Here is a 57,671-nt window from a genome sequence, read left to right as displayed (position 1 = left end):
TTGCGCGTCGGCCCGGAAAGCGCCGGCGCAGACCCGGGCCCGGCCTGCTATGGGCTCGGCGGCGAGATAGCCACCGTAACGGATGCTGACTTGATATTGGGCTATCTCGATGGTGAGAACTTCGCCGGCGGCACGATGCGGCTTGATCGCGCCGCCGCAGAAGCGGCGCTGCGGAAAATTGCCGAGCCGCTTGGTCTCAACCTGCAGGAGACCGCTGCCGGCATTGTCAAAATTGCCGAATTCCAGATGGCCGACTTGATCCGCAAGGTAACAATCCAAAAGGGCTTCGATCCGCGCGACTTCGTGCTGTTCGCGTTCGGCGGCGCCGGGCCGGTCCATGCCGGCGTGTTCGCGCGCGAACTCGGCGTCGCCAAAGTCATCGTGCCGCAACGCGAAACCGCGTCGGTCTGGTGCGCCTTCGGTGCCGCGGCGGCGGATGTGCTGCATGTGCATGAGCGCGTCAACATGATGCGCTCACCCTTCGACGTGGCCATCGTGAATGGCCTGCTAAATGAATTGAAAAACCATGCCGAGACGGAACTGGCGGCAGACGACATCCCGCCGGAGCAGCGGCATTTACGCCTCTCCCTCGATATGCGCCACAAAGGCCAAATCAACGAAGTCGAGGTCGAATTCAGCGGCGCTGAATTGGCGGAAAGTGATTTGCCAGGCCTGCATGACGCCTTCGTTGCGCAATATGAGCGGCTTTACGGTCAAGGGGCTTCGCTGCCTGGCGCACAGCTAGAGATCGTGACTTATCGCTGCCGCGCGGCGGCCGAAACTTTGAAACCCCGCCTTACCCGAAGCGAAACATTGAGCGACATCATCGACCCGAAGGCGAAGCGCCCAGCGCGCCCGGTCTATTGGTCGGAGCCGGGCGAGACGATGGAAACGCCGGTGTTCGAAGGCGAAAAACTGGTGCCTGGCAACAGCGTGCCCGGTCCCGCCATCGTCGAGACAGCCGACACCACTGTGGTCGTACATCCGGGTCAAATCTTGTTGGTAGACGAATTCGGAAATATCGAACTCACGCTCGAAGCCGCGAATTAATACCACGACATAAAGCATACGGAAGGGCGAACCATGCCACGCATCAGCCAGATTACCGACGTCGCATTCGACGGGATCGACAATCCGTATGTGCCGCCGAAGGAACTCAACATTTCGCCCAGTCTGAAGCTTCATCGCGACTGGGACGAAACCGTGGACCCAATCACCTATGAAGTGATCCGCCACAATCTGTGGAACATCAACGAAGAGCATGGCGCAACGATCCAGCGCATCTCGGGTTCTCCGGTAGCGATGTTCGCGCTCGACCTCAATCCCTCGATCCTCACCGAGGACGCGGAGTTCGTCTATTTCGGCCCGTATATGCAGTACATGTCGGGCGTCACCGATACACAGGTAAAGTGGATATTGGAATACCGTTCCGATAATCCCGGCATCAAAGCGGGCGATATGTTCCTCGCCAACGACCCGTGGGTCGGCGCGGCGCATCAAATGGACGTGATGCTGATCTGCCCGGTGTTTCATGAGGGTGAGCTGTTTTGTTGGATCACCAACTGCCTGCATCAATATGACATCGGTGGCATCACGCCGGGCAGCTTCTGCCCGTCGGCGGAAAGCGCATTTGACGAAGGCATCCTGATTCCACCGGTCAAGATCGTCGAGAACAACGTGGTCAGGAGAGATATCGAGGCGCTTTACCTGCGCTCGTCACGCAAGCCCGATATGGTGGCGCTCGATTTCCGCGCCCAGTTAGCCGGCAACATGACGGCTAAGGCGCGCATGGAACAGCTCATCACCCGCTACGGCGCCAAAACCGTGAAGACGGTGATGAAGAAAGTGATCGATAATTCTGAAGCGGCATTTCTTGCCAAGCTGAAGAAAATTCCCGACGGCGTGTGGCGCGACCGGACCTATATCGAAGCCTGCCGCCCGGGCGATCGGCGCACTCACCGTGTGCAGATTGCACTACAGAAAAAGGGCGACAAGCTGATCTTCGATAATGAAGGCACTGCGCCCCAAGACGGCGCGATGAACGCGACCTATTCAGGCTGGCGCGGCTCGGTGATGGTTGCCATCAACGAGCTTTTGAGTTGGGACCAGTATTTCGCCGTTGGCGGCGCGCTCCGCCATATCGAATTCGATCCCGTCCCGGGCACACTTAATTGCGCTAATTTTCCAGCGTCGGTTTCCACCGCGCCGACCCAGTCGATGGAGATCTCGCTCTACCCGGCCTACAACATCATCTCCAAGATGCTCTATTCCGATGAAGAATTGCGTCAGGACATCATGGGCATCGGCGGCACCAGCCAATGGCCGACGACGATCTTCCGCGGCATCGACCAGTGGGGCGAACGCTACGGTTATCTGCTGATCGACCCCATCGGTGGCTCGATCGGCGCCTTTGCGCAAGGCGACGGCATCAACACCGGCGGCCAGGCGCGCACGCCGATCGGCCAGTTGCCTAATGTCGAGCATAACGAGCAATTGTTTCCGCTGCTCTTTCTCTATCGCAAGGAACTGCCGGATTCGGGCGGCGCGGGAAAATTCCGCGGCGGCTTGTCGGCGGAAAGCTGCTTCATCCCGCACAATACCGACCATATCGTTCAGGACACGCTGTCATCGGGCAATGCCATCCCCACGTCGACCGGCATGATGGGCGGCTACCCGTCGACCACCAATGCCTACACGTTCGTCCGCAACAGCGACATTCTCGAACGCCTGGCTGATTCGCACATGGTCGAGGACGCGTCCGAGGTCAACGGCGAGTCGATACTGCTGCAATTGCGGCAAGAGAATTTCGTACAAAACGCGGCGGATGTTTACGCCGTGCGCTGGTCGGGCGGCGGCGGCTTCGGCGATCCCTTATTGCGCGATCCCGAGCGCATCGCGCATGACCTTGAGCATCTCAATATTACGCCCGCGGCGGCGCGCGATATTTTCGGTGCGGTGCTGGACGCGGACGAGCACGTCGATGTTGCGGCGACGGCGAAAAACCGCGAACAAATTCGCGCGGCGCGGCTTACACGTCTTGGCAACGGCCATGCCCCGAGAGAGATTCATAGCGGCGAAGTTTCTCTAGCGGCTGGCGATAATCTTGCGGTTTACGGCACTTCCGACGCCGCGCACTGGGCCTGCGCCCATTGCGCCGCCGACCTCGGGCCGCTTGCCGATAATTACAAGGATGTTTGCCTGCGCGAAGATCTTCCGGTTTCGGCGTCCAATCCGTTGGTCGGCGACCCGTTCGATTTTGTCGATGACGCCGTCGCCTTCCGCCTTTTCTACTGCCCGGCGTGCGGTAGCCAGATCGATAACGAGATCGCCGTCGAGCGCGATCCCGTGATGCGCGCCATTGAATTGACGTTATAATCACTTTCGGCAGAGCGCCACGGAGTGTTACGCTCCCGGAATGAGAGCGCGATTCACGATACTCATCGCGGCCACCGCCGTGGTGGCACTTGCGGCTTGCGATGGCGGACCGCGACTGGCGGCGACCTCGGCGCCGGTGACGGTTGAGGGCGAGACCAACGCGGCCTTCCAGCCGATTACCGATGTCCCGATCCCCGATGGTGCGCGCCTCGACAGCGAGCGCAGTCTGGTCCTCGGCGGGCAAGACAATTGGACAGGGCGGCTGGTGTTCACGATCGGCGAATCTTCGGCCGACGCCTTCGCCCGCTATCATCAGGAAATGCCGCGCTTCGGCTGGCGCCTGATCACCAGCGTACAGGCTGAATCGAGTGTGCTGGCTTTTTCTCAAGGAGATCGTGTCGCCACCATCCTGATTGAGGGACGCACGCTCTCCGGCGCCACCGTGGCGATCACCATGTCGCCGCGCCATAGCGGCGATGATTCGGTGCAGGTGAGACCGCTCGGCGAGTAAAACGAGCATTATCGACAGGGTAGGTAAGGAGCAAAAAGTGGAAAAGAATTTCAATTTTTCCAACGCGCATAAGGATTTGATCGCGCGTGATGCAGAGCATGTGTTGGGCTGGCGTTATGCGCCCGGCATCATTTTTGAGAGCGGCAAGGGCAGCACGATCACCGATTTCGACGGCAACGAATATCTCGATTTCACTTCAGGTATGATGTGCCTGCCTTTAGGCCACGGGCATGAGGAGTTGACCGAGACGCTTCGTGAGCAGGCCGGGCGTTTCGTGCATGAGAACAGCTGGTATTCTAATCCGCAGATCATCGCGTTCGCCGAAGCCCTGACAGCAACACTCCCGGACGGACTCGATGTGGTGAATTTCACCGTCACCGGCTCTGAGGCCAATGAAGTCGCGATGCGCATGTCGCTTGGCGCCAGCGGCAAGCACGATATTATTTCGGTGATTCGCGGCCTGCATGGCGGCAGTCTTGCTGTTGAAGGGTTGACTTCGATCGGCGGCGCCCGGCGGCGCAACCTTGGGCCGCTGCTGCCACCCGCTAGTGCGCCCGCAATCCACGCGCCACTATGTTGGCGTTGCCCAATAAATCTCACTTATCCCGACTGCGGCGTCGCCTGCCTGGCGGCCAGTGAAGACTTGATCGATCAGACCACCAGCGGCGATGCGGCGGCAATTATTGCGGAAACCATCTTGGTGGCAGGCGGCATGGTTGTGCCGCCCAAAGAATGGCTGCCGGGCCTAAAGAGTTTGGCTGAGCGGCACGGCGCCTTTCTCGTCCTCGACGAGGCGCAATTGGCGCCGGCGCGCACCGGCAAGATGTGGGGATTCGAGCATTACGATGTCGTGCCGGACATGGTGACTTTTGCCAAGGGCATGTCAGCCGGCCTCGCCATTTGCGGCGTGGTGACGCGGCGCGACATTGCCGAGGAAGCGCGTGGACGCGCCGGCACGCCATGGGCTGGCACCTATTCCGGTGATCCGCTGCCGGCAGCCGTGGCGCTTAAGCAGCTAGAAATCATCGAGCGCGACAATTTGACGGCGCGCGCCGAAGTGCTCGGAGCACGTCTTGCCACCGGCCTCGAGCGCCTCTGTCAATCATATGAGGCCATGGGCGATGTGCGCGGTCAGGGGCTGTACAGCATGGTCGATGTGGTGGCTGACAAAGAAAGCAAGCGCGCCGACGCGGCGATGGCAGAACGCATCCGCTACAACGCAGCCCTGGAGGGGCTGATATTTATCTGCGTGAAAAACTTCATGCGGTTCTGCCCGCCTTTGACCACCACCGAAGCCGAAATCGACGAGGCTCTGGCAGCACTCGAACGCGCCATCAAACGCGCACTTGCCGGCTATCCCAAGGATGTCGATTTTCGCGCCTCTTCCTCCCTTGCAGCAGGCTCGGAGCGGACCCAGACGCTTGCCTGAAGAAAGAGAGATTCGCCGACTAGCAGCGATCTTGGCAGCCGATATTGTCGGCCATAGCCGCATGATGGCGGCGGGTGTAACGGAATAACCGTTCGGAACCGGGCTAGCACCGGGCCGGCAATCGGCCTTGGCCCTATCAACCTTCGGCTCGAATATTGCTTTGCGCGTGATATGTATTTAATATCAACTGTAACAGCATTCTCCAAACCATTGAGCGGGAGGGATTTTTGGTCATTCGTCGAGGGTCGGCAGCTATCCTGCTGATGAGCGCTGGTGCCGTCCTTTCAGGCTGTGCCTTGCCGTTCGCCGGACCTTTGGTATTTACCGACATCCTCACCGGCGCTTCGCTCTTATCCACTGTCGCGACCGGCAAGGGGGCAACCGAAATCGCCCTCGATGCCCTGACGGGCGAGGATTGCCGCTTGCTCGAAGGTGCGTTGCGTGAAGACCGCGACTTCTGCGAGCAACCGGGCTCGGCGGCCACAGAGGAAGATTTCAAGGGCGTTGTGGCCTGGCTCGAAGAAGACGAGCCGGATTCGCCGGTGCCGGGCGACACGGACACACCGCATATCATGGTTGCGGATATCGGACTTCCGGGCTCTTCGCCAACCCTGCCAGTTGTGCAATTTTTGGATAGCATAACCGTCCCGGCAACAGCATCCCTACAACCGAGCATCGTGGCTCTCGCCAGCATCTCTGAATTGCCGAACGAATGGATTGTCCTGGCTTCGTTACAAACTGGCTCGGATTTCACCGAGCTTGGTGCGATTGCCCCGGCCTCCGGAACGCCGGACCTGATTCGCGCCAAGTTGGACAGCTCGCCGTTGCCGTTCCTACAGACGACAGCATCGCCCGAAGCTGACCTGGCTGACTGGGCGCTCGATAAAATGCACACCGGCACGCCGAGTGTGGCCGAGCAAGCGCTCACAATTCCGCCCTCGCGGGCACAAGGACATACCGAAGCGCTCATACAACGCGAAGTTTATTGGAACAATCTGTCGCCGGCAGGAGATATCGAAAATCTACCGACGCGGCGGTATGCCGCATGGCGCGGCGCGTTGAACGAAACGCTTGTGCGCCGCAATTCAGAGCCTAGCTTAGACGACGCGCTCCTGCTGCCCGTACCCGCCAAGCCGGTGCTCCAAGCATTGCTGCTGCCGGCGCCAGCCAAACCGCAATTGCAGGCCGTCCTGCCGCATCCCCAAAAGCCGCTGTTGCGAGCCGAATTGCCCGATGATTCAAAGCGTGCCAATGCGGATTTCGATGTGTCGCGGCCGACGCAGATCTAGCCATGTCCGACATCCGGGGGCGGCACCTTCTTCGCCCTGCAAGCGGCCAGCGCCAGCATCAAGCGGATACCGTAATCCGCCAACCAGCCTTCGCCGGCCCTGCCTGAATTTCAATTATGTTAGCGCTAATCCGGGCGGCGCGCGGTTACGACAATAGCCTGCACGCGCGTACGCAGCGGTTCGTTGCCATAGGCCTCGATCAAGCGGCCGGTCAGGGTGGCAACAACTTCATGCGGCGCGGCAGAGCCGCGCTCCTCGATTTCCAGAATAGACGGATTGCCATGCACCCAGCCATAGGCCAGATCGGCGGCGTTGGGGTGGCTGGCATCATATGGCAGTGCTTCAATCGAAATATTAGCGAAGCCCGCATCTTCCACATGTGCGTGGATGATGTCATGCGCATACCATCCGAACGGTACCGTGAGAAACTGCGGCGGATCGGCGGTAAAGAATTCGCCGATAGTTTGGTGTGCCAACGCAGCGATGGGGTTGCGTTCGAGTGAATCCCACACATTGAAAGCGAGTAGACCTCCGGGCTTCAAGACGCGAAGGGCCTCGCGAAATCCCTGCGCTTTGTCGGGCAAGAACATCAGACCAAATTGGCAGAACAACGCATCGAATGTCGCGTCCGGATAGGGAAGTTCCTGGGCATCCGCTTCGCTGAAATCCACGCCCGGCAAATGGCCACGTTTGGCGCGCGCCAATTCAAGCATTGGTGGGTTGAGGTCGGTCGCGGTGATACGGACGCTTCGATCCAGTGCCGCCCGCGCGGCCTCGGTCGAAATTCCGGTGCCGCAAGCAATTTCCAGCACGCGCCCGCCCGCCGGTGCTTCAAGGCGCGCCGCCAGGTCGCCCGCGTAAAAGTCGAACAAGAACGGCCCAAGCACCCGCTCGTAAGTTTCCGGAATCGTGCCTACAAAACGGGCCTGTTCACCGCTCATTCCACCACCTTTTGAAAAGAATTGCCGCTGCCGTTACGCATTGTGAATTTCGATTCCACTGGCTTGCTGGTTCACTTGCGAAGCCTGGATAGACGACGCATCCGCCTAAGGCGTGAACTGTACGTTGACGCGGCCGAGCGCGCCGAAATCCGCCACCACTTGATCACCCGGTTTAATTGCCGCCGGTACGATGCAGGTGCCCGTGGTAATGAACTCGCCGGCGCGGAGCGGCGCGCCCTGGGTGACGCGGTCATTTGCGAGCCAAGCTAGAGCGCGGCGCGGATCGCCGAGGACATTGGCGCCGGTGCCTTCCGCCACGGTTTTGCCGTTGATGGCGACGCTGACCTGATGGCCCGCTAGATCGAGGTCACGCCAGCTTTCCGGCACTGCCGCGCCGAGAACAAAAAACTCGGTACAGGCATTGTCGGCGATCAATTGCGGCGCGCCGACGACGGAAAAATCCTCGAAGCGTGAATCCGGCACCTCGATGCCGAGATGAAGCGACGCCGTCGCCGCCACCACATCCTCCGGCGAATAATCGTGTCCGCGCGCCGGCAAATCTTCGGCCAGACGAAATACAAACTCGGCTTCCATCACCGCCATATGCAGATGCGCGGCGGGCAGCTCGGCGCCGCTTTCATGCAATTTTCCGGCGAGCAGACGCCCGGCGAGCGGCCCGTCCACGCCGATATGTTTTTGCCCGGCTGCGCTGGTGGCAGCGATCTTCCAGCCGATCGCCTGCCAGCCGCTCAATGCGCTGAGCTCCGCCTGCGCCGCATAGCCCTCGGCCAGCGTGCGCGGGCGGCAGGATTCAGGTAGCGCGTCGATACGGCTTTGATTGCGCCAATTTTGCCAAATCAGCGCGGCGGCTTCGCTTGCACGTGCATCTCCCATAGCGCAGTCTTAGCGCACCATCATGCGGCCGACAAGGCACGCCGATGACAACCAACAACAGCCAGGGAGCGCTTAATGTATTTCGCTATTTTCGCCACCGACCGGCCTGATTCCACCGACCTCAGATTGCAAACCAGACCGGCGCACCGTGAATATTTGCGCGATATCGCGGCCCATCCTGAAGTCACTGTAATTCATGGCGGCCCGACTTTAGCTGAAGACGAAGAGACCATGAACGGCTCAATGATGATCGTCGAAGCACCATCCCTGGCTGTGGCCCAGGCCTTCTCGGCAGGCGATCCCTATCGCCAGGCTGGCTTGTTTGCCGTCTGCGAAGTGCGCCCCTGGGCTTGGGTACTTGGCCGCCCTGACGAGAGAGACTGAACATGCTCGACCTCAGGCCGATTTGTGAAAATTGTGCGATCGACCTGCCGCCGGCATCGACGCAGGCAAGAATTTGCTCTTACGAATTCACGTTTTGCCGCGACTGCGTCGATGGAATTTTGGAAAATGTTTGCCCAAACTGCGGCGGCGGCTTCGTGCCGCGGCCGATCCGGCCGGTACAAGCCTGGAGAAAAGGCGTTTCGCTCGCCGACCAAGCGCCGGCTCAAGAACGGAAACATCGCCCGGTCGGGCGCGATGAACAATGTGCCCTGATCGCCCGCGTTGGCGCTATTGCGCCTGAGAATCGGTGAGCGGATTAGGCCGGATCGTCGAGGTAATCTGACAGATGGGCGCTTAAATCCCGCGCGTCGTCGCCGACCCCATCCATCAGCGCAGATTTGCGGCGGCGTAGAAATTGGATTCCCATCAGATACATGCCAGGTACTTCCGTGACGATGCCGCCATCATGACGAATGCGGCCCTTGCGATCGAAGATAGGAACATTGAGCCACGAATAGTCGGGATAGTAGCCGGTCGCCCACAGAATGGTTTTGATTTCGCCGCTGTTAAGGTCGATGCCGAGGGGCGGCGCATCGTCGACGACAGTTGGATCCAACCTGTGCGGCGGCTCGACTTCACTATCCAGGCCATTCTCGCCCGCCCATTCGTCGATGGTATCAAGCAAGCGCCCCATCTTGAGGTCTGAGAGGGCGCACTGATTGCGCAACGACCCGGAGAATTGCGCTTTGCCGTTATTGATGCCGGCGAGACGGCCGATGAGTTTAACGCCGATGCCGGTCAGCGCGTTGAGATCAAGGGTGGTCCGTTTGGCCGTGCCGGCGAGTTGTAGCGACGGCAGCTTGCGCGCGCGCTGGATATCCTCGACCTCGTCATAACGTTCGTCGAGCACGCCGGCGGCGTCCATCCACCATTCTATGTCGCGGCCGCGGTAGACGCGGGGCGCGCGGATATGCTCGCCGGTGGAAATCGTCACCGGGCGACCCGAACGATGGATTTCGTCGGCAAGCTGGGTGCCGGTCGCCGACGCGCCAACCACCAAGACGCCGCCGCGATCGAGCTGATCCGGATTGCGGTAATCCATCGAGCTAAGCATGGCGATACCGGGCGGCACGGCCTCAGCCAGCGCCGGAACACGAGCGAAATTACAGGCGCCGCTGGCGAGTACCACGGTACGGCAACGCCAATCGCCCTGGTCGGTGGAGACCCTAAACCCCTGATCGTCGGCCGTCACCGAGGTGACAGTGGTGTGAGTCTCGACCGGGGCCGAAATGACGCCGGCATAGCGGTCAAGAAACTCGATGGTCTCCGGCATCGAGCGGTAGCCATCGGGATCGTCACCGTCATAGCCAAAGCCGGGGAGCCGGCTTTGCCAGTTGGGGGTGAGCAGACACAGCGAATCCCAGCGCTCGGTGCGCCATGAATTGGCGACTTCACCGCGTTCCAACACGACATGATTGATGGCGCGCGCGGTGAGGCACTGGCTCATGGCCAAGCCGGCCTGACCGCCGCCAATGACGACGGTGGTGGTGGTGTGAATGGGCCTCGCTCCTGACGGCTGTCTTCGCGAGGTCAGTTAACCTCGACGGTGATATTTGTCGGATTGGTTACGATGTCATAGACCGCCGAGCGCTTTTGAGACTGCGCCACCAACGCCTCGATATCTTTCTGCGACGCATCGGCGTCGATCTTGTAGCTCACTTTGATGCCGTCGAAGCCATTGCGGATATCGCTGTCCATGCCAAGGATACCCTGAATGTCCATTCCACCTTCGAGCGTGGCGACAACAGAGCGCAGCTGGATATTGCGATTTTGCGCGACCGCGGCGATACCGGCGGTCAGGCAAGAGGCCAAGCCGACAAGCACATATTCAACAGGTGTGGCGCCTCTGTCTTCGGAGGCAAAGACCGCGGGATGGTCGGCATCGAAATTAAAAATGGTCTTGCGTTTTTGCTGCTCGCCGAGGCCGAAATAGCCCTCTACGGTCGAGTGGCTGTACGTACCATTCTTCCACTCGCAAGACGCGCGCCATTCAAATTTAGCCGCCTCAGGCATATTTTCCAGCGCCACCCTAGCGTCGAGCAAGGCCTGAACATTCACGCCGTTATCAACTGTTTTCTCGCTGTCAGCCATCCATTTTCTCCCTCATTTCGTTACCCAGATTGGGGTTCCCGTTTGATCGGTTGCAAGAGCTTAAGTTGCGCGGCTCGGGTGTCAAGCGCGTTCAATGGCGGTCGCCGAGACGAAAGGCGCGCCCTATCGCCATGGCATTCGGTAGGCAAATATTGAGCCGATCCGGCACGGAAATTTATTTCAATCCAGTGCGGGTTGCGCGCTCGCGGCGAGTTGGCGTGACACGAGCGCGGCATATAGACCGCCCTTGGCAAGAAGGCTGGCATGCGTGCCAACCTCACACACACGCCCGCCCTCCATCACCAAAATCTGATCGGCGTCGCGCACGGTAGAGAGCCGATGCGCGATAACAACCGTGGTGCGCGCCACCATCAACTCGGAAAGGGCGCGCCGTACCGTTTGTTCATTGAGCGCGTCGAGATGCGATGTCGCCTCGTCGAGTATTAGCACCGGCGCGTCCTTGAGAAACGCGCGGGCGATAGCGATGCGTTGGCGCTGGCCGCCGGACAGGCGCGTTCCGCGCTCGCCCACTTCAGTCTCCAGCCCGTCGGGCAACGCGGCGGTAAAATCCTCAAGCGCCGCGCGGCTGACAGCCGCCGCCACGTCCGCCGCGCTGGCATCGGGCCGGGCGATGAGGATATTGGCGCGGATGGTATCGTTGAACAGATAAGTATCCTGCGCCACCAGGGCGATATGCGCGCGCAGATCGTCGATGCGCCAATCTTTAAGGTCATGCCCGTTCAGGCGCACTGTGCCTTCTTCCGGGTCCCAGAACCGCATCAATAGATTCGCTAGCGTCGTCTTGCCGGCGCCCGAGGAGCCGACCAGGGCGAGGGTACGCCCCGGCGCCAGGGTGAGGTTTACCCCATCCAGTGCCGGCGCCTTGATGCCGGGATAGGTGAAGCGCACATTTTCGAGCTCCAACGCCGCGCCGGCGCCGCTTGATTGCGCCGCCGTCACGCCGGGACCGTCGGTCACCGCGACCGGCTCACTATGCACGGCATTGAGGCGACGTGTACCGCCCAGCGTATCGGCAAGCTGCCGGCCAATATTGGCAATTTCCGAGACCGGCAGAAAGGCCGCCATCGCGAGCAGGGTAAGAAGCGGCAACATGGTGTAATCAAGATCACCGCTATTCACCAGAAACGCGCCAGTGATGACCACGGCAAGGCCGCCAAGCCCGGTCACGGTTTCGACCAATGCCGTCTGAATGGTAAGATCGCTAAAGAAGGGCAAACGCAGCGCATGGTGGCGGTGCACGAGGTCGATCAACTGCTTGCCGCGCTGCGCCTCTTGGCGGAAAGCAAGAATCTCGGGCAGGCCCTGCAGCGTATCGACCGTGTGAGCGTTGAGTTCGCCCTGCGCCTCGCTGGCGCGCGAGGCCAGGCGGTCAACCCGCTTGCGCATCAGGAACGGCGAGAGCGCGATCAGCGCCAGGAACGGCGTCAAAGCAACCGCCATCGGCCAGCCGTAAAACAGTATGGCGGTGAGCACGGCAGCCGGCACCAACAGCGCGACGAAAGCGGGGGCCACAGTGTGAGCGAAGAAAAATTCCACATTCTCGATATCCTGCGTTGCCATGGCCACCAAATCGCCACTGCGCCGGCGCAACAGGTAAGCCGGCGCCAGCGCATCGAGCTTGGCAAACAAGGCAATGCGCATTTCGGTAAGCAGACGGAAGGCCATGTCATGGGCAACCCAGGATTCGAGCCAATGCAAGATGCCGGCGAACGGCGCCAGCGCATAGAGGGCGATCAGCAGTCCGCCGAATGGCTCACCGTTGCGCACTGCCGCCACCACAAAAGCGCTTAACACGCCGACGCCGATCAGGGCCATGACGCGCGCGACACCGAGCAAAAAGGCCAGGCCGACACGCCTGCGCAACGGCCGAACGAGGCGCATCAAAAGGCCGGCGGCACGCCACCAACCCATATGGCCGGCGCGCAGGATCTCATCTGCCGGCTGCAACTCGGCGAGCCGCGAATCTTCGAGCGGTGCCGGGGCGTCCGCTCCCGATGCTGGCGCGGCGATCAACTGTTCGGCGCCTCCGCTTCCCACCGCTTCCGTCGCCTGCGCCGCCATCAAGCGAGAATAGACTCCACCCGCAGCCATCAACGTGCCGTGCCGGCCCTGCTCAACCAACGCGCCTTCCTCCAGCACCAAAATACGGTCCGCGTCGATGACGCTGGACAGGCGGTGCGCCAAAATCAGCACGGTACGTCCTGTCATGAGGCGGTCTAGAGCCTCTTGAATAACCGCTTCATTTTCCGCGTCGACCGCCGAGAGCGCTTCGTCCAGCACCAAAAACGGAGCGTCTCGGAGCAGCGCCCGAGCGATGGCGATGCGCTGGCGTTGGCCGCCCGACAAGCGAACGCCGCGCTCGCCGATCACCGTGTCATAGCCTTGTGGCAGGTGCGAGATGAACTCATGGGCGTTGGCAGCGCGCGCTGCCGCTTCCAGTTCCGCCCGTGTGGCATCGGGCTTGCCGAAGCGGATATTTTCTTCCGCCGTGCCGTGAAAAAGGTAAGTGTCCTGATGCACAACGGCGAAATGATCGCGGATTTGCGCGAAACTCAAATCTCGTAAGTCGCAGCCGCCGAGCGAAACCTTGCCTGAATCGGGGTCGTAGAGGCGAAGCGCCAGGCGCACGATGGAAGATTTACCACAGCCGCTCGGGCCGACAATGCCGATGCGCTCGCCAGCCTTGATTTCAAAACTCAAATCCCGGTGTGCCTGCTGGCGCCCGCCGGGATAGGAAAAATTCACGCCCTCGAAGCGCAGAGAAGGCTCTAATGCGGCGGTTGACTGACCCTCTCCGCTTTCTTTTTCACGCACCAGCGGCTTGGCGTCGAGCAAGGCGAACAACCCCTCGGCGGCGGATTGCCCGAGCATGCCCTGGTGTAATAAAATACGCAGATCGCGCATCGGGCGGAATAGCTCCACCCCCATCATCAATACGATTAACAGCACGCCGATGCTGATGTCCCCGTCCGCCACACGCCAGGCACCGATGCCGAGCGCTAGCGCCGCGCCGACGGCGATGCCGCCATCGGTGATGCCGCGCGACAACGAATTAGTTGCCAACACCCACATGGTGCGACGAAATAAATCATGCGCCTTGGCAGTCAGGTCACGCGCCCGCGCACCGCTTTGGCCGAAGGATTTGAGCGTCGCCAGACCCTGCACTGAATCCAGGAATTCAGCGCCGTAGGCCGCATAAGAGCGTTGCCGCGCTTGTGCTGCGCGGCGGTCCCAGCGGTGAAAGGCGGCCGGCGCGAACAGCGTGAAGAGCGCGAAGCCCAGCAACGCACCGGCAAGCGGCAGGTCGAGAAAGGCCATGAAAGTAAATATGCCGAGCGGTGCCAAGGTGGCGACGCAAAGCTGCGGCAAATATTGACCGAAATAAGTCTCGAGCTGCTCGACCCCGTCGATCAGCGTAAGGAGTGTCGTACCCGTGCGCTCACGACCGAAATAGGCGGGACCGAGAGCGATGACATGTTTGTAGAGCCGTTGGCGCAGAGTTACTTGCACCGTGGCTGCAGTGCGGTGCGCCATCATGTTGCGGCTATATTCGAGAACGCCACGCAACAGCATCACGGCGGCGGTAAGAACAAACGGCAACACCATCTCGGAAATCGGCTGGCCAGCAAATATCTTGGCGAGCAACCAACCCAAAAGTGCCAGGCGCGCAGCGCCCGCAGTTGCCGCCAGCAAGCCCAACAGGATGGTCGCCGCGATACGCGCACGCACGCCTTCCGTAAAAACCCAAAGCCTGCGGTCGAGATACATGGTTGTTCTATCTAATCGGCGTCATGGCGCATGCCAGACCCGAAAATTCAAAATTGCCGATTGAGGGGAATGTGCGGCGCCGCCGTCATGGGCAGAATTCCTGCCTCGCGTGGATCCGCCGCCGACTTTACCTCTGAATGAGTCTCCTCGAAGCCGAGGCGGCGGTATAACGGAACTGCGGCGGGGTGATCCATATCGCACGTGTCGAGCGTGACACGGCGCACGGCTGACCGCCAAGCGTGGCGGAGCAAGGATTCCATCATGTAGCCGCCGAGCCGCCGGCCGGTAAACTCGGGAAGCAGGCCGAAATAGCGGATGGCCGGCGCTTCGGCGTCGCTGCTGTCTAGCTCTACGAACCCGGCCACTTCTCCGTCGACGCGAAGAATGAATATTTCCGTGGCGGCGGCCGATAGCAGCGCGCCCAGGGTCGCGTCGTCGAAACTGATACGCTCCCACCACAGCCACTCCTCACCTACCTTGCGGTGAAGCTCACGGTATGCTTCGGGGCTGATATCGGTTTCGCGGGCGAATGTCACCCTGGCTGGCGCTGGCGGCGTGCCATTTTCAGGCACGGCCGTTCGCTCCATATACTTAACGCGCCAACTCAACATGTCTTATTTTCTCCCGTCTGCCCGCTCACATGCCGAGCGAAAAGCCTTCGTCCAGCACCATCAACCCGCCGTGCATGGCGCGACCATCGTCGCTCGCCAGGTACAGCGCCGCGCGCGCCATGTCGATGGCTTCGGAATAGGTACGCCGGCTCGGCGTGCTCGCCGCCATCGCGTCGAGCATGGGTTTGAATTCGGGCTCGGTGCGGATGTTTTCGTTCATCGGCGTTGCCGTGTTGCCGGGCAGGATCGCGTTCACATGGATGCCATGCGGTGCTAGCTCTTGGGCAAGGGTTCGGGTCATTAAATTTACCGCAGCCTTGGCGGCGCAATAGGCAGAATAGGTGCCGAGCGCCATAACGCTAGCAACTGAGGAAATATTGACGATGCGCCCGCCATCCTGGGCCATCATAATCGGTGCCACTTCTTGAATGCAGAAGAACATCCCCTTCACATTGATATCCATCATGCGGTCGTAATCGGCTTCGCTCGTCCCGCCGACAGGCGTCGGATAGAACAGCCCAGCCGAGTTGACGAGAATATCAATGCGCCCGAAATCCGCTTTCACCGCCGCTACCAGCTTGGCGATTTCGTCCACCTTGCTGAGATTCGCAACATAGGGCCTAGCCGAGCCGCCCGCTGCTTCGATACGCGCAGCCACAGCTTCCGCTTTTGCCATATTCGAGCTTCCAACCACCGCCACTTTGGCGCCTTCGTCGGCGAACAACTCGGCGCAGGCTTCGCCGATGCCGGAGGTGCCCCCGGTGATCAATGCGACTTTTCCATCGAGTTTCATCTCTCTCTCCCAAATATCATCTGTCGCAACTGTACTATCAACCGCCTCTCCCTGCCGCAATTGCCTTGTCGGCGAAGGTCGGGAGATCGTCGCCCGGGGCGATGCCGGCGGCCAGTGCAAGGGCGTTGGCGTGTGAAATGATTCCGCTTTTCCAGGCCGAGCGGACGTCACCAATGCGCGCGCTCTCCGCTGACACTGTGGCGGCGATAACGCCTTCGTCCGCAAGCTCTGGCAAGCGCGAAAAACCGCAATCGTCGGCGCCACTGCCGGCGTCGTTGAAAATCACGGCGAGCGGCGGGCCGGCGATGGGATTGTTCGCCATACTGCCGAAACGCGCGCCGTGCGACGCGGTAATCATGACCGCGCCTTTGTCGCTGGCCTCCAACAGGGCAGTGGAATCGACGCCCCAGACCTCAGGGGCGCCGGCGCCCTCACCCGCGCGCAGCAAAAATCGGGCTTCACCGAACTCCGGCGCCGTGCCGGTCCATTGCGCGGCCGCCGTCATCAAACCGGCAGCAGCGCGGCAGCTCTGCCCCGGCGCGCAGCCGAGCGCCGCGGCGGTTTTGTTGACATGGCTAATCACTCCGCGCGTCAATTGGTCACGGCCGTCTGCGATGCGCGCACTGCAGTGATCGAGCGTGGCCGCCGGCAGGCCGATACCGTCCAATAACGCCAGCGAGCCGATTCCGGCTTCATCCTTGCCGATCCCGGCATTGTGCAGAATGACGCCGCGCACGCCGGCCTTCGCTGCCAAATAGCCGGCATACCGCCCGCCATGCGAGCCGCCGATCAGGACGTGACCGCGATGCTCAACGCCCAGCGCGGTAACCGTATCGGCGTAAACAATATCCACCATAGTGCCGAGACGGCCGTTCAAATTAGCTGAACTTTCTGGCTGCGGCTTCGATGGCAGGCCCGGCCGCCACAAGATCCTCGGGCAACATCACCGGTATTGCTTCGACACTGGCGTCAAAGGCGAGGAACCAGGGCTCAGCCACGGCTGGAATACCCGAGGCATCCGCTATATCGACCACCATGATCGCCGAGCGCTTGCCGTTCACGGCGGCGAAATAGCACGCTTCAGGCTTAATATTCTCAAGAATGGCTTGAATGGTTTCTCCCATGGTACCGGCACGTGCCGCCGCGTTTCCGATTTCCACCGACCAGCTAGCGGTTACGATAAACCTCATATTCTTACCTTCCCTTTATGGCCTACGTCTCTTTGGCGTTGGCTAGTCCTCTCAGCCTACGTCCTACCTGCGGCCGGAGTCGAGCGAATAGGATGCGCAATCAGGTCGTCAATTCGAGCAGGCAATCTTCGCCAAGCGGCTCGATCGGCGACCAGTCGCGCGTGCAATGATGCTCGGCGCGCTTAAATATGGTCGGCGGATTGTCGCTCGCCGCAACGTTCAAATAGAAAATCGTACGTGGCCACGGCGTGATGTTGTTTGACGAACCATGCACGATATTGCTGTGGCAAATCAGCACCGATCCTGCAGGCCCAATTTGCGCGGCGATGCCGCGGTCTTTGGCCAATTCTGCCAGTGTCGGCGCGGGAATGGTGAAAAGCGTATAGCCGCCAGCCTCACGGTTATCGTTCGCGTCATGCACGAGCCCGCCTCGATGCGAGCCGGGCACAATCAGAAGCGGCGCATTGGCCGCCGTCACGTCTTCGATAAAGACCGCCACCATCAGGGCGCGTGGCTCGGCCAAGCCATCGCGGTCATGCCAGGTGGCAAAATCCTGGTGCCAATCCCAATTGCCGCCGTCAAACGCCGCTTTCGGATTGAGCCGCGACTGATGAATATAGACACCGTCTGTTTCGAGCAATTGCTCGGTGGCGGAGATTAGGCGCGGATGCCGCCCGAGACGCCGAAACGCTTCATCAAAGCGATGCGCGCCATAGACAAGACGCACGGTCTTGGAATCCGCCTCGCACACCACTTCCGGCCCCTGGCGCGCCATTATCCGCGCGGCGCCCGAGCGCAGCACGGCAACCTCCGCTGTGGAAAACAGCGCGGGCAAGAACACATAGCCCTGTTCTGCGAAATTTTGTAGCTGCCGTATCGTTAACTTGGTCATGGTCACCAAGGTTTCGGCTCGTGTGCTCCGCTAGCCACCCATGCCGACGAATTCTCTGATCAGTTCGGGGTCAGCGAGTTGTTCGGGAGAGACTTCGTTGACCAGTTGGCCGCGCTGAATGATGTGGACGCGCTGGCTGAGCGCGGCGATGAAATCGAGATTCTGTTCCACCAAGATGACGGTGAGATTTCGGCTTTTCCGCAGGCCGTGCAGGATTTCGATGATCTCCTCGACGATGGAAGGTTGGATGCCTTCCGTCGGCTCGTCGAGCAGCAAAATGCTGGGGCCGCCACAGAGGCAGCGGGCCAGCGCCAGGATTTGCTGTTCGCCGCCCGAGAGCACGCGGCCGGAGCGCTCAAGCAGCGGTTTCAGGCGGGGGAAGGTATCGAGCACCTCTTCCAACACTTTGTCTTTGTCGACCTTGTGCATAGCGAGCGCGATGCGGAGATTGTCGAGCACCGTCAGGTTGGGGAAGATATCGCGCCCCTGCGGCACGTACCCCATACCGTTCAAATTGCGCCTGAAGGCCGGCATGCGGGTGATGTTTTTGCCGTTCAATTCGATGCTGCCGCCGGTCGGGCGCAAAATGCCTATCAAGGATTTGAGGAAGGTGGTCTTGCCCATACCGTTATGGCCGAGAATGCCGACGAATTCGCCCTCGGCAACATTCAGATCGATGCCGTGCAGGATCGGGATGCGCCCATAAGCGGCTGTAAGACCCGAGACTGCCAGCATGGTCATGCAACCACCCGCTTGCCGAGATAGATGTCACGCACTTGCTGGTTCTTGAGCACGTTCTCCATGGTGTCCTCAACCAGAATGGCGCCCTGGTTGAATACCGTCACTCGGTTGGCGATGGCCTTGATGAACTGCATGTCATGCTCGACCACGATCAGCGAGGCGGTGCGGTTGATTTCACGTATCATCTCGGTGGTGCGGTGCACTTCCTCATGGGTCATGCCGGCGGTGGGCTCGTCGAGAAGGATCAGTTCCGGATCGCCGGTGAGGACGATGCCGAGCTCGACGCCCTGACGCTCGCCATGGGAAAGCAAGCCGACAAGTTGTTTTGCAAGATGGCTGAGGCCGATACGCTCAAGAATATCATCAACTACCTTGTTTGCCTCGCGGTCCTTATGGTGGCGGCGCGCCGATAGCCAGATGTTTTCGCGCACATCGAGGCCGTCGAAAACGCTTGGCACCTGGGTCTTGATGCCAACACCACGGCGTGCGATCTGGTGGGTCTGCAGCCCAGTAATATCTGCGCCGCGATAAAATACTTTCCCGGAAGTCGCCTGATATTGATGGGTGAGGCAACGAAAGAAGGTTGTTTTGCCAGCGCCATTGGGGCCGATCAGGCAACGCAGCTCGCCCTCGGCCATAGTGAAATCGACATTATCCACCGCCACCACACCGCCGAAGCGCATGGTGAGGCCGCGCGTCTCGAGGATCGGCGGGCGAGCATCAGTCATTGCCGGAACTTTCCGGCGCGCCGTCCGACTTGCCGCCAACCCGGGCGCGGGCGGCTTGTTCGGCCTCTTCCTTGGGCCGTACCCAGGGCAGGTATCTGAGCGCCAAGGCGCGCGCGGTCGGCTGCAGGCCAGATGGAACAGCGAGCACAAAGACTAAGATGATGGCGCCGAATACGAGATAGGTATTGAGAAAATCAAATGTCCGCTGGGTGCCGAGCCAATTATAGAGCATTTGCAGGCCGATGCTGCCGAGCATCGGCCCGACCAGCGTTCCGACACCGCCGATCAGGACCCACATGATGATCTGCGCCGCCAGCCCGAGCGCGAAGACATCCGGATTGATGAAGTTGTTGAAGCTAACGAACAGGCAGCCGGCCAGCCCGGCAACGCCGGCGCCGACGGTGAACGCAATTGTCTTGTAGAGGCGCACGTCGTAACCGAGATATTCGGCGCGCGTTTCGTTTTCTCGAATAGCCACCACAACCCGGCCAAAATGGGTGCGCAGGAGATAGCGCAAACCAAAATATACCAAGATGAGAAACGTCATCGCGACGTAGAATATGTCGTCAGGCCAGAGGGGCGAGTTAGGGAACCCCGGCCAGTTGAATCCCGGAATTGACGATATGCCGTTGAAGCCCATCAGCCGAGCATTGCCGATATGATATTCTTCGCCCGAGGTCGAGCGAATGAATGCGTAGAAAATGAGCGTCACCGCCAGCGTCACCACGGCGAGGTAGATGTCGCTGAGGCGGCCGTAAAACATGAAATAGCCGAGCAACATCGCGAAAGCGGAGGGAACGACTATCGAGAGCAACAGGGGTATGGTGCTTTCGCCCATATTGATGACGCCGATAGCGTAGGCGTAACCGCCGATGCCGAAAAACGCCGATTGGCCGAAGCACAGGATCCCGCCAAAGCCCCAAATGAAACCCATCGAAAGCGCCAGCATGGCCGTCGAGATAAAGAGGATGACCTTCAATAGAACGTACAGATCAAAAATTTGTGGCCCGGCGAACAGCAGCGCCAGCATGATCACGCCGACGAAGATCAAGCCGCGCGTATTCCAGTCCTTAAGATTGATCGCGAACATTAAAGCGACCGTCTAAAAATCTTGCCGGTAATGCCCTGTGGCAACAACCGCAGCAGGACGACGGCGACAATCAGCAGCACCACACCGCCAATGATTGGCGTGGTCTCATAGGTGACCAGCTGGCGCACGGTGCCGAACACACCGGACGCTATGATGGTGCCGGTGATGGCGCCGGTGCCACCGGTGATCACGGTAATAAAAGCCTGGGCGACATAAGTGAATCCGACGGTCGGGATAATTTGCGAAATCGGCGCCAACAGGCCGCCGGCGAGGCCGGTCAGGCCAGCGCCAATCCCGAAAGTGATCATATAAACACGCGGTGGGCTGATGCCGAGCACCGAGGCTTGCTCGGCATTCTGCATGGTGCCGCGCGCGATCAGACCAAGGCGCGTGCGTGTGAATACGAGATAGATGCCGACGAATAGCAGCACCGTCAGGCCGATCAGCACCAAACGGTAAACCGAAAGCTGATACTGGCCGAGGCTAAAATTCCCCAGCGGCGCCGAGACGCCGGTGATGTAATTGCCGAAAATTGCGGTAACGATGCCGATCAGCAGCAGGCTGAGCCCCCAGGTGGCAATCAGCGTGTCCACCATGCGGCCGTAGAAAAAGCGGATTAGCAGGCGCTCAGAGATAATACCGATAATGCCGACAACGAGGGGCGACAGGATCAACATCGAGATCCAGATGTTCACACCCGCATTGGTGGCGACCACAGTGGTGTAGCCGCCCAGCATCAGGAATTCGCCATGCGCGAAATTGATCACGCGCATCATGCCGAAAATGATCGCCAGCCCAGCGCAAGTGAGCGCCAGGCTGGAAATCCCATTCAACACTTCGATGATCAGAAGTGCGACCGTATCCACGACGTATCCTTTAGATTCGCCTGATTTGGCCTATTGTCTTACGCCGCTACAGGATCGGCTCAAGATGCGCGTTCATGTCGGGCGTCTTGGTCAAATCGCAGCGGTCAATCACGTCGCTCGGATAAAGCTGGCTGTAACTGTCGAAAATTTTCCAGCTCTGGTTCTGACACTCCGCAACGTGCATGTCCTGGATAGTGTGGTTGCTCACCGGGTCGACGACCATATGTCCGGCCGGGCCGTCCCATGCAATATCGCCACTCCGCAGCGCGTTCATCACGGCTTGGCGCTCATGCGTGCCAGCCTTCTTGACGCCCTCGGCCCAAAGCATGGTGCCGAGATAGCCGCCGATGCCAACCGCATTGAGATACGGTGCATCATCACCGAAGCGCGCGTGGAAACGCTTCACGAACGCCTTGTTGGCGGGCAGTTCCAGCTCTTGGAAATATGGCTGGGCACTGACGATGCCATTGCCCTCTTCCGGCTGCAGCTGAATATGCTCGTTGCCGACGCCGAACGTGCACGACACGATCGGAATCTTGTCCAGCATACCGGCCGCCGCCCACTGGCGGTAAAAGCCCATATGCGCCGCACCAACCAAACAGGTCGCGAGCCAATCGGGCTTGGCTTCCTGAATCTTGGCGATGGCTGGGCCGAACTCGGTAACGTCGAGCGGGAAATGATCGCGTTGCAGAACCGTACCGCCGAGGTCGCCCGAGAATTTTTCGAGCCATTTGCCGATAATCTGCGGCGCGTTGTAATCGGCACCAATGTAGAAGGTCTTGGGGCCGCGTTTTTTGAAGCCAAATTCGGCGATCGGCTTCACCCATTGCACGGCACCAACGCCGCTGACGAAATTGTTGATATCGCAGACGCCGCCTTCGTAAATGACGCTGTACCACAACATGGTTTTATATTTGCTGAGAATTGGCCGGATCACTTCGCGCGACGCACTTGTGATGCCGCCGTGCACGAGATCGACTTTTTCCTTGAGTGCCGCTTCCTGCGCATATTGCGCATAGAGCTGCATGTTGGATTGCGGATCATATTTAATCAGGCGGATTTTCTTGCCGTTCAGGCCGCCAGCGGCGTTGAGTTCCTCGACCGCGAGTTCCATGGTCATGGTCATCGGCGTGCCATAAATATCGAGGCCGCCCGACTGGTCGAACAGCGAAGCGATGACGATCTCGTCATCGGCCCTGCTCTGAATCGGTAAAATACTGGCGGCAAATGCCGTGCCGAGGCCTGCGCCTGCGCCCTTTAAGACGGATCTACGTGTAAGTTTCATAGTCGGTTACCTCCCTGATAAGCCTGTTTCCAATTGCTGAATGAAAAGAACAATCTTAGTTATTGGCGCCCATTATCACCATCATCCTAGTCTACGCACGCAATTTCTTCCGCTCAGCGACTTTATCACTCCAACATGGATGCGATCGGTGACCCTGAAGGGCCGGAGAAATATAAAGTGCTGTTGCGCCGCGGCGTTTGCAGCTACCAACACGCCTGCCGCCCAATTTTACCTAATTATTTGAGTGATGATGGATTATATTTTTGCCGGCCCACCAGAATTCGGCGAGACCAAGGAAGTCGCGCACGGCCTGCATTGGCTGCGTATGCCGCTGCCAATGGCGCTCGATCATATCAATCTGTGGCTGGTTGAAGACGGACCCGGCTGGACATTGATCGATACCGGTCTCCATAGCGGTCTGTCGAAGAAAATTTGGACCCAGGTGATCGACGAGCGTCTCGGCGGGCGGCCGCTAAATCGCGTCATCTGTACCCATTTTCATCCCGACCATGTTGGCATGGCGGGCTGGCTGGTGGCGCGCACCGGCGCCGAATTTTGGATGCCGCGCACCGAATGGCTTTATGCCCGCATGTTGGCGATCGACACCAGCGACAGTTTCACCGATGCGACGGTCGAGTATTACCGTCGCGCCGGCGGCAGCGCGGATTATCTCGCGCGGCTGAGAGAGCGCGGGGCGTTTTTCCCGGGCCTGGTTTCGGACATGCCGCGCGGTATCCGCCGAATTCGCGACGGGGATGTTTTCGCGATCGGTGAAAACAACTGGAAAATCGTCGTCGGCAACGGCCATTCGCCCGAGCACGCCTGCCTGCTCTCGGAAGAAATTGGCCTGTTCGTGGCCGGCGATCTGGTGTTGCCGAGGATCTCGCCACATATCGGCGTTTATGCAGACGAACCCGATGCCGACCCGCTGCGGGATTATCTCGATACGATGGAGCGCTTTCACGCACTTTCTGACGATGTCATTGTGTTGCCATCGCACAATGAACCGTTTCGCGGATTACATGAGCGCCTCGATGCGCTGATCCAGCATCATGCTGATCGCCTGGTCGAATTTGCCGCCGCTTGCGCCACGCCCACCACGGCACTGGATGTTGCCGTCCAAGTCTTTAAACGGCGCCTCGATTCTGCGCAGCTCGGATTCGCCATTGCGGAGACGGTTGCGCATCTCAATTACTTAATCGCTGAGCAGAAAGTAGTGCGCCGTGAAAATACAGACGGCGTACATTTATATGAAGCAACATAGCTTCCCCGGTATATGAAGCGACTTAGCTTCCCCGGCGCGTCACCCGAGACCGAGCAGCCGATCCACCGTATCGCGCAGGATGCAGGCAGCATCTACCATCTGATCAAGCGGCACATGTTCGTTGGCGGCGTGGCTGGTGGCGCCGTCGCCCGGACCGAAATTGACGATTTCGATATTGTCGTCGGCGAAATAGCGCCCCTCGCTGACCGCCAGCGCGTTGATGAAAACGGGCGCGCGCCCACATCGTGCCGCGATGGCGGCGGTGAGGGCCGAAATGCCCGGCCCGTCTTCGGGCGGCGAAAAGCCGTTGGTGCCGGTAAGGAATTCCACGCTGAGGCTTTCTGGCGGCTCGCCTGAGGCTTCGAGAATCTCGACCATCTCCCGATAGGCTTGTTTCACATCCTCATTCGGCAGCAGGCGACGGTCGATCTCGAGCATACAGGCGCTCGGTACAACATTGACGTTATGCCCACCTTGAATGCGGCCGATATTCATGGTCGAGCGTTTTTCGCCGCTGACGCGCGCCGCGAGACGCGGCTCCATCTCAGCGCGGAGATGCGCCACCAGACGGATCATGCGGAGAATTGCATTGTCGCCCGATTCTGGATCGCCGCCATGGGCAGCGCGGCCAGATGCCGTGATACGCAACCACAGCACGCCCCGCTCCGCGGCGATGAGATCGTTTCCGGTCGGCCCGCCGACCAGCATGATATCGGGTTTGAGTGCACCTGCTTCGCGCAAATAACACATTCCGTCAGGGCCGAGCCGCTCTTCGTCGCCAGTGAAAGTGAAGGCAATTTCGCCCTGGCGCGGGCCGCCGGCGCGAATGATTTCCTCGCCCAACCAAATATGGAGCGCCGTCGAGCCCTTGCAATTGTTGGCGCCGAGACCATAAATCGCGCCATTCTTCAGCACTGCCTTCAGGGGATCGGTCAACCAATCCGTGCGCTTCCCCGCTTCCACCGTGTCAATATGACAATTAAGCGCCAATTGCGGCGAACCGGCGCCGATGCGCGCCACTACATTTTCGACGCCATCAGCACGGCTCAACGTTTGGCAGCGATATCCAGCACGTTCATAGCGGGAACGAATATACGCACAAATTTCTATGGTATCGCCCGGTGGATAGGCCGAGGGAATGGCTATAAGATCGCTTAATATCGCGGTCAGTTGTGCTGCGAGTTCCGTTTCGTTTGTCATGTGTCGGCCGATCCGAGGGAGGAAGTGATTTGACTGTTAGCGCCAAGAGCATAAACGCGATTAATGAAGAGATGCAGGAAATTCCGATTGAGCAAAAGCGCATCGGGGAATTGCCGGTCGAGTTAAACCAATTGTTGAGTGCGGCGCGGGCCCTGAGAGCGGCGCATGATTTCGATCGCGACCCAGCGGATTTTCAACGCGTCCTTCACAAAGTGCGGGACTGAGACGATGGCACCCAGCGAAGAGGAGCTGAGCGCCCTAACGCTTTGCGGTCTCGCCGATGCACTACGCAGCGGGGAAATTTCAGCCGCCGAGACAATGAAAACGACCTTGGCCCGCATCGAGCGGCTTGATCCTCATTTGAACGCCTTTATCTGGCGCGACGGCGAGCGCGCCATGGCGCGTGCGGAAGAGGCCGACGCCGCGCGCCGACGCGGCGATGAAATAGGCCCACTGCACGGCGTGCCGTTGGCGCACAAGGACATGTTCTACCGCCCGGGGCGGCCCAGTACCTGCGGCTCGCATATCCGCCGCGAGTTCCAGGGACGCGAAACGGCGACCGTGCTACGCCGCCTCGATCAGGCCGGGGGCATTGAAATCGGCACCCTTGCCATGGTCGAGTTCGCCATGGGGCCGCATGGCTATAACGGCCACTTGCCGCGCTGCCGAAATTGTTGGGATTTCGAACGCATTCCGTGCGGCTCGTCTTCGGGCTCGGGCACGGCCGTCGCCGGACGCCTTGTATACGGCGCGCTCGGCTCTGATACCGGCGGCTCGATCCGCTGCCCGGCAGCCGCCAACGGCATCACCGGCATGAGTCCGACCTATGGCCGAGTCAGCCGCTACGGCGCCATGCCGATGTCGTTTTCGCTCGATGTCATGGGGCCGCTCGCCCGCACCGCCCAGGATTGCGCGCGATTGCTGGGCGCCATCGCTGGGCGTGACGGCAAAGACGCGAGTTCGAGTCGCGAGCGCGTGCCGGACTATGAAGGCGGGCTCATGCGTTCGATCGTCGGCCTTCGCGTCGGCGTGCCGGAGGGCTATTTTGACGAGGATTTGGATCCCGACGTGGCATTGCTGATCGAGGAAAGCCTTGATGTGTTTAAGTCGCGCGGCGCGCGGATCATCAAAGTCAAAATGCCGGACGTCGTGAACAAGGTGGCGGAGATTCATCCCTTGGTGATGAAGGCAGAAGGCTCGGCCAATCACGGCGCCTGGAAACGCGCCCATGCAGAAGATTATTCCGAAGAGGTTAGCAAGCGGCTAGAAGCCGGATTTTTCATTCCCGCCAGCGACTATATCAACGCTCTGCAATACCGTGGCGCCGCGTTGCAGGAATTCTCGGACACCGTGTTTTCTAAGATCGATGTGCTGCACACGCCGGTTCTGCCGATGCCGACACCAAGCCTTGAGGCCACCGCCTATTCGGACGGCCCCGCCTATCTCAAGATGGTCGTGGCACTCACGCGCAACACCAAGGTGGTGAATTATTTCGGCTTGCCGGCATTAAGCATCACTTGTGGCTTCACGCCAGACGGCATGCCGACATCGTTTCAACTGATCGGTCGACCGTTCTCTGAAGACCTGCTGCTCCGCCTCGGTCACCAATATCAGCACGAAACCCATTGGCACGAACAGATGCCCCATGCGTTGGAAGGTATGTAACTGACCGGATCAGGCCTTTCTGCTCCGCCGAGGAGATAAGGGCCTAATTTTTCTGCTCTTGATGCACGATCTGCGTCTCTGCGATCGAGCGCGGATCGCGTGCTGTCCAGCGGCCCTGCTCGGCGGTCGAGAAGAATTCCTGCGTCACATGGTTGAAGGCATCAGGCTCTTCCAGATTCGAAGCATGTCCGGTACGCGGCAAGATCACGAGCCCGCTCGCCGGCATGGTGCGCTTTAGCCACAGTGTCGCGTCGAGGCAGGGCTCGTCCTCATCGCCATTGATCAACAAAGTCGGCACGGTGACAGCCGCCAAATTTGCCTCGAGATCATAGAGCGAAGGCCGGCGGCCCTGTACACCGCGCAACGTATTGGCCGAGCCGCGCGGCGAATGCTCGATGAACTGTTGGCGAAATTCGGCCCAGCCGCGCGGGTCCTTGTTCTGATGCTGCACACGGAAGGGGCCGCTGGCGTAAACGGCGGCTGCTTTCTCCGTGCCGTCGCGCTCAAAGTGATCGGCCAGGATGTCGACCTCGCGCTGGAAACTCTGCTGCTTGCCCTTTGGCGCGCCATAGCCGCAACCTGCGACCACCAGCGCGCTGGCACGGTCGCCATGGCGCATGCCGATATGCAGCGTGGCAAAACCACCCATGCTCAGGCCAACGATATGGGCTTTATCGATAGCGTAATGATCGAGTACGGCGATAGCGTCCGCCACCGCGAGATCCTGGCTGTACAGCGCCGGATCGTCCGGCACGTCCGAAGGGAGATAGCCGCGCGCGTCGTAGCTGATGCAGCGATAGCGCCGCGAGAAATAGCGTATCTGCGGCTCCCAACTGCGATGGTCGCCGGCGAATTCATGGATGAAGAGAACCGGGTGGCCGCTGCCTGTCTCCTCGCAATGCAATTTCACTCCGCCCGAATTTGCGTATGCCACATTCTCGCTCCCGCAATGATTTTTATCGCGTGTCAGTATCGACTGGCCGGCGCGCTATTGAAACCACCGAAATATCCATGCTCAACTGGGCATGGATAGCAATGAATTCAACGAAGAGGTCGACCATGCGCCGCATTCTTTACAATATGGAATTTAAGGGCCGGGGCGAGCAGCAAAGCGATGGCGAGATGCTTTGGATCACGCAATCGTTCGCGCCCTGTATGCGCGTTACCACCGAGATCGGCGCCGACGGTGTCGACGCGCGCATCGAGGATTTGGCCGGACCCAAGGCCGAGTTCTATTCAAAGTCTAAGGCGCATGATGGCGGCGCGCTCGGCCCGGGCAAGAAGTTCCGTGAGTGGGGTACCCTCTCATTCGGCAATGGCAATGTGCTCAATTTCGACACCGTCGGCGGCGGCGAGTTCGGCCCGGTTGGCGATTCCGGCCTTTTGCAGGGCGGCATCGTCTGGGCGGTCGATGGCGGCAGCGGCCTGTTCGAGAACGCCAAGGGGATCATCACGTCGAACTTCGCCGTCGATGCAGCGGGCGATGTGGTGGACTACCAGACCGGCGTAATTTATTTACCTTAGAGCATTTCAAATGCGTCGCCTCAGGTGATTCCACCTGCTCGGAATTTGCTCTCGTAGCGTTTAGGCGGCGGTGTAGCCACCGTCGATCACCAGCTCCGTTCCGGTAACGAAACTCGCCTCGTCCGACGCGAGATAGAGAACGGCATTCGCCACCTCTTCGGCTTCGCCGACCCGCCCGGCGGGATGCAATTTGCCAAGCGCCACGAGACCGCTTTCGAGCGAACCCCAGCTCTTGGCGTAGCGCTCCACCATCGGCGTGCGAATATAAGCCGGGTGCACGGAATTGACACGGATGTTCCAGCCGGCCTCAGCGCATTCCAGCGCCACGCCTTTGGTAAATAGGCGCACCGCCCCCTTGGTCGCGTTATAGGCCGCCTGAACCGGCGAGCCGACCAATCCTAGAATTGACGACATATTGACGATCGCACCGCCGCCGCTCGCGCGCATGGCGGGAAGCGCGAACTTGCAGCCGAAGAACACGCTGTCGACATTGACCGCCATGATGCGGCGCCATTGTTCAGTGGTGGTCTCCTCAAGACCGGCCGCGAAGGCGATGCCGGCATTATTGACCAGTATGTTAAGGCCACCGAAACGCTCGACCGTTGTGTCGATCACCCGGCGCCAATCCACCTCCTCGGCGACGTCATGCGCCAGAGAGAGCGCCTCGCCGCCGCAAGCACGAATCTCGGCGGCAAGTGTTTCAGCTTCCACCTGATCAATATCACTCACGCACACGAGCGCGCCTTCCTGGGCAAGGCGGCGTGCGCAGGCGCGCCCGATTCCTGCGGCGGCGCCGCTGACAATAGCGATTTTGCCGACCACCCGATCACCCGTCCTAAAATTCATGTCACGATCCCCACAGTTTCGTAGCGCCAACTGACGCTAGAATAAGCGCTGAACTGTCCAAATATGTGAAAAAGGCAGTGTTTAATCCGCATATCCGTAATTCATGTGAGGAAACTTATTTTCGTATCGGCAATTGCACAGATTACCTGTTGCGGCTAATCTGTGGCCGTCGCAACTACGCTGACGGGGGAAACTATGTGCGGAATTGCCGGCATTATGTTCAAAAATGGTCGGAACGATCATGAGACGGGCGTGGCCCTCGTCGATATGCTTGACGGCTGTCAGCACAGAGGCCGGGATTCGACCGGTTTCGCGCTCTATGGCGAAGAACATCGGAACGAATTGAAGCTGCGCTTCCTCGTTGGCGAAGGCGCGGCGGCGAATGAATCCGAGGCGCTGATCAAGACAGCGCTGGAGGCCCATGACGCGGAAATCGTCGAAGACAGGCGTGTCGGCAATACCTACCAAGCGGTGGTGAAATTCGACGGTGATCTGCGCAGCTTTGCCTATGCGATGGAGCATGCCGCACCTGAGGCCAAGGTCATTTCCATTGGCCAGAGTTTGGATATCGTCAAAGATATAGGTGGCGCACATGACGTCGACGACCGCTTTCACGTGCATGAATTTAAGGGCAGTCACGGCCTCGGCCATGTCCGCCTGGCGACGGAATCCGATGTCCGCCCCGAATCCGCGCATCCCTTCTGGGCTACCGGATTTTCCGATGTCGCCATCGTCCACAACGGCCAGATCACCAATTACTGGAAAATGCGCCGCCGCCTTGAACAGCGCGATTTCGAATTTCGTACTGATAATGACAGCGAGTTGATCGCGGTTTATCTGGCCGACAAGATGGCGACCGGCGTGCCACTGCGCGAGGCGTTGAAAGACTCCATCGAAGATCTTGACGGCACATTTTCCTTTCTCGTTTCGACCAAGGACGAAATCGGCTACGCCAAAGACCATCTCGCCGCCAAGCCGATGGTGATGTACGAGAATGACGATCTGATCGTCATTGCGTCCGAGGAAGTTTCTCTCAACCGCCTGTTTCCAGGCCAAGCACTGAATACAAAGGAGCCCCCGCCAGGGAGCTACGACACATGGTCCAAATCGACCTAGCGGAAATCACCGTTCGCCAAGCCAACGAACTAATTCGTGAATATGGCGCCCAGGGCGAAGATATAGACATCGTCAATCCAGACGCGCGCCATCATATCGGCGTCGGATTGACGGATGCCGTGACCGTACGCGTGCACGGCTCGGCCGGATATTTTTGCGCCGGATTGAGCGACGCCGCCCGGTTCGAGGTTGAGAGCAATGTCGGTTGGGGACTGGGCGATAATATGTATTCGGGCTCCGTCGTCGTAGGCGGCAATGCCAGCGCCATCGCCGGAGTCGCGATTCGCGGCGCCGAGATCGTCATTCGCGGCAATATGGGTTCGCGCGCCGGACAGGTGATGAAGGCGGGCACATTGTTGTGCGGCGGTAACGCCAATTTCATGGCCGGCTATCTGATGTATGGCGGGCGCATCGTCATTTTGGGCGATTCGGGCGAGCGCGTCGGTGAGGATATGGCGGGCGGCGAAATTTACGTCGGCGGCAAAGTTCAATCGCTCGGCTCGGACGCCAAAATGGGCGATTCTGAGGGCACCGAGATCGACGATATCCGGGCCTTTCTCGAGCGCTACGAGATATCCTACAAGGGCGGTTTTCAGAAGATCGTGAATGAAGGTAAGAAGCTGCACTACAAGACCTCCGAGCAGCAGATGCGCAGCATTCCGTTCGTCGCCTTCTCGGGAAAATCGGATTACTGGAACCCTAAAATCCAGGAAGACATCCATATAAAATCGCAGATCGGGCGGTATCGCGTACGCGGTTATGGCGGCGCCCGTGAATTGCCCCATCTCTCTGACATTACCTTTGCCCGGGATATTTCCGACTTCAGCGATATTTCGAATCCGGTTTCCAATGTTGAGATGCACACCCTGATTGGTGGCAAGCACGGCGCCACACCGCTGGACCTTTCCATGCCGGTCATGATTGCGCCGATGAGCTATGGCGCGCTCAGCCGCTCCACCAAACAAGCCATCGGCATGGCCTCGACGCTTGCTGGCATTGCAGAGAATACCGGCGAGGGCGGCATGAGCGATGCCCAGCGTGGCGCCGCCAAGCAGCTCATTTTCCAGTGTCTGGGGGGGCGCCTGGGCTGGAACATCCACGATATGAAGCGCGCCAACGGGCTGGAAATCTATATCAGCCAGGGCGCTAAGCCGGGATTCGGCGGTCAGCTAATGGCCAAAAAAGTGACCAAGGAATTAGCCGAAATCAGAGGCATCCCGCAAGGCATCGATTTGCGCTCGCCGTCGCGCCATCCGGATATTTTGGGCGGCGATGATTTGTTGATCAAAGTCGAAGAGCTGCGCGAAGCGACTGGCTATAAATTGCCGGTAAGCGTCAAACTCGGCGCCGGGCGCATCCGCGACGACATTAAGATCGCCTATAAGGACGGTTTCGATTTTGTCGAACTCGACGGCATGCAGGGCTCGACCGGAGCGGGCGGCGCCGAAGTCATGGAATATGTCGGCATTCCCACTATCTCGGCGATCATGGACGCACTTGACGGCCTGGCCGAGATCGACGCTGCGGGCGATATTCAGATCATTCTGATGGGTGGCCTGCGGGATGGCGTCGATGCGGTCAAATCACTCTGTCTCGGCGCCAGTGCGGTCGCCTTCGGCAACGCCACCATCGTCGCTGGTGGATGTATTTCCTGCATGCAGTGCCATGTCGGCCAGTGCGTCACCGGCATCGCCACGCAAGACCCCGAGCATGAAAAACGCTATCGCCCAGAAGTCGAGGCGCACAATATCCATCGTTTCCTGGAAAGCGTGCGCTGGCAGATTGCGGCGCTCACCCAGGCGCTCGGCTATGACGATGTCAAATCGCTCAACCGCGACGACCTCGTGGCGTTGACCCCGGAAGCGGCGGCGATCACGCGTTTGCCCTACCGCCCTGACCTGCGCGAACGCCAGGCCCTGGTCGAGGCGGTCTGAAATGGCGGCCAAGGGTACCGGCGGGGCGGGCGGCCACATGCTCCTCCCGGCCGAACTTCCGGACGACACGGATGATCTGCATTTTGTTCCGGCGCCCTGCCAAGTGGCCTGCCCGGTCGGCACCGACGCGCCGTCCTATATCGCCTATATCTGGGAGCGCAAATTTGCCGAGGCCTTCGAGGCCATTACGGCGACCAACCCGTTCAGCTCTATTTGCGGACGCGTGTGCGATGCGCCGTGCGAGCCCGCTTGCCGCCGCGTGCAGGCTGACGGGCCGCTGCAAATCCGCAATCTCAAGCGCTTTGTTATGGATGAAGTGGGCAACAGCCTCGACCCGCCGCCCGTGCCGGTCACGCGCAAAGAGACTGTCGCGGTCGTTGGCTCGGGGCCGGCTGGACTGGTCGCCGCGCATGATCTTTCGATCGCCGGGTATGAAGTGCATGTCTATGAAATGACCGACCGCCTCGGCGGCATGATGATATGGGGCATTCCGGCGTTCCGCCTGCCGCCCGGCATCATCAATGAGGATATCGAGCGGCTGACCAAACGGTGCCCTGGTCTCAAATTCCATTTGAATACGGCGCTCGGCGACGACATCACGCTGGAACAATTGAAAACCCGGCACGACGCAGTGGTGCTGGCGATTGGCTCGTGGTGGGGTAAAACCATGGGCATCCCAGGCGATGAGGATGCGCGGGTTGTCGACGGCGTGCAGTTCCTGCGCGATATCAATGCCGGTGCGCGTCCGGAAATGCCGGAGACCGTCGTCGTCGTCGGCGGCGGCGATGTCGCCATGGATGCCTGCCGCGTCGCCAAGCGGCTGCCGGGCTGCAAGCACGTGAAGGTGATTTACCGCCGCGGCCCGGATGAGATTCCGGCGCGCGCGATCGAGCTTGAAGGCGCTGTCAAGGAAGGCATCGAATTTATCTATCACACGCAGCAGGTCTCGCTCGCTACCAAGGGCAATCACCTGTCGCTCACCTGTATCAAGACCGAATCGGGCGAGCCCGATGAAGATGGCCGGCGCAGCCCGGTGGACGTGCCCGGCAGCGAGCATGAAATCGAATGCGGCATGGTCATCGCCTCAATCGGCCAGCAGGGTCTCTGCGCCCATCTTGATGAAAAAGGCATGATGCTGAGTGACCGCGTGCGCACCGATTGGGACAGCATGCGGACCGACGACCCCCAGGTGTTTGCCTGTGGCGACGGCGCATTCGGCGGCTCGACCATCGTCATGGCGATGCATCACGGCCAGCGCGCCGCCTACTACGTGAAGGCCTTTCTTGAGGGCCACGATAAACCGATGCCCTATCGCCAACCCTATCGCACCCGGCGCGTGCCATTGGCGCAGGATTTGGAGTGGGAAAAACTACCGGTCCAAGAAGCGGAATTCCACGGCCTCGGCGAAAAGCCGATCGAATTTCCCGAGATCGAAGATACTTACGGCAACGAAGCTGCGCGCAAAGAAGCGGCGCGCTGCTACCGCTGTGATGCCGAGACCGGCACCGCCGATTACGCCGTGCGGCACCGCGAGGATATCTTCGCCATGGCGCGCACCAATCCGCTCGACGAGAAGGCGCATGCCAAGATGTTGGCGCGCCGCTTGACGCCGCGCGCCAATCCGTTCCCCGAGGATCGCCTCGCCACGCTCGACGACCTCACCTTCCTGCCAGCTAATCTGACCCGGTTGGTGATCGATCCCTACCGCGAGGCGTGCCGCATCGATACTGAACTCGGCGGCGGGCGTCTGAAGATGGCGGGACCGTTTCTCGCCACCGGATTCGACGCCGCACCTGATCAGGTACGTCGCGCGGTAGCCAACGGACTGCACAGCGCAGGCTGCCCCTATGTCGGTATCCGCCCGATCTCAGGGGACGTGCCCTGGCTGCAACTTGTCATGCCCGATCAGATCCCACCGAGCGCCGACGCGGTCGGACAAATCCATTGTTTGGGCCACAAATTCCGGCCTGTAAAAGCCGAGCGCCTGTTCGACGATCAGCTTCTCGGCCTATCGGTTTCCTCACCGGCCGTGCTTGAAGAGGCGATTCCCTATGCCCTGGAGCAAGGCTTCGATGTGCTTCTCCTCGACGGTAGTCGCGGACTCGGCGCAACTTGGGCCGAGCTTTCCGGCGAGCCCGATCTCACTATCATGCGCGATGCGGTGACCATCCTCAGGCGCTTGCGGCGCGAGGAACAGATCGATTTGGTCTATTTCGGCGGTGTGCGCTCCGGCACCGATACCGCCAAGCTGGTGGCGCTGGGCGGCATGGCGGTAATTCTTGGTGTTTCTTTGGGATTGGCGGCCGGCGGCGAGATCGGCGCCAATCACGAGATGAAATTCTCCACCAACCGCAGCGATGCGGAACGCGCCGAGGGGATCGTCAATATCCTCAATGCCAGCGCACAAGAGGCGTCTATGATGGCGCGCTGCACCGGCAAGACAAATTTGCATAACGTCGAGCCGGAAGATTTACGCGCCATCACAAACGCAACCGCAGAGGCCACCGGCGTTCCGCTTGCCGGCACGCTCTAGAACCCGAGTTTCCTGGGCGCGATATCCTCTAAGCCGATAATCGACTAGACTGCGGCCATGGACATTTCCTTGAATTACGGCAAGGCGCAACTCTCTGTGTCGTTGCCCGACTCGCTTGACGTCAGAATCATTCGCAAGCCCGAGATGCCGCTCCTTAACGATCCCGTGGCGGCGCTCGAAGCGGCATTTGCCAATCCGGCCGGCGGCGCGCCACTTGCCGAACTGGCGGCAGGCGCCACGACGGCCTGCATTTTGATCTGCGATATCACCCGGCCGGTGCCGAACGGCGTCTTTCTGGCGCCGCTCTTGCGCGCCCTGTTGGCCGCCGGCCTGGACAAGGCCAATATCTCCATCCTCGTCGCCACCGGGCTGCATCGTCCCAATGAGGGCGACGAGTTGGCCGAGTTGGTCGGCGACCCTTGGGTGCTTGAGAATTTTCGAGTGGAGAACCATTTTGCCCGCGACGATGCCGCGCATGTTTCGCTCGGCCGCACGCGGAGCGGTACCGCCGTGAAGCTCGACAAGCGTTTCGTAAATGCCGATGTGCGCATCGCTACCGGTCTGGTAGAGCCGCATTTCATGGCCGGCTGGTCGGGCGGGCGCAAGGTGATCGCGCCGGGCGTCGCCCATGCCGAGACCATCACGGCATTCCATAGCGCGCGGTTCATGGAGCAGCCCGGTTGCGACAATTGCATTCTCGACGGCAATCCCTTGCACGCCGAACAACTCGAAATCATGGCGATGTTGGGCGGCGCCACCGCGCTGAATGTGGTGATCGACGAAGCGCGGCGCATCTCCCTGATTAATTTTGGCGAAGTTGTGCAAAGCCATCTCGCGGCGGTGGAACATGTCCGCGCCTATGCTGAAGTCGGTGTGCCCGAGCGCTTTCGCACGGTGGTTACCAGCGCGGCGGGCTATCCCCTCGACAAGACCTATTATCAAACCGTCAAAGGCATGGTTGGTCCCTTGGATATCCTTGAGCCCGGCGGAACCCTGGTGATCGCCTCGGCCTGCTCAGAGGGCATGGGCTCGGCTGAGTATGTCGCCTCGCAGCGCCGCCTGATCGAAAATGGCGCCGAGCAATTCCTGCGCGATATCGAAGCCAAAAGCCATGCCGCCGTCGATGAATGGCAGACCGAAATGCTGCTCAAGCCACTCCGCATCGGCCGGGTTTGCCTCTATACGGACGGGCTTTCGGAAGCGGAGTTCGGGCTGACAGGTGTCATACCCGTCGCCTCGGTGGCGGCGGCCGTCGCCGAAGCGGTAGCCGCGGCCGGTGACAACCGGGTGGCCGTCATTCCGGAGGGGCCATATGTGGTTCCGCGCTACCGGCCTGAGAGTTGAGCGCGTCTCTTCCGCCCGGGAACACCGCGCCGTCCCATAGCCGCTTCGCCGACGCCTGCGTTCTTGCGGCGACGGTCAGCGGCTCCAGCCTCGCCATCATCGACGCCACCGCGGTCAATGTCGCGCTGCCCGCCATCCAACAGGGCTTCGATGCCGATATCACCGCCCTGCAATGGGTCGTCGAATCCTATGCGCTGCTGCTTGGCGCTCTCATTCTTGTCGGCGGCGTGCTCGGCGATCATCTCGGGCGCAAACGGTTGTTCGCCATTGGCGTCCTCATCTTTGCCGCTGCCTCGGCCTGGTGCGGCCTGGCCGAGGACATGGGGCAACTGATCATCGCCCGCGCCGTCCAGGGCGTCGGCGCGGCCCTGGTCGTGCCCGGTAGCTTGGCGCTTCTCAGCGCACATTTCCCGGAAGCGCGGCGCGGCCGCGCCATCGGACAATGGGCCTCGTTTACCACCTTGGCGATCGCGCTCGGGCCGCTGTTGGGCGGCGTGTTGGTCGATATCGCATCGTGGCGCTGGGTGTTTTTCATCAATTTGCCGATTTCCGCCTTCCTACTAGCGGTGCTTTATGCCGGCGTTCCCGAAAGTCGCGACGAAAGTGCAGCGCGCAAGCTCGACCTGATCGGCGCTGGACTCATTACCCTCGGCCTCGGCGGCATTGTGTATGGATTGCTTGAATCTTCACGTCTCGGCTTCGCCGCTGGCGCCGTCTGGGGGTCGATGGTGGCGGGGGCGGTGCTCATCCTCCTTTTTATCTACCGGCAAAAAACCGCGTCATTTCCAATGCTGCCTCTGGCATTGTTTCGGTCGCGCGCCTTTTCCGGCGCCAACATCATGACCTTCCTGCTTTATGGCGCCATGAGCGGCAGCCTGTTTTTTCTGCCTTTCAACCTGATGCAGGTGCAGGGATGGAGTGCAACCGAGGCCGGCGCGGCACTGCTGCCATTGATCCTGGCCATTGCCATATTCTCGCTCGGTGCGCAGCGGCTGGTTGCCCGCTTCGGCCAGCGCTTGCCCTTGGCTGTCGGCGGCGCCATTGCCGCGTTCGGATTTGCGCTGCTCGCCTTACCCGGCAGCGACAGCGGCTATTGGTCCGGTTTTTTTCCCGGCCTTGCGGTGGTTGGATTGGGGCTCGGTATCGCGGTTGCGCCATTGACCATCGTCGTTATGGCGGCGGTACCGGCGAACCGCGCCGGCCTCGCCTCAGGCGTCAACAACAGCGCCTCACGGGTGGCCATGCTTATCGCTGTAGCAGTCTTCGGCGTGGTCATGTTTGAAATATTTTCCGGGCATCTTGAGGCCGCGCTGAAATCCGTAGCTCTGGATGACGCAAGCCGAGCCCTGATCGGCACGCGGATGCCCGAATTGGCGGGACTGCAAACGCCGCCGGCGCTTGCTGCGGATTTGGCAGCCCAGTTGCGCAGCGCCATCGATGATTCCTTCGTCGCCGGATTTCGCGCCGTCGCATTGATTTCCGCCGCGATCGCTCTGTTGAGCGCCGTGGTCGCCGCTTTGACGATACCGTCGCAAGCTATAAAGCAGTAAGCTGGCGATCATGCGAAAGCCGCTAACCGAATTGCAAGGGGCGAAATTCGACGTTGCAGTGATCGGCGCCGGCGTCAACGGCGCGAGCGCGGCCCAGCATCTGGCAGCGGCGGGCTTCCGCACGCGGTTGGTAGAACAGAATGATTTCGCCTCGGGCTCGTCCAGCCGCTCGAGCCGCTTGCTGCATTGTGGTCTGCGCTATCTCGCGCCGGGCTCCTCGCCTTGGGAATTCGCCTTTCACCCGCGCCGCCTGATGAAAGCGCTCGGCATGGCGCGCCAAGCGATGATGGCGCGCAGCCAGATGGTGCGCGAAACCTCCGAGCGCGTGCGTCCCATGACATTTTCTTACCCGATTTACAAAGAGACGCCCTACGCGCCGTGGCAGATCGACGCCGCTTTTCGAATTCTAAAGGCGTTGGGGCCAAACGACGTGCCGCTTGATTACCACCGGCTCAGCCGCGCCGAGGCGCGTCGGCAGCCGCTACTTGAATGGCTGCGCGATATCGATGCGCTGAAAGGCATCGCCCAATTCCGCGAATATCGTTTTGACTGGCCTGAGCGCATCGCCCTGGATGCGATTCTCGATGCCGTTCGCCTTGGGGCAGAGGTGCGCAACCATACGGCGCTCACCGGGTTGGAGCGCGAGGCCGGCGGCGACTGGCGCCTGACCTTGTCAGATAAATTGGCGGACGGCGCGGCGGGTGAAGTCACGGTGACGGCGCGCGCAATCGTGAATACGGCGGGTATCTGGATAGACCGGGTGAATCACATGGCGTCCGCCAATACGGGGCGGCGCATCACCGGCACCAAGGGTATTCATTGCATGTTCCGTCTGCCGCCCGAATGTGCGGATCAGGGCATCGCCAGCATGAACCGGGACAATGAGCCAATTTACTGCGTGCCGTGGCGCGGCCTGCATTATGTCGGCCCGACGGAAACTTTATACGACGGCGACATCGACGATATCCGCCCCGAAGAAGATGAAATCGAATGGCTGCTCGGCGAAGCCAATCACTTGCTGCCGGGCGCGGAGTTTAAGCGCGCGAATTTACTTTTCGCCTGGGCCGGGGTGCGCCCGCTGACCTATGATCCGGCCCAGCCCAAAGGCGCGCGCAGCCGTGAACTACACGATCTTTCCAGCGACGGCCTCGACAATATGTTCGCCCTGACCGCCGGGCCGATCATGACGCATCGCTCGGCTGGAGAGCTTTTGACTCAGCGTGTCGCAAAGAGGGTGCGGCCGTCAGGCACACCCGGCGTACTCAGCTTCGCCGCCGGCAAATTTCCCGAAAATACCAACTCGCCCGCCATCGACGACGAATGGCCCGAAGCCAGCTTCGCTGATCTCCGCCACGCCGCAGCGCATGAAATGCCGGCCGATCTTATCGATCTTTTATTCCGCCGCAGCGGCAATGGCTGGACCGCTTCGATGGCGGCACCGATGGCCGAGGCTGCTGCGCGCGAAGTGGCGGCGGAAATGGGCTGGGACGAGGCGCGCATCGAAGCCGAGGCGGCGGCCTACCGCGCCCATGTCGCGCACAATCATTTGTGGCACGGCGCTTCCGACTGAGGGTGCCGGAGGCCTATTTGGCGGGCGGCGTGAATTCGCTGGCGGCAGTGGGCGCGCCGGCGCATACGGCGCGGTCTGTTTGTACCATGTGGATCAGATGGGCCAGCACCGAGCGTGCTGCGGCACTGTAGAGCACCGGATCAACGTCTGCATACATGCGGCGCACCATGTCGGGTATGCGGGCGATGCCGTCTTGCAGACAATCTGAAATTTGCACTTCGCGCACTTTACGATGGGCGATCAGGGCGGCGATGAATTCGCTGGGTGCTTCGATCGCCGGGCCGTGGGTCGGCCAAAACAACGTTTCCGGGCGGGCGCCAAGGCGCTCCAACGAGGCCATGTAATCCGCCATGTCGCCATCCGGCGGCGACACCACCGTGGTCGACCAGCCCATCACATGATCGCCGGAAAACAACGTGTTTTCTTCCTTCAAGGCGAAGCAGAGATGATTGGAGGTATGGCCCGGCGTATGCAGCGCCTCGATCGTCCAGCCGGCGCCGTGGATTATGTCACCGTCGCCAAGCGTGACATCGGGCATGAAATCATGATCGCCGCCCTCCTCCACTTCGTCGCCCATGCGTCCGCCGCCATGCGGACCGAAGCCATAGGATTTGGCGCCGGTTGCGGCCTTCAGATAACGGGTCGCCGGTGAATGGTCACGATGGGTATGGGTCACCAGCAAATGGCTCACTGTTTCACCTTCAAGCGCGCCGAGCAGAGCGTCGACATGGCTATCCAAATCAGGTCCGGCGTCGATCACCGCCACTTCGCCGCGACCGATGATGTATGTGCCGGTGCCGTGAAAGGTAAAGGGGCTAGGATTATTTGCGATGACGCGCCGGACCAGAGGCGACAAGGTGTCGGAGACGCCATAGCTGAATTCCAGTGCGCGGCGAAAGGGTATGGCAGTGGCCATGGGCGCGTCCTCTGCGTTGCCGGTGACGGCTCTAAAGTCCGCCGGGGCGGGAAGGGTCTTCGCCGGGCGGGCCTCGGCGGCCGGGAATGCCTTGCGCCCGGGGCCCGCCGCCATGGCTGCCCTGGTCGCTATCGCCAGGGTCCTGCGGCGTGGCCCGTCCGGATCCCGTGAGATGCAGGAAAACATCCTCCAGATCGGGCTCGTCGGTGGAAAGATCGCGGATCGTCACTCCGGCCTGGCGCACCACATCGAGCAATTGGCCAATTTCCGTCTTGCTCCGCATGTAGCGCACGGCGAGGCGGCGGGGACTGCGCAACTCCGTCTCGAAGCCTTCCAATCCGGCGGGAATTTCGCTCATATCCTCGGCGCTCATGATCACCAGTTCCTTGACGTCCACGCGCTCAATAAGGCTGGCGGTCGGCTCGCAAGCGATCAGTTTGCCCTTGTCGATGATAGCGATGGTGTCGCACAGCGCCTCGGCCTCTTCGAGATAATGCGTGGTCAGGACAACCGTTGTGCCGCGCGCGTTGAGTTCTCTCAGATGCGACCATAGCTGTTGGCGCAGCTCCACATCGACGCCCGCCGTGGGTTCGTCGAGGATGACGACCGGCGGCGAATGGACCAGCGCTTTGGCCACCATCAAGCGCCGGCGCATGCCGCCTGAGAGGGCGCGCGGGTAGGTCTCGGCCTGCGCCGTCAAGCCAACGGTATCCAGAATCTCAGCGGTGCGGCGTTCGTGATGACGAAGGCCAAAATAGCCGGCTTGCGCTTCGAGAGCCTCGCGTGCCGTGAAATATGGATCGAGGACAAGCTCCTGCGGCACCACGCCGATGGAAATCCTCGCGCCGCGTGTTTCGCGCACAAGATCAAAGCCCCACACCGTAACATCGCCCGACGTCTTATTCGTAAGCCCGGCGAGAATGTTGATAAAGGTGGATTTTCCAGCCCCGTTGGGGCCGAGCAGGCCGAAAAACGAGCCGCGTGGAATTTTGAGGTCAAGATCGTGGAGCGCGACCGTTTCGCTGCCGCGCCGACGATAGACTTTGCGCAAGGCTTTTGCCTCGATCGCGTTTTGCGGTTGGCTCATTGCGGGAGTCACCTTTTAAAAGACCTGCGCGCGGTGTTGATCACCGTGCCCGAATGGGTATCATTCGCCGCGTTGGTGGGTCAATTCGACCGTGCCGAAAGGGCAAAGCATGAGCACAGCAATCGAAGCGCCGGAAACGGTCGAAAGTGACAAAACTGAAGTCAGTTGTAATGGTGGCGGCGATCTCGGCCATCCCCGAGTTTATCTCAATATGGGCAATCAGGGCGAAGTCGAATGCCCCTATTGTGACCGAAAATTTGTGCTTCGCGGCGGCAAGAAGCCGGTTTAAGGCGCTTCGCCATCAGACGCGTGCCTCAATCACCTTGCCGCGCCAGACCACTGCCAGCCATAGCGTCACCAGTACCGCGAGGGCCGAAAGCGCTGAATTTGCCCAGTAAGCGTCAGCACCGATAATTCCGTATAGCCACCCGGCCAGCAGCATTCCGACGCCAAGACCCGCGCCATAGGTGAGCCCACCCAAAAGCCCTTGCGCCGAATTGGCATAAACGTCCGGCACGGCGCGGGTGATGAACAACATGGCGCCCAAATGCATGGCACCAAAGCTCGCCGCGTGCAGAAGCTGCACCAGCGCCACGATCCAAAGCTCAGTGGTGAGCGCCAGCACCGCCCAGCGCAATGCGCCAAACCCCGCCGCCACCGCGATCAGCCCGATTGGTCCCAACCGGCGCACAACCGGCGCGCCAAATGCGAAGAGCAGAATTTCAGCCACCACGCTCTCACCCCATAGGAGGCCGACTGTTAGGTGCGAGTAGCCTTGGGATGTCCAATGAATGGTGGAAAAGCCGTAATAGACACCGTGTGCCGCATGGATCATCGCGGTGGCGAGAATAAAAAGCACAAAAGGCTTGCTGGAAAGCAGGGTTTTTAGCGGCGCTAGCCCGCGCGCCACACCTGCTGCCGACGCGCGCGGCAGGGCAAGAGAGGCGACGAGCAAAATCGCGAGCGTGACCAACAATAGCGTGACGATGGTCGACGCCGGCAAGCCGCCGCGCGCATCAAGTAAAAAGCCGCCGGCAATGGCCGCAACCACGAACGAGACCGATCCCCAGAGGCGCACGCGGCCATAACCTTGCTCCGCCGAGACGGTGCGGAGCGAGATCGTCTCCGCCAACGGCGCGACGCTCGAATAGGCGAAGAAAAAGGCGAACGTGGCGAGCAACAGCGGCCAAAATCCGGCCGCCCAGTAGAACGCGGGCATCACCGCCAAGGCTGCGGCCGCGCAGGCGATAAGCGTCTTCTTCGGTGCGCCCGAGCGGTCGGCCTGCCAGGCGACGACAGGTCCGGCGGCGGCGCGCAACCATAGCGCCAGCGCCAGCACCAAGCCGATCTGTCCAGCCGGCAGCCCACGCGCTTCGAGGAGCAGCGGCCAAAACGGAAACAGCACGCCACCGACGAGAAAATAACCGCCATAAAAGACGGCCAGGCGGACGGCCATATTGAGCGGCGGCGGGGCTGTCTGGGAGGGCGGCATAAGTTGGATTCTATCTGCTCGGGCGTGGCATAGTGAGAGAAGCGCCCGGCCAGGACAAGCTTGGCACAACCGACAAGGCAGGCGGAGAACCGAATGAACGCGAAACAGGAAGACGCTTCAGACGAGGCAAGCGTAAACGCTCGCGCAGGCGGCGACCATATCGTCTTGATCGATGGTTCGGGCTTTATATTCCGCGCCTTTCACGGCCTGCCGCCGCTCACCCGCCCCGACGGCACACCGGTCAATGCCGTGCTTGGTTTCACCAATATGCTGTGGAAGGTACTGCGCGACAGCGAGGCGTCATACTTCGCCGTCATTTTCGATACCGCGCGCAAGACGTTCCGCAGCGATATCTACCCGGAATACAAAGCACATCGGCCGCCGCCACCGGATGAGTTGATCCCGCAGTTCGATCTCGTGCGCGAAGCCACGCGCGCGTTCAACGTGCCATCGCTGGAAATGCGCGGCTATGAGGCCGACGATTTGATCGCCACCTATACCCGGCTCGCGTGCGAAGCCGGCATGCGGGTCACCATCGTCTCGTCAGACAAGGATTTGATGCAGTTGGTCTTGGATCACCAGGTGGTGCTGCTCGACCATTTCAAAAACCGCGAGATCGGCGCCGACGGCGTGCGCGAAAAATTCGGCGTCGGCCCCAACAAGGTCATCGACGTGCAAGCGTTGGCCGGCGATTCCTCGGACAATGTACCCGGTGTGCCCGGCATCGGCGTCAAGACCGCGGCGGAGCTGATCAATGAATATGGCGATCTGGATACGCTGCTGGCGCGCGCCGGGGAAATCAAACAGCCCAAACGGCGGCAGAATTTGCTCGATTTTGCCGACCAAGCGCGAATCTCGCGCCAGTTGGTAACGCTCGATCAGGACGTACCGGATTTGGAGCCGCTCGCGAACCTAGGCAGGCGTGATGTCGAGCCCGACGTCTTGATGGCATTTTTGAAGGAACAGGGCTTCACCGCCGCCATCACGCGCATCGGCAGCCAACTCGGCCTGAGCGGCGGCGCGGCGGAAAAAAAGCCGATGCCGCCGACGGAAAGTGATTACAGCCTGGTGCAGTCAATCGACGCGCTTCAGACCTGGATCGACCGTGCGCGCGACGCCGGCACGGTAGCGTTCGATACCGAAACCACGTCGCTTGATGCCGGGCGCGCCGATCTGGTCGGATTTTCGCTCTCCATCCAGGCGGGCGAGGCGTGTTATGTGCCACTCGCCCACCGCGCGCCCGACCTGCTGGCGGACGCCAATACCATGACCCAGATTCCCCTGGCCGAAGCGCTTGCCGCGCTAAAGCCGCTGCTTGAAGACCCCGCTGTTCTTAAGATCGGCCAGAACATTAAATATGACATGCGCATCATGGCGCGCCACGGCATGGCGATCGCGCCGATCGACGATTCCATGCTGCTCTCCTACGTCCTCGATGGCGGCCTGCACGGCCATGGCATGGACGAGCTGTCGAAGCTTCATCTCGACCACGCGCCAATTCCTTTCAAAGAGGTTGCTGGCACCGGTAAGAACAAGATCACCTTCGATCAGGTGCCGCTCGCAAACGCCTGCGATTATGCCGCCGAGGACGCGGATATCACGCTTCGCCTGCATCAGTTGCTGAAGCCGCGCCTCGTACAAGAGCATATGGTGACCGTCTATGAGCGCTTGGAACGCCCGCTGGCACCGGTCCTGGCGCGCATGGAGAGCGCTGGAATTAAGGTAGAGCGGGCGGCGCTGGCTCGCCTGTCGGAGGATTTTGCCCAGCGCATCGCCGTGTTGGAGGAGGAAATTCATCGTCTCGCCGGGCGGACATTTGCCATCGGCTCACCCAAGCAGCTGGGCGAAATCCTGTTCGAGGAAATGAGTCTGCAGGGCGGTAAGAAGGGAAAATCGGGCGCCTACGCGACCGGCGCCGACGTGCTCGATGGCCTGGTCGCGCAAGGTCATGATTTCCCAGCCCGCGTGCTCGATTGGCGGCAGCTCAGCAAACTCAAGAGCACCTACACGGATGCGCTGCTGCAACATATCAATCCCGATACCGGGCGCGTTCACACCTCCTATTCAATGACTGGCGCGAGCACTGGGCGGCTCTCTTCGAACGACCCTAATTTGCAGAACATCCCGGTGCGCACGGAAGAAGGTCGCAACATCCGCCGCGCCTTCGTCGCCGAAAAGGGCCATCTGCTATTGAGCGCCGATTATTCGCAGATCGAGCTCCGCATCCTCGCCCATATCGCCGGCGTCGATACGCTGAAGCAGGCGTTTCACGAGGGTGTCGACATCCACGCGTTGACCGCCAGTCAGGTCTTTGGCGTGCCGCTCGAAGGCATGGACCCGATGGTTCGGCGCTCCGCCAAAGCGATCAATTTCGGCATCGTTTACGGCATTAGCCCGTTCGGACTCGCACGCCAGCTCGGCATCGCACAGGGTGAGGCCAAAGCCTATATCGAGGCATATTTCGAACGCTATCCCGGTATCAAAGATTATATGGAGCGCACCAAGAAGGAGGCGCACGAGGCGGGCTACGTCACGACGCTGTTTGGCCGCCGTTGCAACCTGCCTGGCATCAACGAAAAGAACCCGGCACATCGCGGCTTTTCCGAGCGCGCCGCCATCAACGCACCGATTCAGGGCACTGCCGCCGATATCATCAAGCGCGCGATGATCGTCATGGAGCAGGCGCTGACCGAAGCCGGGCTCAAGGCGCGCATGCTGCTACAAGTGCATGACGAGCTGATCTTCGAGGTACCCAACGACGAAATCGACGCCACCGCAGAGGTGGCGCGGCGCGTGATGTCCGGTGCCGCGCATCTCGACGTGCCGCTCATTGTCGACACCGGCGCCGCCGACAATTGGGCCGAAGCGCACTAGGGCGGTTCTAAGTTTCGCGGGAGAACTCCGGCAAGCCGTCGGCATAATTGGCCCAGGGAATCCTGCTGTGCACCCAGATATGACGCGCCGGCGTAACTCGACCGGGCTGGTCGAGGCTGCCGACCGACACATGGGTATGGTCATGCGTTCCGTGATATTCGAATTGCAATTGGCTGCCACAGGCGGCGCAGAAGCTCCGGCTTGCGGTTTCGGAAGAACGGTGGCTTGCCGGTATGCCCTGGGTATAGCGGAATTTATCGTGCGCTACGCCGAGCCAGGTGACGAAGGCAGCTCCTGAGGCCTTGCGGCACATCTCGCAATGGCAGTGCGAAACGCCCTCACCCGGACCTTCTATTTCATAGCGCACCGCTCCGCACAAGCAGCCGCCGGCCAAGTTTTCATCGCTCATGTCAGTTGCTCCCTTCATCAACGAATAGGCCATATTAGTTCTCGCGGGGGATCGCTTGTCCAGCCCGGTGCGGACGCAACAACGCACCCAGACTCGTTTCCCGGTGCATCGTCAAACCGGGTAACGTTCTGTTAAAATCAACAGGCCCGAGGGGCGTCATAACAAATGGGAGACGGCGATGACTAGTGCGACGGATGAGGATTGGCCGCGGGACTATATCGGCTACGGCGCCAACCCACCGCATGCCCAATGGCCGGGCGGCGCGCGCGTCGCCGTTAATTTCAATCTCAACTACGAATGCGGCGGCGAGGCCAATATCCTCGACGGTGACGATGCCTCAGAAGGCATGCTCAACGACATCGGCTTTCCGCCGGTGCCCGGCAAACGCAATCCGCTAGCCGAATCAGCCTTTGAATATGGCTCGCGGGTTGGGGTGTGGCGGGTGCTGCGCATCTTCAAGAAATTCGACGTGAAGATGAGCATCCTCGGCGTTGCCACAGCTCTCGAACGCAACCCCGAAGCGACGCGTGCTTTCGTCGAAGGCGGCCATGAGATCGTCAGCCATGGCCTGCGCTGGATTGACTATCATTTTATTGCAGAGGCGGAGGAGCGCGCGCATATCCATCAGGCTGCCGCGCTCATTCAAAAAGTGGCCGGCGTCAAACCGATCGGCTGGATGACCGGGCGGCCAGGCCCCAATACGCGCCGTCTCCTAATCGAACATGGCGGCTTTCACTATGACCGCGACGCGCTGAACGACGAATTGCCCTATTGGACCACGGTCGGCGGCATGCCGCATCTGGTGATCCCCTATTCATACGAAACCAATGACAATCGCTGCGACCAGTCGAACGGCTTCGCCCAATCGGACGATTTTTATCAATATATGCGCGACGCGTTCGACCTGATGTATGAGGAAGGCGAGGACCGCCCAGGCCTGCTCTCAATTGGCCTACACGACCGCCTGATCGGACGACCAGCGCGCGCCGTCGGCTTGATCAAGCTGTTGGACCATATGCAGAGCAAGGGCGATGTGTGGTTTTGCACCGGCGCTGACGTCGCTGCCCATTGGCGGAAAACGCACCCCTACCAGGCGTGAGCGTCAGGTCGCGTCTAATTCTGCCGCCACGCTGCGGCGGATCTTTGCCGCCATGGCCGACATCCGCGTGGTCGCCACTAGGGAAAGCAGCACGCCGCCTGAAAGCGCATAAAGCCCCCAATGCAGATGGACATCAGCAATCAGGCTGAGATTGACCGCCGCCACAGCAAGCGCCATGAGGAACACGTCGAGCATCGACCAGCGCCCCAAAACCTCCGCCCGGGTGAGGTTGATGAGAAACCGTTCGCTGCGCACGTCGTGGCCGCGCCAGATGCGTAAAGCGAAGAATAACTTGGCGAGCGGTAAGAGCATGGAAAATATCAAAACCGTGAAGAACAGCAGGAACTGCCGCTGTTCTAGCAGCGCCTCCAGGGCCTGAATCACGGAGACTCGGTCCTCGAAGAAGATCAGGCGGCGCACCGTCATGATCGGCACAAGCCAGCCAGCCAGGAGAAGACCGGCGGCAGCGACGAGTGCCGCGCCGAGCAAGCGGTCGGCGCCGCGCGCCTGGGCAGCCAGTGAATTTCCGTCACGCGCGGCGAACAGCGCGCCGACTGCGGGCAATTTGAGCATGGCAGCTCCCGTTATAGCGTCGTATCGAATATGGGCATGGTCGTGCCAGATGCCAACGCCAGCGGACTACCCAACAGGCGGGCCCGCACTAGATAACGAAGCGGCTGGTCTCTTTTTTGAGGGCATAGATCAGGCTGAGCGCGGTGACGGCCGAGGTCTTGGGATTACTCGCCATCGGCTGGCCGCGCATTTCCATGATCATATGGCCGAACTTACCTTGTGCCTCGATGCGCCCACAATTGATGCTGGCGTCCGGGTCCGCCACCAAGCGCACGATGGTGTTATCAAAGCCGGCGCCGGCCATGGCGATGGTGGCGGCGAGGTTGGCATTTTGCGGATAATCGAGCGCCGCGGCTTCGGCGCGGCCTTCAAAAATTACTGTTTGTTCAGTCAGTGCATCAAGATCGAAATTTTGTTCGGCCGGAGTCCCCTTCCAAGCGTGGCTCGGCTTGGTAGATACATAGATGACATTCTCCAAACCGCCGGCGCGGAGCGCGCCCAAGCCGTCCAACCCGGCCGTGGCCCCGGCGGGCACGTGCAAGCGCGCATCGCCTTTCTCCGCCGCTGCCATCAAGCGCGCGCGATAGTCGCTCTCGGCCAGCGCGCCGGTGGCGACCACCATCAGATCGAGGCCAGCGCCAAGCACCGTTTCGCCGTACTGCCTAAGCGCCGCCTGTCCGGCGCACTCCACCACCATATCGGGCCGCGCGGCGACGACTTCTTCGGCTGAGGTGAAGACCGCCACATGCGGCGGCAATTCCTCGCGCGCTTCGGCGGCGCGCTGCGGGCGGACCAGGACCCCGGCAAGTCGAACAGGAGACTCATTATCCGCCAGCCCATCGACGATCATGCGTCCAATAGCGCCCAGCCCAATGATAACGGTTTGCATTATCCGTTCTCCGTAATCTCTAGCGAATAGGGATTAGGATGAAGCAACGATTTCAACGGTCAATAACTCTGTCCAGAAAAATATTCACCCAGCTTCGGCAGGAGTGTGCCAATTCATCAAATTATGGCGCTCGAGCCAATATTGCCGTCGCGTGGCGGATTGTAACAAACCATCGCGAATGAATTCCCGCGCGCTCGGGGGCTATAGGACTTCCTCGGCGACGAAGCGCAAGGAGTCTGTCGAGCCGCCGCTCAAAAGGAGCGACGAAACCTTGCCCTCCTTGGCGGCGTCTTTCCACACCGACAAGCGTTCCCTAATTCGCCCGGGCGGGCCGACAAGGGCGATGGCGTCGATCAGCGCTTCGGGCACCTCGGCTTCGGCTTCGGCTTTCTTGCCGGTCAGATACAGCATCTGAATTTTTTGTGCTGCTTCTTCGTAGCCCAATCGTTTGGCGTAATCATTGTAAAAATTCTTGCCCGGCGCCCCCATGCCGCCGATGTAGAGCGCGAGATAGCGCCGGATCGGCTGGCGGCAGGCTTCGATATCGTCGCCCATGGAGAGCGGCACGATTGGCGAGATTTCGAAATTGCTGAGGCCCTTGCCGCCGCCGGCCTTGGCGAATCCGGCTTCGACATCGCCTTGAAACACATCATAGCGCTCAGGCGACATGAAGATCGGAAACATGCCGTCGGCGATTTCGGCAGCGGTGCGGATGCCGGCAGGCGTTACGGCGGCAGTGAAGATTTTCAGACTCGGATCGCCGTGCAGAATGCTTTTGAGCGGCTTGCCCAATCCGCTCGCGCCAGGGCCGGTATAGGGCAGTTGATAGTGAAAGCCTTCATGGGTAACGGGCGCCTCGCGAGCGAAGATCTGACGGATGATGGATATATATTCCCGCGTCCGGGTGAGCGGGCGGCCATAGGCGACGCCGTGCCAGCCTTCGATCACCTGCGGCCCTGAGGGGCCGATGCCGAGAATAAAACGCCCGCCTGAGAGTGCCTGCAGGGTGAGCGCCGTCATCGCCGCACAGGCCGGGGTGCGTGCCGGCATCTGGATGATGCCGGTGCCGACATTGATGCGCGTGGTGCGCGCCAGGATCCACGCCGCCGGCGTAACGGCATCGGACCCATAGGCCTCCGATGTCCAAACCGAATCGAAGCCAAGCCTTTCGGCCTCAAGCACCGCATCGATATCGACAGAGAATTTGGGCCCTGAATAACCCTGAAACAAACCAAGCCGCATGACGTTTCCCTTTTCCGTGTCGATGGATTGTATAACGATGAGGGTGCATCCCGTAACCACAGAGCGAAATAATGCTGGACGCCCTGGCGCCACAGGGTGGCGCTCCCAACCGCTCAGGCCCGTCGCGCCAGGCCTATTCGGGCATATGATCGACGAATCACGCCGTCATATGCCGGAATACTGGCTGCAACGCCGCCCCGCCATGCTGCTGCGCGGCTTTAATTAGGAAATTATCTCTGGCGGGGAGTACATTGTGTCCACTAACCTGTCGGCCTAAACAGATGAAAAAATTAGATCACACTGGGAGGTATGAAATATGAAAAAATTATTTATTGGCGCGCTTGCTGCGCTTGCCCTGGCGATTGCCGGCACCTTTGGCTCGGGCGCCGTCACGGCCGAGGATTTCTCGCCGGCCATCGTCTTCGACATGGGCGGAAAATTCGACAAATCCTTTAATGAAGCCGCTTATAACGGCGCCGAAAAATTCAAAAGCGAAAGCGGCATCGAATACCGCGAATATGAAGTTACAAATCCCTCGCAGCGCGAACAGGCGATGCGCAACATGGCGCGGCGCGGCGCAACTGTCATCATAGCCATGGGTTTTGCCCAGGCGGCAGCAGTGGAAATCGTGGCGAAGGAATTTCCCGATACCAAATTCACCCTCATCGACATGGTTGTGGATTTGCCCAACGTGCAGTCCGTAATTTTCAAAGAGCATGAGGGCTCGTTCCTGGTTGGCATGGCGGCGGCACTGGCCTCGAAGACCGGCAAGGTGGGCTTCATCGGCGGTATGGACATCCCGTTGATCCGCAAATTCGCGCTGGGCTACGTCGAAGGCGCGAAATATGTGAATGCCGATATCGAGGTCTATCAGAACATGACCGGCTCGACGCCGTCGGCATGGAATGATCCGACCAAAGGCGGCGAGTTGGCGCGCAGCCAGTTCGATCGTGGCGCGGATGTGGTTTACGCGGCGGCAGGCGGCACTGGCGTCGGTGTCTATCAAGCAGCCAAGGATGCCGGCAAACTCGCCATCGGTGTCGACAGCAACCAAAACTATATTCATCCGGGCACCATGCTGACCTCGATGGTCAAGCGCGTGGATGTCGCCGTTTATGACGCTTTCATGTCAGCCAAGAACGGCACATGGCAGGGTGGATTCAAAGTTCTCGGCCTGGCCGAGGATGGTGTCGGATTTGCGCTCGATGAACATAACCGCGGTTTGGTTTCGTCCGACATGGAAATGAAAATCGAGGCGGCCCGTCAGGACATCATCGGCGGCAAGATCATGGTAACGGATTATATGTCGCAATAGGCCGAAGCGCCGCATACCTGAACACGGACGGCGGCGCTTCCAGGCGGACGGAAAGAGATAAGGAATAAGCCATGACGGCGTCGGAAGATGGGCGAGGAGCCTCGCTTTCTTCCGGCGCCGCACCGCCCGCGCTAGAGCTGATCGGCATCGAAAAATGGTTCGGTACCGTTCACGCAAACTCCAATGTCTCTGTACGTGTTGCACCCGGAACCATCCACGGCATCATAGGCGAAAATGGTGCCGGAAAATCGACCTTGATGAGTATCGTCTACGGCTATTACCGGGCCGACAGCGGCGAGATTCTAGTCAATGGTCAAAGCACAAATATCAAGGGCCCCGAGCATGCCATCGCCAGCGGCATCGGTATGGTGCATCAGCATTTTATGCTGGTGGACACGTTTACCGTGTTGGAGAACATCGTGCTCGGCGTGGAAACTGGGCGCCTGCTGGCGCCTAGCCTGGCAGCGGCACGCGGAGAATTGGAACGCCTGGAGCGCGATTACAATCTTGAAGTCGATCCCGACGCCATCGTCGGCGAACTTCCAGTCGGCGTTCAGCAACGCGTGGAAATTCTGAAGGCGCTTTACCGCGGCGCTGATATTCTCATTCTCGATGAGCCCACCGGCGTCCTCACGCCGCAAGAGGTCGATCATTTATTCCGCATCCTGGCGGCGCTGCGCGAGCAGGGCAAGACGATCATCCTGATCACCCACAAGCTGCGCGAGATCATGGCGCTGACCGACGAGGTGACCGTGATGCGCGGCGGCGAAGTGGTCGCACAGGTGGACACCGCCGAAACAACGCGCGAGCAACTAGCGGCGATGATGGTCGGTCGCACCGTCCTCTTGCAGGTCGAAAAAGCCGAAGCGCATCCGGGCGAAGCGCTGCTCGAAATCGAGGCGTTGAACGTCAATGACCGGAACGGACTACCACGCGTCAAGAATGTGAGCTTCTCGGTGCGGGCAGGTGAAATTGTCGGCATAGCCGGGGTCGCCGGAAACGGCCAATCAGAACTGCTCGAGGCGCTCGCCGGCATTCTGCCGCCAAAATCGGGCCGCATTCGCATCAAGGGCGAAGAGATTTCCGGCAGCACGGCGCGCGGCGCGCGCAATGTGCGCGCGGCCGGCGTCGGACACGTGCCGGAAGATCGCCAGCGCATGGGCCTGGTGACATCGTTCGAAGCCTGCGAATCCGGCATTCTTGGCTACCATCGGGATGGGAAGTACAACGGCAAGATCTTGATGGATTACGCTGCCGTAGTTGCCGATGTCGGCCGGCAGATGACGGAGTATGACGTGCGCCCGCCGCTGCCACGACTGCGCACCGGCGCCTTCTCCGGCGGCAACCAGCAGAAAATTGTGCTCGGCCGCGAAATGGACCGCGACCCAGATGTCCTGCTCGTGGGACAGCCGACGCGCGGCGTCGATATCGGCGCGATTGAATTTATCCACCGGCGTTTGGTCGCTATGCGCGATTCTGGCAAGGCGGTGCTTCTGGTTTCGGTCGAGCTCGACGAAATTATGTCCCTTTCCGACCGCATCTTGGTGATGTTTAACGGTGAAATCGTCGGTGAGGTGATGGTAGGTGACGCCAACGAACAGATGCTTGGCCTGATGATGGCGGGCGAGCGCCAAGCCGCGCCGCAAGCGGCCGGTCGGTGAGAAACTTGGTGAGCGCCGACTCATGAAAGGCTTTGGCGCCCCCGTTGAAGCGCCAAAGTGGGTGACCCACGTGCTGGTGCCGGCGATCAATCTGGCACTGGCACTGCTTGTGTCTGGCCTGTTGATCCTCGCACTCGGCGAAGACCCTTTCGAGGCCATATCAGTGCTCGCCCATGGCGCATTCGGCTATCCGGAGGCGATCGGCTACACGCTCTTTTACACAACCAATTTCATCTTCACCGGGCTCGCCGTCGCCATGGCGTTTCACTGCTACCTGTTCAATATCGGCGGCGAGGGCCAAGCTTATCTCGGCGGCCTCGGCGCCGGGCTGGTTGGACTCGCCATCGGCCATTGGCCCACACCCGTCGTCCTCATCGTCGGTATTCTGGCGGCAGCGTTGTTCGGCGGCATTTGGGGATTTATCCCGGGCTGGCTACAGGCCAAGCGCGGCAGCCATATCGTCATAACGACGATCATGTTCAACTTTATCGCCGCCATCCTGATGACATATCTGATGGTGGAAATCTTTATCGAGCCCGGCCAGCAAGCCGCCGAAAGCCGAGATTTCGAGTCCGGCGCCTTCATGCCTCGGGTTCACGACATCCTTGCCCGAGTCGGCATCCACGCTGGCCTGTCCCCGCTCAACCTCTCTTTCATCCTGGCGTTGATATGCTGCGTGGCTTTTTGGTTTTTTGTTTGGCGCACGCGCTGGGGCTATGAAATCCGCACCGTCGGGCAGAATGAAACCGCTGCTGTCTATGGCGGCATTCTGCCGTCGCGCGCCATTATCGTCGCCATGTGCATTTCCGGCGGCCTCGCCGGGCTGGTCGGCGTCAATGAAATTCTCGGCGCGAACCACCGTTTGCTGCTGGAATTTACCGCCGGTTACGGATTCGTCGGAATCGCCGTTGCCCTGATGGGCCGTAATCATCCCATCGGCATCTTCTTCGCGGCGCTTTTGTTCGGCGCGCTTTACCAGGGCGGAAACGATCTCGCCTTCGACATGCCGAGTATCAAACGCGAAATGGTGGTGGTGATCCAAGGCCTGGTCATTCTCTTCTCCGGCGCCTTGGAAAATATGTTCCGCCCGCGTATCGAGGCCCTGTTCACGCGCCGCCCCCGCTTTGCGCCGGCAGCGGAGTAGAACCGATCATGGGAGACCCCATCACTTTCTTCGTGCTCATGATCGACGCCATGCTCCGGGTTTCGACGCCGCTCATCCTGGTCGCGTTCGCCGGCATGTTCGCCGAGCGTTCGGGGGTCGTCGATATCGGTCTCGAAGGCAAGATGCTGGGCGCCGCTTTCGCCGCCGCGTCGGTCGCGCTGGTCACTGATTCGGCCTGGCTCGGCCTCTTCGCCGGCATCGCGGTTTCGGTCGGGCTCGCCATGATTCACGCTTTCGCCTGTGTTACCCATAACGGCAATCAGGTGGTCTCTGGCATGGCGCTCAACATCATGGTGGCCGGCCTCGGCCCGGTGCTGGCCTATAGCTGGTTCAATCAGGGCAGTCAGACGCCGATGATCTCAGAGGCCGCGCGCTTCAAGCCGATCCACCTGCCTTACGCCGACCGCCTTTCCGACGTGCCGGTCGTCGGCGAGATTTATAGTGAGCTTATCAGCGGCCACAATCTCATCGTTTATGTCGCGATGGGCATGGTGCCGCTCGCCGCTTGGTTTATATATCGCACCCGATTTGGGCTGCGCCTGCGCGCCGTCGGCGAGAATCCGGAAGCGGTTGATACCGCCGGCATCTCGGTGAGCGGCATGCGCTACCGAGCGATGATTGTGTGCGGCATTCTGTGCGGCATCGCCGGCACCTATCTCGCCATCGCCATGAACACGTTTTTTGTCCGCGACATGACTGCCGGCATGGGCTATCTCGCCCTCGCGGCTTTGATCTTCGGCAAATGGAAGCCGTTGCCGACGCTGCTCGCCTGTTTTCTCTTTGCCTTCGTGCAGGCGCTGGAGGCGCGCTTGCAGGGCGTAAGTATTCCCGGTATTGGCATCGTTCCGGTGCAAGCCATCCAGGCGCTGCCCTATGTCTTGACTGTCCTGCTGTTGGCTGGTTTCGTCGGCAAGGCAGTACCGCCGAGGGCGAGCGGCATCCCCTATGTGAAGGAAAAATGAGCGCCGACTTGAAAGATATGATCGAGCGCGCGGCGGCGGTGCGCGTGCACGCCCATGCGCCGTATTCCGGCTTTCACGTCGGCGCCTGCATCCGCGCCGAGAGCGGGCAGCTTTATGCCGGCTGCAATGTTGAAAACGCCGCCTATCCGCAAGGCCAATGCGCCGAGGCGACGGCGATCGGCGCGATGGTGAGCGCCGGCGATACCAGGATCGCGGAAATCCTGGTGATGGGCGACGGCGCACGCCTGTGCACGCCGTGCGGCGGTTGCCGTCAGCGCCTGAGCGAATTCGCTGGCTCTAAAACGCCGGTGCATGTGTGCGGCCCAGAAGGCCTGCGCCAGACGATCCCGCTCGGCGACCTGCTGCCCTTCGCATTCGCCGCCGATAACTTGGAGGATTGAATGGCACAGGACCCGCATGCGGCAGCGGAAATGATCGGCGCTAAGGCGCCCGGCTTCCACCCTCAAATCGCGCTTGTTCTTGGAACCGGAATTGGCGCTCTCGCGGAAGCCATCGAGGACGCGACGATCATCGATTACGGCGAATTGCCGGGCTTCCCCCGCTCTTCCGTGGAAGGCCATGCGGGGCGCTTGGTGCTGGGCAACTTATCCGGCGTGTCGGTGGCCTGTATGCAGGGCCGGGTACATCTCTATGAAGGCCAGCCGGCGGCGGATTTAGCGCTGCCGATCCGCGCGCTCCGCATTGCCGGTTGCGAAACCATTGTGCTCACCAACGCCGCCGGCAGCCTTAATGCAGAATTTCTGCCCGGCAACCTGATGATGCTCTCGGATCATATAAACTTGACCGGTGCGAACCCACTCATCGGCGCCAACGATGAGCGTTTCGGGCCGCGGTTTCCGGATATGACTATCGCCTATGACCGGATACTCCGACACCGCCTTGCCGCCGCCGCCGAAGCGCTTGGCATCACCTTGCATGAAGGCGTTTATCTCGCCTTGCTAGGGCCCAATTTTGAAACCCCAGCGGAAATACGTGCCTTCCGCACGCTGGGCGCAGACGCGGTCGGCATGTCGACGGTACCGGAATGCCTGGTGGCGAGGCATTGCGGCATGCGCGTCGCCGCGATCTCGACGCTGACCAACCTCGCCGCCGGCATGACCGACGAAGTGCTCAGCCACGAGCAATCCCTCGCTGTCAGCGCCGAGGCAGCCAAGGATTTAGGCCGCCTGTTGCCGGCCTTTCTTGCAAGCCTCTCGCCCGACAACAGCGGATGAGTCAGACTGAGCTGATTATGAGCGACAATGTCAGCATATTGCATGCATCCGGTGAGCACCGGCGCAATCCAGGCATGGAATTCGAACTCGAATGGCTTGAAGAACTGCGCATCAATACCAGCGCGGTGGAGCGGCGGGCCGCGAACATACCGGCACGGCGCACGGTCAAAAAGGAGTGGCAAGCGGCATGGCTGCTGAAGGCAATATCCTGCATCGACCTCACTACCCTCTCCGGCGACGACACACCGGGGCGGGTCGCCCGTCTGTGCGCCAAGGCGCGCCAGCCAGTGCGCCGCGAAATTCTCGAAGCGCTCGGCGCTGATGGCCTCGGCCTTCAGGTTGGGGCAGTCTGCGTCTATCACGCGATGATCGCGCCGGCGCGCGACGCCCTGGCCGGCAGCGGCATTGCCATCGCCGCCGTATCCGCCGGCTTTCCCGCCGGCCTTAGTGCCCCCAAGGCACGCCTGTTGGAAGTTGAAGAATCGGTCGCCGCCGGGGCCGATGAGATCGATATCGTGATCGACCGCAGTCATGCACTCAGGGGCGATTGGCGCGCCATTTACGATGAAGTGCGTGCCTATCGCCAGGCCTGCGGGCCGGCGCATTTGAAAACCATCATCGCCACCGGTGATCTCGCGACTTTGCGGAATACCGCCAAGGCGAGCCTGGTTTGCATGATGGCGGGCGCCGACTTCATCAAGACCTCGACCGGCAAGGAGGCAACCAACGCCACACCGGCGGTAAGCCTGGTGATGCTGCGCATGATCCGCGCCTATCAAGAACGCACCGGCCAACAGGTCGGCTTCAAGCCCGCCGGCGGCATCAGTACGGCCAAAGGGGTGCTCGGGTATCAATTCATGATGAAGGAAGAGCTTGGACGGCTATGGCTTGAGCCGGAGCTGTTCCGCATCGGCGCCTCGAGCCTGTTGACCGATATCGAGCGCCAGCTCGAGCACCGCGCACATGGGCGCTACGCCGCCCGCCACCGCCAGCCCATGGCCTAACGTGACCAACACCGCCGATATTTTCGCCAGCATGGACTACGGCCCGGCACCCGAGAGCTCTGCCGAAGCCGACAAATGGCTGGACGGCCATGACCGGCGCTTCGGCCTCTTTATCGGCGGCGAATGGCGCACGCCCGACTCCGGCCAAAGCTTTACCAGCTTCAATCCCGCCACCACGCGGCCGCTCGCCGAAATCGCTCAGGCGGGTGCGGCGGATATCGACGCGGCCGTCGCCGCCGCGCG

53 protein-coding genes (2 of these 53 only partly in view) are annotated in these 57,671 nt (G+C 60.5%); 28 read left to right on the top strand and 25 right to left on the bottom strand.

The window, feature by feature from the left end; all coding sequences use genetic code 11:
• The 5 genes from O3A94_03605 to O3A94_03585 all read left to right on the top strand — a co-directional run.
• Nucleotides 1–1,050, top strand: partial view of a hydantoinase/oxoprolinase family protein gene (locus O3A94_03605; protein MDA1355336.1) — the 3' portion only. It extends 1,062 nt beyond the left edge of the window; 1,050 of the gene's 2,112 nt are visible here — the last part of the coding sequence; its start codon lies off the left edge, out of view; the stop codon is at nt 1,048–1,050.
• A 33-nt stretch (nt 1,051–1,083) separates the two neighbouring features.
• The gene (locus O3A94_03600; protein MDA1355335.1) at nt 1,084–3,375 is read left to right on the top strand and encodes a hydantoinase B/oxoprolinase family protein; all 2,292 of its coding nucleotides are present in this window, start codon (nt 1,084–1,086) and stop codon (nt 3,373–3,375) included.
• A gap of 40 nt (nt 3,376–3,415) precedes the next feature.
• Nucleotides 3,416–3,886 (top strand): hypothetical protein, encoded by a 471-nt coding sequence (locus O3A94_03595; protein MDA1355334.1) that lies wholly within the window; start codon nt 3,416–3,418, stop codon nt 3,884–3,886.
• A 37-nt stretch (nt 3,887–3,923) separates the two neighbouring features.
• On the top strand, nt 3,924–5,315 hold the full coding sequence (locus O3A94_03590; GenBank protein ID MDA1355333.1) for an aspartate aminotransferase family protein: 1,392 nt from the start codon (nt 3,924–3,926) through the stop codon (nt 5,313–5,315).
• 263 nt (nt 5,316–5,578) lie between these two features.
• A complete protein-coding gene (locus O3A94_03585; protein MDA1355332.1) occupies nt 5,579–6,604 on the top strand; it encodes a hypothetical protein in 1,026 nt (341 codons plus the stop codon).
• 125 nt (nt 6,605–6,729) lie between these two features.
• Here the strand turns inward: O3A94_03585 and O3A94_03580 are convergent, their stop codons facing one another.
• Together O3A94_03580 and O3A94_03575 are read right to left on the bottom strand one after the other, a co-directional pair.
• Nucleotides 6,730–7,545, bottom strand: a complete 816-nt coding sequence (locus O3A94_03580; protein MDA1355331.1) for a class I SAM-dependent methyltransferase — start codon at nt 7,543–7,545, stop codon at nt 6,730–6,732.
• A gap of 105 nt (nt 7,546–7,650) precedes the next feature.
• Nucleotides 7,651–8,439, bottom strand: a complete 789-nt coding sequence (locus O3A94_03575; GenBank protein MDA1355330.1) for a fumarylacetoacetate hydrolase family protein — start codon at nt 8,437–8,439, stop codon at nt 7,651–7,653.
• A 75-nt stretch (nt 8,440–8,514) separates the two neighbouring features.
• Between O3A94_03575 and O3A94_03570 the strand changes: the two genes are divergently transcribed.
• Nucleotides 8,515–8,823 (top strand): YciI family protein, encoded by a 309-nt coding sequence (locus O3A94_03570; protein MDA1355329.1) that lies wholly within the window; start codon nt 8,515–8,517, stop codon nt 8,821–8,823.
• A 2-nt stretch (nt 8,824–8,825) separates the two neighbouring features.
• Complete coding sequence (locus O3A94_03565) at nt 8,826–9,134, top strand: DUF1272 domain-containing protein (GenBank protein MDA1355328.1); 309 nt, start codon at nt 8,826–8,828, stop codon at nt 9,132–9,134.
• A gap of 5 nt (nt 9,135–9,139) precedes the next feature.
• Here O3A94_03565 and O3A94_03560 read toward each other — a convergent pair whose 3' ends face one another.
• The 13 genes from O3A94_03560 to O3A94_03500 all read right to left on the bottom strand — a co-directional run bounded on the left by O3A94_03560 (nt 9,140) and on the right by O3A94_03500 (nt 22,959).
• The gene (locus O3A94_03560) at nt 9,140–10,381 is read right to left on the bottom strand and encodes an NAD(P)-binding domain-containing protein (GenBank protein MDA1355327.1); all 1,242 of its coding nucleotides are present in this window, start codon (nt 10,379–10,381) and stop codon (nt 9,140–9,142) included.
• 32 nt (nt 10,382–10,413) lie between these two features.
• Nucleotides 10,414–10,974 carry an OsmC family protein gene (locus O3A94_03555; GenBank protein ID MDA1355326.1) on the bottom strand — a complete coding sequence of 187 codons (561 nt, stop codon included), beginning with the start codon at nt 10,972–10,974 and terminating at the stop codon, nt 10,414–10,416.
• Between the two features lie 180 nt (nt 10,975–11,154).
• On the bottom strand, nt 11,155–14,763 hold the full coding sequence (gene cydC / locus O3A94_03550) for a thiol reductant ABC exporter subunit CydC (protein ID MDA1355325.1): 3,609 nt from the start codon (nt 14,761–14,763) through the stop codon (nt 11,155–11,157).
• Between the two features lie 47 nt (nt 14,764–14,810).
• Nucleotides 14,811–15,374: a GNAT family N-acetyltransferase gene (locus O3A94_03545; GenBank protein MDA1355324.1), complete on the bottom strand. Its 564-nt coding sequence runs from the start codon at nt 15,372–15,374 to the stop codon at nt 14,811–14,813.
• A gap of 25 nt (nt 15,375–15,399) precedes the next feature.
• A complete protein-coding gene (locus O3A94_03540) occupies nt 15,400–16,167 on the bottom strand; it encodes an SDR family NAD(P)-dependent oxidoreductase (protein MDA1355323.1) in 768 nt (255 codons plus the stop codon).
• A 37-nt stretch (nt 16,168–16,204) separates the two neighbouring features.
• Nucleotides 16,205–17,023, bottom strand: coding sequence for a hypothetical protein (locus O3A94_03535; GenBank protein MDA1355322.1), 819 nt, complete (start codon nt 17,021–17,023; stop codon nt 16,205–16,207).
• A gap of 22 nt (nt 17,024–17,045) precedes the next feature.
• On the bottom strand, nt 17,046–17,357 hold the full coding sequence (locus tag O3A94_03530) for a hypothetical protein (protein ID MDA1355321.1): 312 nt from the start codon (nt 17,355–17,357) through the stop codon (nt 17,046–17,048).
• Nucleotides 17,358–17,457: 100 nt separating this feature from the next.
• Entirely contained in the window at nt 17,458–18,249 is a 792-nt protein-coding gene (locus O3A94_03525) for a phytanoyl-CoA dioxygenase family protein (GenBank protein ID MDA1355320.1), read from the bottom strand.
• A 30-nt stretch (nt 18,250–18,279) separates the two neighbouring features.
• Complete coding sequence (locus O3A94_03520) at nt 18,280–18,990, bottom strand: ABC transporter ATP-binding protein (protein ID MDA1355319.1); 711 nt, start codon at nt 18,988–18,990, stop codon at nt 18,280–18,282.
• Entirely contained in the window at nt 18,987–19,718 is a 732-nt protein-coding gene (locus tag O3A94_03515; protein MDA1355318.1) for an ABC transporter ATP-binding protein, read from the bottom strand. Before O3A94_03515 ends, O3A94_03520 begins: the two co-directional genes overlap by 4 nt.
• Nucleotides 19,711–20,808, bottom strand: a complete 1,098-nt coding sequence (locus tag O3A94_03510; GenBank protein ID MDA1355317.1) for a branched-chain amino acid ABC transporter permease — start codon at nt 20,806–20,808, stop codon at nt 19,711–19,713. Before O3A94_03510 ends, O3A94_03515 begins: the two co-directional genes overlap by 8 nt.
• Nucleotides 20,808–21,674: a branched-chain amino acid ABC transporter permease gene (locus O3A94_03505; protein ID MDA1355316.1), complete on the bottom strand. Its 867-nt coding sequence runs from the start codon at nt 21,672–21,674 to the stop codon at nt 20,808–20,810. The genes O3A94_03510 and O3A94_03505 overlap by 1 nt, the downstream gene beginning before the upstream one ends.
• A gap of 46 nt (nt 21,675–21,720) precedes the next feature.
• Nucleotides 21,721–22,959 carry a transporter substrate-binding protein gene (locus O3A94_03500; protein MDA1355315.1) on the bottom strand — a complete coding sequence of 413 codons (1,239 nt, stop codon included), beginning with the start codon at nt 22,957–22,959 and terminating at the stop codon, nt 21,721–21,723.
• Between the two features lie 247 nt (nt 22,960–23,206).
• On the opposite strand from O3A94_03500, the gene O3A94_03495 reads away from it, so the two are divergent.
• Nucleotides 23,207–24,223, top strand: coding sequence for an MBL fold metallo-hydrolase (locus O3A94_03495; GenBank protein ID MDA1355314.1), 1,017 nt, complete (start codon nt 23,207–23,209; stop codon nt 24,221–24,223).
• Nucleotides 24,224–24,262: 39 nt separating this feature from the next.
• Here the strand turns inward: O3A94_03495 and O3A94_03490 are convergent, their stop codons facing one another.
• Nucleotides 24,263–25,423 carry an ArgE/DapE family deacylase gene (locus O3A94_03490; protein ID MDA1355313.1) on the bottom strand — a complete coding sequence of 387 codons (1,161 nt, stop codon included), beginning with the start codon at nt 25,421–25,423 and terminating at the stop codon, nt 24,263–24,265.
• A 29-nt stretch (nt 25,424–25,452) separates the two neighbouring features.
• Here O3A94_03490 and O3A94_03485 point away from each other — a divergent pair, with 29 nt between their 5' ends.
• Nucleotides 25,453–25,647: a hypothetical protein gene (locus O3A94_03485; GenBank protein ID MDA1355312.1), complete on the top strand. Its 195-nt coding sequence runs from the start codon at nt 25,453–25,455 to the stop codon at nt 25,645–25,647.
• A 4-nt stretch (nt 25,648–25,651) separates the two neighbouring features.
• The gene (locus O3A94_03480) at nt 25,652–27,088 is read left to right on the top strand and encodes an amidase (GenBank protein ID MDA1355311.1); all 1,437 of its coding nucleotides are present in this window, start codon (nt 25,652–25,654) and stop codon (nt 27,086–27,088) included.
• Nucleotides 27,089–27,131: 43 nt separating this feature from the next.
• On the opposite strand, the gene O3A94_03475 is transcribed toward O3A94_03480, so the two are convergent.
• Complete coding sequence (locus tag O3A94_03475) at nt 27,132–28,022, bottom strand: alpha/beta hydrolase (GenBank protein ID MDA1355310.1); 891 nt, start codon at nt 28,020–28,022, stop codon at nt 27,132–27,134.
• 125 nt (nt 28,023–28,147) lie between these two features.
• Here O3A94_03475 and O3A94_03470 point away from each other — a divergent pair, with 125 nt between their 5' ends.
• Nucleotides 28,148–28,612 (top strand): hypothetical protein, encoded by a 465-nt coding sequence (locus O3A94_03470; protein MDA1355309.1) that lies wholly within the window; start codon nt 28,148–28,150, stop codon nt 28,610–28,612.
• A 60-nt stretch (nt 28,613–28,672) separates the two neighbouring features.
• On the opposite strand, the gene O3A94_03465 is transcribed toward O3A94_03470, so the two are convergent.
• Nucleotides 28,673–29,458 carry a glucose 1-dehydrogenase gene (locus O3A94_03465; GenBank protein ID MDA1355308.1) on the bottom strand — a complete coding sequence of 262 codons (786 nt, stop codon included), beginning with the start codon at nt 29,456–29,458 and terminating at the stop codon, nt 28,673–28,675.
• A 216-nt stretch (nt 29,459–29,674) separates the two neighbouring features.
• Here O3A94_03465 and O3A94_03460 point away from each other — a divergent pair, with 216 nt between their 5' ends.
• Genes O3A94_03460 through O3A94_03435 form a run of 6 tightly spaced genes read left to right on the top strand, consistent with a single transcriptional unit; the run spans nt 29,675 to nt 39,505 of the window.
• Nucleotides 29,675–30,574 carry a class II glutamine amidotransferase gene (locus O3A94_03460; protein ID MDA1355307.1) on the top strand — a complete coding sequence of 300 codons (900 nt, stop codon included), beginning with the start codon at nt 29,675–29,677 and terminating at the stop codon, nt 30,572–30,574.
• Nucleotides 30,556–32,508: a glutamate synthase-related protein gene (locus O3A94_03455; GenBank protein ID MDA1355306.1), complete on the top strand. Its 1,953-nt coding sequence runs from the start codon at nt 30,556–30,558 to the stop codon at nt 32,506–32,508. Before O3A94_03460 ends, O3A94_03455 begins: the two co-directional genes overlap by 19 nt.
• 1 nt (nt 32,509) lies before the next feature.
• On the top strand, nt 32,510–35,041 hold the full coding sequence (locus O3A94_03450) for an FAD-dependent oxidoreductase (protein MDA1355305.1): 2,532 nt from the start codon (nt 32,510–32,512) through the stop codon (nt 35,039–35,041).
• Nucleotides 35,042–35,098: 57 nt separating this feature from the next.
• Entirely contained in the window at nt 35,099–36,385 is a 1,287-nt protein-coding gene (gene larA / locus O3A94_03445) for a nickel-dependent lactate racemase (GenBank protein MDA1355304.1), read from the top strand.
• On the top strand, nt 36,382–37,935 hold the full coding sequence (locus O3A94_03440) for an MFS transporter (protein ID MDA1355303.1): 1,554 nt from the start codon (nt 36,382–36,384) through the stop codon (nt 37,933–37,935). Before larA ends, O3A94_03440 begins: the two co-directional genes overlap by 4 nt.
• A 10-nt stretch (nt 37,936–37,945) precedes the next feature.
• Nucleotides 37,946–39,505, top strand: a complete 1,560-nt coding sequence (locus tag O3A94_03435) for an FAD-dependent oxidoreductase (protein ID MDA1355302.1) — start codon at nt 37,946–37,948, stop codon at nt 39,503–39,505.
• 13 nt (nt 39,506–39,518) lie between these two features.
• On the opposite strand, the gene O3A94_03430 is transcribed toward O3A94_03435, so the two are convergent.
• On the bottom strand, nt 39,519–40,421 hold the full coding sequence (locus O3A94_03430) for an MBL fold metallo-hydrolase (protein MDA1355301.1): 903 nt from the start codon (nt 40,419–40,421) through the stop codon (nt 39,519–39,521).
• Nucleotides 40,422–40,452: 31 nt separating this feature from the next.
• Nucleotides 40,453–41,508 (bottom strand): ABC transporter ATP-binding protein, encoded by a 1,056-nt coding sequence (locus O3A94_03425; protein ID MDA1355300.1) that lies wholly within the window; start codon nt 41,506–41,508, stop codon nt 40,453–40,455.
• Between the two features lie 109 nt (nt 41,509–41,617).
• On the opposite strand from O3A94_03425, the gene O3A94_03420 reads away from it, so the two are divergent.
• On the top strand, nt 41,618–41,797 hold the full coding sequence (locus O3A94_03420; GenBank protein MDA1355299.1) for a zinc-finger domain-containing protein: 180 nt from the start codon (nt 41,618–41,620) through the stop codon (nt 41,795–41,797).
• 12 nt (nt 41,798–41,809) lie between these two features.
• Here the strand turns inward: O3A94_03420 and O3A94_03415 are convergent, their stop codons facing one another.
• Nucleotides 41,810–43,000, bottom strand: a complete 1,191-nt coding sequence (locus O3A94_03415) for an MFS transporter (protein ID MDA1355298.1) — start codon at nt 42,998–43,000, stop codon at nt 41,810–41,812.
• Nucleotides 43,001–43,093: 93 nt separating this feature from the next.
• Here O3A94_03415 and polA point away from each other — a divergent pair, with 93 nt between their 5' ends.
• Nucleotides 43,094–45,874, top strand: coding sequence for a DNA polymerase I (gene polA, locus O3A94_03410; GenBank protein MDA1355297.1), 2,781 nt, complete (start codon nt 43,094–43,096; stop codon nt 45,872–45,874).
• 7 nt (nt 45,875–45,881) lie between these two features.
• Here the strand turns inward: polA and O3A94_03405 are convergent, their stop codons facing one another.
• Nucleotides 45,882–46,283, bottom strand: a complete 402-nt coding sequence (locus O3A94_03405; protein ID MDA1355296.1) for a GFA family protein — start codon at nt 46,281–46,283, stop codon at nt 45,882–45,884.
• A gap of 178 nt (nt 46,284–46,461) precedes the next feature.
• On the opposite strand from O3A94_03405, the gene O3A94_03400 reads away from it, so the two are divergent.
• Entirely contained in the window at nt 46,462–47,382 is a 921-nt protein-coding gene (locus O3A94_03400) for a polysaccharide deacetylase family protein (protein ID MDA1355295.1), read from the top strand.
• Nucleotides 47,383–47,385: 3 nt separating this feature from the next.
• On the opposite strand, the gene O3A94_03395 is transcribed toward O3A94_03400, so the two are convergent.
• The 3 genes from O3A94_03395 to O3A94_03385 all read right to left on the bottom strand — a co-directional run bounded on the left by O3A94_03395 (nt 47,386) and on the right by O3A94_03385 (nt 50,086).
• Entirely contained in the window at nt 47,386–47,955 is a 570-nt protein-coding gene (locus O3A94_03395; protein MDA1355294.1) for a paraquat-inducible protein A, read from the bottom strand.
• 88 nt (nt 47,956–48,043) lie between these two features.
• Nucleotides 48,044–48,844 carry an aspartate dehydrogenase gene (locus tag O3A94_03390; GenBank protein ID MDA1355293.1) on the bottom strand — a complete coding sequence of 267 codons (801 nt, stop codon included), beginning with the start codon at nt 48,842–48,844 and terminating at the stop codon, nt 48,044–48,046.
• A 201-nt stretch (nt 48,845–49,045) separates the two neighbouring features.
• Nucleotides 49,046–50,086, bottom strand: a complete 1,041-nt coding sequence (locus O3A94_03385) for an LLM class F420-dependent oxidoreductase (protein ID MDA1355292.1) — start codon at nt 50,084–50,086, stop codon at nt 49,046–49,048.
• A 316-nt stretch (nt 50,087–50,402) separates the two neighbouring features.
• Between O3A94_03385 and O3A94_03380 the strand changes: the two genes are divergently transcribed.
• The 8 genes from O3A94_03380 to O3A94_03345 all read left to right on the top strand — a co-directional run.
• A complete protein-coding gene (locus tag O3A94_03380) occupies nt 50,403–51,401 on the top strand; it encodes a BMP family ABC transporter substrate-binding protein (protein ID MDA1355291.1) in 999 nt (332 codons plus the stop codon).
• 71 nt (nt 51,402–51,472) lie between these two features.
• On the top strand, nt 51,473–53,062 hold the full coding sequence (locus O3A94_03375) for an ABC transporter ATP-binding protein (protein ID MDA1355290.1): 1,590 nt from the start codon (nt 51,473–51,475) through the stop codon (nt 53,060–53,062).
• A gap of 22 nt (nt 53,063–53,084) precedes the next feature.
• Nucleotides 53,085–54,206: an ABC transporter permease gene (locus O3A94_03370; GenBank protein ID MDA1355289.1), complete on the top strand. Its 1,122-nt coding sequence runs from the start codon at nt 53,085–53,087 to the stop codon at nt 54,204–54,206.
• Nucleotides 54,207–54,214: 8 nt separating this feature from the next.
• The gene (locus O3A94_03365; GenBank protein ID MDA1355288.1) at nt 54,215–55,189 is read left to right on the top strand and encodes an ABC transporter permease; all 975 of its coding nucleotides are present in this window, start codon (nt 54,215–54,217) and stop codon (nt 55,187–55,189) included.
• Complete coding sequence (locus O3A94_03360) at nt 55,186–55,590, top strand: cytidine deaminase (protein ID MDA1355287.1); 405 nt, start codon at nt 55,186–55,188, stop codon at nt 55,588–55,590. The genes O3A94_03365 and O3A94_03360 overlap by 4 nt, the downstream gene beginning before the upstream one ends.
• Nucleotides 55,591–56,424, top strand: a complete 834-nt coding sequence (locus tag O3A94_03355; GenBank protein ID MDA1355286.1) for a purine-nucleoside phosphorylase — start codon at nt 55,591–55,593, stop codon at nt 56,422–56,424.
• A gap of 17 nt (nt 56,425–56,441) precedes the next feature.
• Complete coding sequence (gene deoC, locus O3A94_03350) at nt 56,442–57,428, top strand: deoxyribose-phosphate aldolase (protein ID MDA1355285.1); 987 nt, start codon at nt 56,442–56,444, stop codon at nt 57,426–57,428.
• Nucleotides 57,388–57,671: the 5' end (the start) of an aldehyde dehydrogenase family protein gene (locus O3A94_03345; protein MDA1355284.1), read on the top strand. The gene runs 2,146 nt beyond the window's last position; the window shows 284 of its 2,430 coding nt (coding positions 1–284); the start codon lies at nt 57,388–57,390; its stop codon lies off the right edge, out of view. The genes deoC and O3A94_03345 overlap by 41 nt, the downstream gene beginning before the upstream one ends.

This window comes from Pseudomonadota bacterium (assembly GCA_027624955.1).
Classification (GTDB): Bacteria; Pseudomonadota; Alphaproteobacteria; order UBA828; family UBA828; genus PTKB01.
Note: the sequence above shows the minus strand (reverse complement) of the source record. Positions and strands in the feature narration are given on the sequence as shown.

What these genes read in the sequence shown, in the direction of transcription:
- O3A94_03365 (MDA1355288.1), top strand. Translation starts at nt 54,215, where the DNA reads ATGGGAGACCCCATCACTTTCTTCGTGCTCATGATCGACGCCATGCTC.
- cydC (MDA1355325.1), bottom strand. Translation starts at nt 14,763, where the DNA reads ATGTATCTCGACCGCAGGCTTTGGGTTTTTACGGAAGGCGTGCGTGCG.
- O3A94_03385 (MDA1355292.1), bottom strand. Translation starts at nt 50,086, where the DNA reads ATGCGGCTTGGTTTGTTTCAGGGTTATTCAGGGCCCAAATTCTCTGTC.
- O3A94_03420 (MDA1355299.1), top strand. Translation starts at nt 41,618, where the DNA reads ATGAGCACAGCAATCGAAGCGCCGGAAACGGTCGAAAGTGACAAAACT.
- O3A94_03415 (MDA1355298.1), bottom strand. Translation starts at nt 43,000, where the DNA reads ATGCCGCCCTCCCAGACAGCCCCGCCGCCGCTCAATATGGCCGTCCGC.
- O3A94_03360 (MDA1355287.1), top strand. Translation starts at nt 55,186, where the DNA reads ATGAGCGCCGACTTGAAAGATATGATCGAGCGCGCGGCGGCGGTGCGC.
- O3A94_03515 (MDA1355318.1), bottom strand. Translation starts at nt 19,718, where the DNA reads ATGACTGATGCTCGCCCGCCGATCCTCGAGACGCGCGGCCTCACCATG.
- O3A94_03390 (MDA1355293.1), bottom strand. Translation starts at nt 48,844, where the DNA reads ATGCAAACCGTTATCATTGGGCTGGGCGCTATTGGACGCATGATCGTC.
- O3A94_03510 (MDA1355317.1), bottom strand. Translation starts at nt 20,808, where the DNA reads ATGTTCGCGATCAATCTTAAGGACTGGAATACGCGCGGCTTGATCTTC.
- O3A94_03540 (MDA1355323.1), bottom strand. Translation starts at nt 16,167, where the DNA reads ATGAAACTCGATGGAAAAGTCGCATTGATCACCGGGGGCACCTCCGGC.
- O3A94_03470 (MDA1355309.1), top strand. Translation starts at nt 28,148, where the DNA reads ATGCGCCGCATTCTTTACAATATGGAATTTAAGGGCCGGGGCGAGCAG.
- O3A94_03375 (MDA1355290.1), top strand. Translation starts at nt 51,473, where the DNA reads ATGACGGCGTCGGAAGATGGGCGAGGAGCCTCGCTTTCTTCCGGCGCC.
- O3A94_03425 (MDA1355300.1), bottom strand. Translation starts at nt 41,508, where the DNA reads ATGAGCCAACCGCAAAACGCGATCGAGGCAAAAGCCTTGCGCAAAGTC.
- deoC (MDA1355285.1), top strand. Translation starts at nt 56,442, where the DNA reads ATGAGCGACAATGTCAGCATATTGCATGCATCCGGTGAGCACCGGCGC.
- O3A94_03585 (MDA1355332.1), top strand. Translation starts at nt 5,579, where the DNA reads ATGAGCGCTGGTGCCGTCCTTTCAGGCTGTGCCTTGCCGTTCGCCGGA.
- O3A94_03595 (MDA1355334.1), top strand. Translation starts at nt 3,416, where the DNA reads ATGAGAGCGCGATTCACGATACTCATCGCGGCCACCGCCGTGGTGGCA.
- O3A94_03405 (MDA1355296.1), bottom strand. Translation starts at nt 46,283, where the DNA reads ATGAGCGATGAAAACTTGGCCGGCGGCTGCTTGTGCGGAGCGGTGCGC.
- O3A94_03355 (MDA1355286.1), top strand. Translation starts at nt 55,591, where the DNA reads ATGGCACAGGACCCGCATGCGGCAGCGGAAATGATCGGCGCTAAGGCG.
- O3A94_03400 (MDA1355295.1), top strand. Translation starts at nt 46,462, where the DNA reads ATGACTAGTGCGACGGATGAGGATTGGCCGCGGGACTATATCGGCTAC.
- O3A94_03380 (MDA1355291.1), top strand. Translation starts at nt 50,403, where the DNA reads ATGAAAAAATTATTTATTGGCGCGCTTGCTGCGCTTGCCCTGGCGATT.
- O3A94_03450 (MDA1355305.1), top strand. Translation starts at nt 32,510, where the DNA reads ATGGCGGCCAAGGGTACCGGCGGGGCGGGCGGCCACATGCTCCTCCCG.
- O3A94_03555 (MDA1355326.1), bottom strand. Translation starts at nt 10,974, where the DNA reads ATGGCTGACAGCGAGAAAACAGTTGATAACGGCGTGAATGTTCAGGCC.
- polA (MDA1355297.1), top strand. Translation starts at nt 43,094, where the DNA reads ATGAACGCGAAACAGGAAGACGCTTCAGACGAGGCAAGCGTAAACGCT.
- larA (MDA1355304.1), top strand. Translation starts at nt 35,099, where the DNA reads ATGGACATTTCCTTGAATTACGGCAAGGCGCAACTCTCTGTGTCGTTG.
- O3A94_03495 (MDA1355314.1), top strand. Translation starts at nt 23,207, where the DNA reads ATGATGGATTATATTTTTGCCGGCCCACCAGAATTCGGCGAGACCAAG.
- O3A94_03455 (MDA1355306.1), top strand. Translation starts at nt 30,556, where the DNA reads ATGGTCCAAATCGACCTAGCGGAAATCACCGTTCGCCAAGCCAACGAA.
- O3A94_03525 (MDA1355320.1), bottom strand. Translation starts at nt 18,249, where the DNA reads ATGACCAAGTTAACGATACGGCAGCTACAAAATTTCGCAGAACAGGGC.
- O3A94_03535 (MDA1355322.1), bottom strand. Translation starts at nt 17,023, where the DNA reads ATGGTGGATATTGTTTACGCCGATACGGTTACCGCGCTGGGCGTTGAG.
- O3A94_03370 (MDA1355289.1), top strand. Translation starts at nt 53,085, where the DNA reads ATGAAAGGCTTTGGCGCCCCCGTTGAAGCGCCAAAGTGGGTGACCCAC.
- O3A94_03530 (MDA1355321.1), bottom strand. Translation starts at nt 17,357, where the DNA reads ATGAGGTTTATCGTAACCGCTAGCTGGTCGGTGGAAATCGGAAACGCG.
- O3A94_03580 (MDA1355331.1), bottom strand. Translation starts at nt 7,545, where the DNA reads ATGAGCGGTGAACAGGCCCGTTTTGTAGGCACGATTCCGGAAACTTAC.
- O3A94_03460 (MDA1355307.1), top strand. Translation starts at nt 29,675, where the DNA reads ATGTTCAAAAATGGTCGGAACGATCATGAGACGGGCGTGGCCCTCGTC.
- O3A94_03480 (MDA1355311.1), top strand. Translation starts at nt 25,652, where the DNA reads ATGGCACCCAGCGAAGAGGAGCTGAGCGCCCTAACGCTTTGCGGTCTC.
- O3A94_03545 (MDA1355324.1), bottom strand. Translation starts at nt 15,374, where the DNA reads ATGTTGAGTTGGCGCGTTAAGTATATGGAGCGAACGGCCGTGCCTGAA.
- O3A94_03435 (MDA1355302.1), top strand. Translation starts at nt 37,946, where the DNA reads ATGCGAAAGCCGCTAACCGAATTGCAAGGGGCGAAATTCGACGTTGCA.
- O3A94_03430 (MDA1355301.1), bottom strand. Translation starts at nt 40,421, where the DNA reads ATGGCCACTGCCATACCCTTTCGCCGCGCACTGGAATTCAGCTATGGC.
- O3A94_03600 (MDA1355335.1), top strand. Translation starts at nt 1,084, where the DNA reads ATGCCACGCATCAGCCAGATTACCGACGTCGCATTCGACGGGATCGAC.
- O3A94_03565 (MDA1355328.1), top strand. Translation starts at nt 8,826, where the DNA reads ATGCTCGACCTCAGGCCGATTTGTGAAAATTGTGCGATCGACCTGCCG.
- O3A94_03465 (MDA1355308.1), bottom strand. Translation starts at nt 29,458, where the DNA reads ATGAATTTTAGGACGGGTGATCGGGTGGTCGGCAAAATCGCTATTGTC.
- O3A94_03500 (MDA1355315.1), bottom strand. Translation starts at nt 22,959, where the DNA reads ATGAAACTTACACGTAGATCCGTCTTAAAGGGCGCAGGCGCAGGCCTC.
- O3A94_03575 (MDA1355330.1), bottom strand. Translation starts at nt 8,439, where the DNA reads ATGGGAGATGCACGTGCAAGCGAAGCCGCCGCGCTGATTTGGCAAAAT.
- O3A94_03490 (MDA1355313.1), bottom strand. Translation starts at nt 25,423, where the DNA reads ATGACAAACGAAACGGAACTCGCAGCACAACTGACCGCGATATTAAGC.
- O3A94_03570 (MDA1355329.1), top strand. Translation starts at nt 8,515, where the DNA reads ATGTATTTCGCTATTTTCGCCACCGACCGGCCTGATTCCACCGACCTC.
- O3A94_03395 (MDA1355294.1), bottom strand. Translation starts at nt 47,955, where the DNA reads ATGCTCAAATTGCCCGCAGTCGGCGCGCTGTTCGCCGCGCGTGACGGA.
- O3A94_03520 (MDA1355319.1), bottom strand. Translation starts at nt 18,990, where the DNA reads ATGACCATGCTGGCAGTCTCGGGTCTTACAGCCGCTTATGGGCGCATC.